Source organism: Pararhizobium capsulatum DSM 1112 (genome assembly GCF_030814475.1).
Taxonomy (GTDB): Bacteria; Pseudomonadota; Alphaproteobacteria; order Rhizobiales; family Rhizobiaceae; genus Pararhizobium; species Pararhizobium capsulatum.
On sequence record NZ_JAUSVF010000001.1, the window covers coordinates 170,971 to 228,641 of the forward strand.

Here is a 57,671-nt window from a genome sequence, read left to right on the forward strand (position 1 = left end):
GAGTTCAAGCGTGTCCGTGAAGACCAGCTCGGCGCCATCACCGTCACGCCACATGCCCTGCGCCTTGGAATAGGCTTCCACGAGGGCGATGCGCTGTTCTTCGCGACCGGACATGGTGAGGTAGTTGATGGTTTCCGAATCGACCGGGAAGAAGCCACAGGTCGCGCCGTATTCCGGGCCCATGTTGCCGATGGTGGCGCGGTCGGCAAGCGTCATGTTGTCGAGGCCGGCGCCGAAGAATTCGACGAATTTCGAGACGACGCCCTTCTTGCGCAGCATCTGCACGACCATCAGCACGAGGTCGGTCGCGGTCACGCCTTCCTTGAGCTTTCCGGTGAGCTTGAAGCCGATGACTTCAGGCAGGAGCATGGAAACCGGCTGGCCGAGCATCGCCGCTTCCGCCTCGATGCCGCCGACGCCCCAGCCGAGAACGCCCAGGCCATTGATCATGGTCGTGTGGCTGTCGGTGCCGACGCAGGTATCCGGATAAGCGATGATCTCGCCGTCTGCTTCCCTGGTCCAGACCGTCTGTCCCAGATATTCGAGATTGACCTGGTGACAGATGCCGGTGCCGGGCGGGACCACGCGAAAGTTCTTGAAGGCCTGCTGGCCCCACTTGAGGAAGCGGTAGCGCTCGCCATTGCGCTCGTATTCGAGCTCGACGTTGCGGGCAAAAGCATTGGGCGTGCCGAATTCGTCGACGATAACCGAGTGGTCGATAACGAGATCGACGGGAACCAGCGGGTTGATCTTTTCCGGATCGCCGCCGAGCGCCTTGATACCGTCACGCATGGCCGCAAGATCGACAACGGCGGGAACGCCGGTGAAGTCCTGCATCAGCACGCGGGCCGGGCGATAGGCGATCTCGTTTTCGACGAGACCCTTGTTGTTCAGCCACTCGGCGACGGCAAGGATATTTTCCTTGGTGACCGAACGACCGTCTTCGAAGCGCAGCAGGTTTTCCAGCAGCACCTTCATCGAATAGGGAAGATTGGAAACGCCGGCCAGGCCGTTCGCTTCTGCTTTCGGCAGACTATAGTAGACATAGCCTACGCCGTTCACCGAAAGCGTCGAACGACAATTAAAACTGTCAAGGGATTTGGACACTGGATGATACCCCGTTCCGTCTGATCGCCAACAACTGACGTACGAACGCCCGAGCGCTATGAAAGCGCGAAATGGGATGCGGGTACGGCCATTTCCGCTGTCCGTACGTGGAAATCATTCCATGTTCGGCGCTAGGATGAAATTCACGCCGACCGCTGGCGTGTTGGGGCGGTTATAGATAATTTCTGAGAAACGTGCCAGACCAACATTCCCCAAATTGGGACAATTTTTTTGCATTGCGACGAACGTCGTAAAAGGAAGATGAATGCCCCTCAGCCTCGTCGTCGCGGGACTCGGCGCAAAACGCGGTGAGGACCTGATTTTCAAGGATATTTCCTTTGTTCTCGAAGCCGGCGAAGCCTTGATTATCACGGGTCCGAATGGCTCGGGAAAATCTACCCTTTTGCGCGTCGTCGCGGGCCTGCTGTTGCAGGAAGAAGGCACCGTTTCGGCAACGGGAGGAACCCAGGAATTCGGCCATCCCCGCGAGCTCTGCCATTATCTCGGACACCACAACGGCATGAAGCGTGAACTGACGGTGGAGGAAAATCTCACCTTCTGGAAAAAGTTCATGGGTGATTCGGCAGATGGCACTGGTATGGGCGTTTTCCAGGCAGAAGAGGCCGTCGACTTGCCGGGCATCGGCCACTTGCCCTTTGGCTATCTGTCGGCGGGCCAACAGCGTCGCATTGCTTTCGCCAAGCTGCTCGTAGCCCACCGTCCGGTGTGGATTCTCGACGAGCCGACGGCAGCCCTCGACTCCGCTGCGGACACTTTGTTGGCAAAGTTGATTTCCGCTCACCAAAGGAGTGGCGGCATCGTACTTGCTGCAACGCACCAGCCTCTTGCGCTTCAGAACGCCTCTGAGTTGGCAATGACCGGTTTTATTGGATTGTCTGACTAGAATTTGTCAGGGAAAAGCGGAAACCGTTTTCCCCGAAAAGATAAACGAAAACAAAAGAATCTAGCGAATACCCTGGTTCAATCCGAACCGGACATCCTCTAGATTTACCGAAATCGTGTGGCTATCGGGAGCGATCTGACCTCTCGCGAGTCGACCACCGCAGGTCTGCCCGCGCAGTGTCGACTTCTGTTTCGATAGCCTGAGAAATCTGTTTCGCCTTAGCGACCTTGTCAAAACCTGATAAGCCCGCCGCTCTCGCCAAGGATTCAAACTGAGGCAAGAGGCGACCGGCATCACTTTTGGCAGGTCGGGTTCCAGTCCGTTCCATTTGTTCTGGTTTGACAAGGGCCTTGAGCGTAGCGTCGATATCTAACTCAGGCAACTCTTTGACCACCAGCGCTCGCGGTTCATCGAGCCTCAGGATGCCTGGATTATGTGCGACGATGGCGTTCACCAGCTGTCGGCGCAGTTCGGGGTTTGGCGTCCATATGCTCGTGGAGCTGTCCCCTGGCGGTTTTCATGTCTTCATCCATTATATGCCTGTACGCCAGCGCGACAGCCTTGCATCCGTCGTCGCTTCTTGCCTGCTCCCATTCTTCGGCGTTCACAAACAGGTCGATCGCCAATGATGCCATTGCTTTGATGCTTTCTCTGTCATGAAGGTTATCGAGGTGACCGCACATCTCAAGGACGGCAGCCCCCTGTTCGGCCCCATGCCCTTCCAATACATTCCGGACGATCCGAGTCTGAGCCTCTGGGGTTAGCAATTCAAGCCCGGGCGTGGCCGTTCGTATCCAATCGATTGCGGTGGGATTTGAACCGATATCCCAATTTACGTCATCGAAGATGAGCTCTTGAGGAAAGGTCTTTGCATGCAGGTCGTTCTTCAATCTGCCTGCGGCAGCAATTGTGGAGTAATACCGACCCAAAGCATGAGTTTGGTCATTGATAATGGCATGCGTATTTTTGTTGAGGCGACTAAGAAGGTTAAGATCACGTACAGATTTTCTGTCGTCACCATCATGTGGCGTCGCCAGATCGATGAAGGATTCTGTTGGCAGATCTTTGAGCCCAGCAAAGGCCCTGGAATCGTCAGAAGCATTATCGGTAGTCTTTTTTTCAGGATGGTCTTCAACCATTTCCCCCCTCCACTATTGTCCCTAGCGACCCCGTTCTGCACCTCGCGGCCTCTCGTCATAGTGCCGATCATCTACGCTTTGAGTATGCCTTTCTGACGCGGTTTGTCGCCCTTCCGCTGAAGCAGTCCGCTCGTTCAGGTTCTGAAGACAGTTATCAAGGTTAGCATCGGCTCTCGCCATTTCTGCCAGCCTGCGCCTATCCGCGTCTGTATGGAATTCCGCTGTGTGTTCAAGAGCGTGAAACCTTAAATCCAAATCTCCGTCGTGAGAATATCGTTCGCTTTGCGGGAGGTTTCTTATCTGATCTTCGAAATAGTCCAAAACATTCTTCACAACGAAGGACGCCTGGTGTGGAGTGAGTTTTTCTTTAGTAACCTCAGAAATTATCTGAGCCTGATAATAGCTATTTTCTATGTTTGGTATCTGACCAATTACAAATTTTCTAATTTCCAGAGATTTTATTGGCTCATGATTTTCAGATTTTATACTTTGGGTTATTACACTTTGTGCAAACATTGACCCAAGTTCAATATGCTTATCCATTGCATGATAAAGGGCAGCCTTGTCTTCTTTAGCCAAATTCGAATGCAAATGAGCAAGATCATCGGCTGCCCTGCGCCTTATTGGATGTTCAAATCGATCCGGCATCAAAAATTCATCGAGAATGAGCTTGCCGACCTGTTCGGAAGGAGTTCTTTGTATAGGATCTGGCAAGGTCCACCTCTCCATTCGTAAGAAACCAGGAAGATCAATCCGATTGTAATTATATCTTCCTAAAGTTGCGACTAAGATCGCCTTTCATTTGTAACAGGCCGCTGTAATCTGCAGATTGACCCTTGCTCCCGCTATCGCCGCTTGATTTTTCACGAACCTGATGCTTTTTGCGGTTGAGGCACAGAGCTGTGGCTCCGAGCTAGGAACAGCATTTGATCGCCCTCTTCCTCCGCGACCTGAAACTCTCAACACGATCCGGTGGCGGCGCCCTGATCGGCGTCCTGTTCTTCCTGACGGTCATTGCCGTCGTGCCTTTCGCCGTCGGGCCAGACCTCAACCTGCTTTCGCGCATCGGCCCCGCCATCCTCTGGATCGGCGCCCTGCTCTCCTGCCTTCTCGGCCTTGATCGGCTGTTCCAAGCGGAGCGTGAGGATGGGTCACTCGATCTGATCCTGATGCAGGAAACGCCGCTGGTGCTGACAGTGCTGGTCAAATGTCTCGCCCACTGGACAGCCTCCGGCCTGCCGCTGGTCATTGCCGCCCCGCTGCTCGGCCTGTTCATGAATATGGACGGCACTGCTATCGCCGCAACCATGCTGACGCTTCTGGTCGGCACGCCGGCCATCACCTTCATCGGAGCAGCAGGAGCGGGTATTGCCGTCGCCCTGCCGCGCGGTGGGCTACTCGTTTCGATCCTGGTGTTACCACTTGCCATCCCCGTACTGATCTTCGGTGTCAGCGCGGCCTATGCGGCGGTACAGGACCCAGCCCCGTTCCTGCCACCGCTCCTGATCTTGATCGCCATCACCCTGTTCTTCGCGGTGATTGGCCCCGTCGCGGCGGCGGCGGCGCTGCGTTCCTCGTCAGACTGACAGAAATGTGGTTGACCCCGATCAATTGAAGCAGGAAGCAATCCGCGTTAAAGAACCATCATGACCGACAACAGCCTTGCTATCCGAAAATTCAGCGACCTCGCCAACCCGACGCGGTTCTTGGCGCTATCAGGGCGTATCCTGCCCTGGCTGATCGGCGTAACCGCGCTTTTCTTTGTCGTCGGCCTCTATCTCGCCTTCACCACCGAAGGTGATTACCAACAAGGCGAAACCGTGCGGATCATGTATATCCATGTGCCCGCCGCCTGGCTGTCGATGATGTGTTACACGGTCATGGCCATCTCGGCCCTCGGCACGCTTGTTTGGCGCCATCCGTTGGCCGATGTCTCCGCCAAGGCCGCCGCGCCGATCGGCGCGGCCTTTACGCTGATGGCGCTGATTACCGGCTCGCTCTGGGGCAAGCCGATGTGGGGCACCTGGTGGGTCTGGGATGCGCGGCTCACCTCCGTCTTCGTACTGTTCCTGATGTATCTCGGCCTCATCGCGCTCAACCGGGCGATGGACGAGCCCGGCAAGGCTGCCAAGGTCTGCGCCATCCTCATCCTGATCGGCTTCGTCAACATCCCGATCATCAAGTTTTCGGTCGAGTGGTGGAACACACTGCACCAGCCGGCAAGCGTCATGCGCCTGGGTGGACCGACCATCGATCCCGAATTTCTGCGACCGCTGCTGGTGATGGCGATCGCCTTCACCCTTTTGTTCTTCACCTTGCATATAGCTGCCATGCGCAACGAAATCTTGCGCCGCCGGGTCACAGCACTGCGCCGGCAGGCGGCGCGTAATATTGGCCGGGAGGCTTGAGCATGTCGGGACATCTCGCCTATGTCGCCGCAAGCTACGGCGCTGCCACAATTCTCATTCTGGCTCTGATCGGCTGGGTATTCCTTGACGGTCGCGCACGCCGGAGAGAATTAAAGACGCTCGAAGACGCCGGCATCCGCCGCCGGTCCGAAGGCAAGCCCACATCATGACCGACGAAACCCGGACAACGAACAGCGAAGTCGCGGAACGGCCGAGCAAGGCGCGCTATGTGCTGGCGCTGCTGCCGCTTGCTATCTTTGGAGCCCTTGCCGCCGTGTTCTGGAGCCAGCTCGATTCCGGCCGCGACATCAGCGAAATCCCTTCCGCTCTCATCGGCACGAAAGCCCCGAGCCTCGACATGCCACCGCTCGAAGGCGCGAACCTCAGCGGAGCCCCCATGCCGGCGCTCACCGACGCCGCGATCAAGGGCAAGCTGACGCTCGTCAACATCTGGGCGTCCTGGTGCATTCCCTGTCGCGAGGAAAACCCGATAATCCTCGATCTCGCTAAAGACCCACGCCTGCAAGTCGTCGGCATCAACTACAAGGACAAGACGGGAAACGCGCTGAGCTTCCTCGGCGAACTCGGCAATCCGTTCTCCGCCATCGGCGTTGATCCGCGCGGCAAGGCGGCGATCGACTGGGGTGTCTACGGAATTCCGGAATCCTATCTCGTCGGCGCAGACGGAACGATCCTGTACAAGCGCGTCGGCCCATTCGATGACCGCAGCCTGAAGGAAGGGCTCTTTCCGGCGATTGAAGCCGCGCTGGCAGGCAAGAGCTAGATCCCGCTCTGCCACGCCTTCACGGATTCCAGCGGATAAACCAGCATCAGCACGTTGAGTGTGAGATTGTCGCGGATCAGCCAGCCGGTGAAAAGCTCGAAGACGATAGCGACGGCCACCGTGACCAACACCGGCATACGCCAGGCAAAGAAGAATCCAGCGGCCATGAAGATTGTATCCATTACCGAATTCAGGATGCTGTCGCCGTAATAATCCAGCGAGATGGTCGCCGTTCGGTAGCGGTCGATGATGATGGGCGAATTCTCAAGAAGCTCCCAACCGCTTTCGATCAGCACCGCAAATAGCAGCCGCGCCGCCAGCGGCTTTCCGCGAAACAGCAGGTGCGCAATGCCGTAGAAGATGAAGCCGTGGATGATGTGGGACGGCGTGTACCAATCGGCCAGATGCTGCGAATTACCGGGGCTGTTGACCACCGGTTCGAACAGTTTGACGTAGCCGCAGGTGCAGATCGGCGTGCGGCCCATCCAGTATTGCGCCAATGCCTGAACAATCAGGACAGCGAGACAGACGAGCAGCCAGAGCGTCGTGTGCCGCATCGTCCTGTCATGATTCGGCAAAACGGCGCTCAAGCGTCAGCTTCCTGGTCGAGCGAGTGCTTCATGATCAGCGGCATTTGCGACAGCGTGAAGAGCACGGTGATCGGCATCGTGCCCCAGACCTTGAAGGCCACCCAGAAATCCGTCGAGAAATTGCGCCAGACGACTTCATTCATGATGGCGAGGAACACGAAGAAGATGCCCCAACGGATGGTGAGCTTTCGCCAACCGGCCTCATCCAGCCGAAAGGCAGAATGGAAAACATAGCCGAGCAGCGATTTGCCGAAGAGCAGACCGCCAAGCAGGATGACACCGAACAGCGAATTGACGATGGTCGGCTTCATCTTGATGAAGGTGTCGTTCTGCAGATAGAGCGTCAGAGCGCCAAAAATGAAGACGACGATACCGGAAATCAGCGGCATGATCGGCAGCGTACGGGTGAATATCCACGACACGGTGAGCGCGAGAGCAGTTGCGGCCATGAACAGTCCGGTCGCGATGAAAATCGGACCACCGAGCTCAGTCAGCGCCGGAAAATGCGCGCCCAGCCATTCGCCCCGCGCATTGGCGAAGAAGAACACCACCAGCGGGCCAAGCTCCAGAACCATCTTGAGAAGCGGGCTGATTTCCTTGCGCGGCTTTGCAGCCTCGATAGACGACATTGCAGTTTCCTTGGCAGACAAGCCTTGAGCCCCGGTATGATCGCAATCACGGCGCGATCGGTTTCTCCGGCAATAACATCAGCAAAACGGCAAAACTATATCCGGGTCAATGGGGGATGCCGGCGATCGCCTCGGCAAAATCCCTGGCCTCGAACGGCTCGAGATCATCGACACCCTCGCCGACACCGATGAAATAGACCGGCAGCTTATGCTTGGCCGAGATCGCAACGAGAATGCCGCCCCGCGCGGTACCGTCAAGCTTGGTCATGATCAGGCCGTTGACGCCAGCGACATTGCGGAAAATCTCGACCTGATTGAGGGCGTTCTGGCCTGTCGTCGCGTCGAGCGTCTGCAGCACGGTATGGGGCGCATCCGGATCGAGCTTGCCGAGCACGCGGACGATCTTTTCAAGTTCCGCCATCAGTTCCGTGCGGTTCTGAAGGCGCCCGGCCGTATCGATGATCAGCACGTCGCTCTTCTTCAGCCGCGCCTGCTCGAAAGCTTCATAGGCGAGACCAGCGGCATCAGCGCCGAGTTTCGAGGAAACGATGTCGGAGTTGGTGCGCTCGGCCCAGATTTTCAGCTGCTCGATGGCTGCCGCGCGAAACGTGTCGCCGGCGGCGAGCATGACCTTGAGACCGGCGCCGGAAAGTTTGGCTGCGAGCTTGCCGATGGTCGTCGTCTTGCCAGTGCCGTTGACGCCGACGACGAGGATGACATGCGGCTTGTGGGACAGATCGAGTTGCAACGGCTTGGCGACCGGCGACAGGACCTTGGTGATCTCGGCCGCCATGATGCGCGAGACGTCTTCGCCGGTGACATCCTTGCCGTAGCGCTCGGAGGCCAGCGTATCGGTGATACGAAGCGCCGTTTCGACGCCGAGGTCAGCCTGGATCAGCAGGTCTTCGAGCTCCTGCAGCGTATCGTCGTCCAGCTTGCGCTTGGTGAAGAGCGCGGTGATCTGGCCGGTGAGCTGCGAGGACGTGCGCGCCAGTCCCTGGCGCAGGCGCTGAAACCAGGTGAGCTTCTGTTTGGGCGTTTCGGCGACGGGTTCGATAATAGCAGGGCCGGTGGCAAAACCCTTGGGAAGTGTTGGAGGTGCAACTTGCTCCGTCTGATCTCCCCCGTTGAGGGGGAGATGTCCCGAAGGGACAGAGGGGGTTAAAGCCGCCTCGTCCTCGAGCGTTTCTGTTTCAGGAGTCTCATCCGCGGCCTTAGAGAATGAGGACGGCTCCTCGCCCCCCTCTGCCCTGTCGGGCATCTCCCACTCAAGGGAGGAGATCGCTAGAGGCGCTTCCTCCGTATCCACTGCAGCTTCCGCTTCCAAGAGCGACAACGGCGTGACGCCGAGATCGCCGATCTGCTCCGCGGCAGGCATCGGCAAAACAGCGTCGGCGTCCTCGCTTGCAGTTTCCGCGCTCGCCGCAAGATCATCCGCCGGACCGCCGGCATTCTCCATCTCTTCGGAAAGCACCGGATCGATGGCGAGCGGCAGGTTTTCTTCGCGAGAATGCGGCTCAAGCTCGGCCTCGACGGCGCGGCGTTCGTCCGGCGTGAGCGCGCCTGCCGGAGAAATTTCCTCGGAGACGACAGGCGGTTCGCCCTCGGCGGGCTTGTCCTTGCCGAAGGTGAAAACCCGTTTGATGAAGCTCAGCGCCATTGTCCGTCCGTATCGTCAGGCCGCGTCGGCGGCCGTCAATTGCATTTCGAGATGTCTGCCGTTGTGGCCGGTGATCCGCGCCCACACCATCTCGCGCGGACGAAGGGTCGGCACCGCGACAAGGGTGAAGTTTTCCGTATGGGCCAGCCCGTTGTTCTCTACGAGCAGCCATTGCTGCGTTCCAACCATGCTGTCAAGATGGCCCTGCATTAGCCGAAGTCCAGTGGCGCGCAGCCTTGCCGCCCGTTCCTTGATCACCACACGATCGAGCTGCGGCATGCGGGTGGCCGGCGTTCCCGGGCGGGGGCTGTAGGGGAAGACGTGCAGATGGGCGATGCCGGCCTCTTCCGCGAGGCTTGCGGCATTGGCGAACATCTCCTCGGTCTCCGTCGGAAACCCGGCAATCATGTCCGCTCCGAAACTGACATCCGGACGGAGACGGCGCACATCCTCGACGAAACGCAGCGCATCGGCGCGCAGGTGACGACGCTTCATCCGCTTCAGGATCATGTCGTCGCCGTGCTGCAGCGACAGATGCAGGTGCGGCATGAAGCGCGGCTCGTCGGCGATCAGGTCCATCAGATGCCGGTCGGCCTCGATGCTGTCGATGGAGGAGAGCCGCAGACGACGGATATCCGGCACCTGCTTCAGCAGCGTTTTGGCAAGTAGCCCGAGCGTCGACTGGCCCGGCAGGTCTGCGCCGTAGCTCGTCGCATCCACGCCCGTCAGAACGATCTCGCTGTAGCCGCCTTCGGTCAGCTTGCGCGCCTGATCGACCACGGCGCCCATCGGCACCGAGCGGGAATTGCCGCGACCATAGGGGATGACGCAGAAGGTGCAGCGATGATCGCAACCGTTCTGCACCTGAACGAAAGCCCGGACGTGGCCTTCGATCAGCTTCACCATCTGCGGCGCGGTCTCGCGCACGCTCATGATGTCGTTGACGCGAAGCTTTTCTTCCGCCGAAACGCCGAAATCCGGCAGCGCGCGGTAGGAGGCGCGCTTCAGCTTCTCCTCGTTGCCGAGAACGGCATCGACCTCCGGCATTTCGGCAAAGGTCTGCTTTTCCGTCTGGGCCGCGCAGCCGGTGACGATGATGCGGGCATGGGGATTTTCGCGGCGCGCGCGACGGATCGCCTGGCGGGCCTGGCGCACGGCCTCGCCGGTGACGGCGCAGGTGTTGACGAGAATGGCGTTGTTCAGCCCCGCCTTCTCGGCCTCGCTGCGCATGACTTCGGATTCGTAGGTGTTGAGACGACAGCCGAAGGTTATGACGTCAACGCCGCTCACAGCGCCCGCGCCTCGGCCGGCTCCTCGCGGCTGAAGACGCCGGTTTGCGGATCGACCGTTCCGGACCATTCCCATTCTGCCGGGCCGGTCATGATCACATGATCATCACGCTCGCGCCACTCGATCGAAAGAATGCCGGGCGGCGTGGCGCTGGCAACGCGGATCGTGACATCGCGTCCCGTACGCCCGGTACGCGCCGCACTGACGGCGGCAGCGCAAGCGGCGGAACCACATGCGAGCGTGAGGCCTGCGCCGCGCTCCCATGTGCGAGTATTAAGCGAGGTCGCAGATGTGACTTGCGCCAGCGTGATATTGGCGCGCTCGGGAAACATCGGATGGTTCTCGAGCAGCGGGCCGAAGCGTTCGAGATCGAACGACATGACGTCACGATCGACCCAGAAGATCGCGTGCGGATTGCCCATCGACATGACCGAGGGCGAATGCAGGATCGGATCGTCGATCGGCCCGATCTGCAGCTCGATTCGGCTGGTATCGTAAAATTCTTCAGAGAGCGGGATGCGGTTCCACTCGAAAACCGGCGTTCCCATATCGACGGAGATGGTGCCGTCTTCATGCTCGACGGCATTCAGGATGCCGGCAACGGTCTGGAAGGTGAAAACCTTGCGGCCGGTCTCCGAAGCGAGCGCCTGCACCACGCAGCGAGTACCGTTGCCGCAGGCTTGCGCTTTTGTACCGTCCGAATTCAGGATATCGATGAAGGCGTCGGTACCCTCTGCCTTCGCGTCATGGATCGCCATGATCTGGTCGAAGCGTGTCAACGGATCGGCATTGAGCGCAATCGCCGCTTCCGGCGTCACGCGATCACGTCGGCCGCGCATATCGACGACCAGGATCTTGTTGCCAAGCCCGTTCATCTTCGCGAATTCGACCACATCCGTCATTGCCATCGTTCCATGCTGGTTCTTGCGGTCTATATGGCGGAAATGCGCTGGAATTACCAGTCTTGCCGTGTGGCGCGCGAATAGCCGCGCACAAGCCTTGCACGGCCCCATAATCTCGCTAAAAGTGCCGCAGACTTTTTTCCGGCGCGAACCCGCGCCCTCTCAACGACCAGACGGACATCAACCATGGCATCGCACAAGCAAGTGAAAAAGGTCGTCCTCGCCTATTCCGGCGGGCTCGACACTTCGATCATCCTGAAATGGCTGCAGACGGAACTCGGCGCCGAAGTCGTGACCTTCACCGCCGATCTCGGCCAGGGCGAGGAGCTCGAACCGGCGCGCAAGAAGGCCGAGATGATGGGCATCAAGGAAATCTACATCAAGGATGTGCGCGAAGAGTTCGTAAAGGACTTCGTCTTCCCGATGTTCCGCGCCAATGCCGTCTATGAAGGCGTCTACCTGCTCGGCACCTCGATTGCCCGCCCGCTGATCTCCAAGCACCTGATCGACATTGCTCGCGAAACCGGTGCTGACGCCATCGCCCACGGTGCGACCGGCAAGGGCAACGACCAGGTTCGCTTCGAGCTTTCCGCCTACGCGTTGAACCCGGACATCAAGATCATCGCTCCCTGGCGCGACTGGTCGTTCAAAAGCCGCACCGACCTGCTCGCCTTTGCCGAAGAACACCAGATCCCGGTTGCCAAGGACAAGAAAGGCGAAGCCCCCTTCTCCGTCGATGCAAACCTGCTGCACTCCTCTTCCGAGGGCAAGGTATTGGAAGATCCGGCTGTCGAGGCACCGGAATACGTGCACATGCGCACCATCTCACCGGAAGCAGCGCCTGACAAACCAACGGTCATCAAGATCGGCTTCGAGCAGGGCGATGCCGTCTCGATCAATGGCGTGCGCCTGTCGCCGGCAACGCTGCTAGCCCAGCTCAACGACTACGGCCGCGACAACGGCATCGGCCGCCTCGACCTCGTGGAAAACCGCTTCGTCGGCATGAAGTCGCGCGGCGTCTACGAAACCCCCGGCGGCACGATTCTGCTAGCCGCACACCGCGGCATCGAATCGATCACACTCGACCGGGGTGCAGCCCACCTCAAGGATGAGCTGATGCCGCGCTACGCCGAGCTCATCTATTATGGCTTCTGGTTCTCGCCGGAGCGCCAGATGCTGCAGGCGGCGATCGATCTCAGCCAGAAGGATGTCGAAGGCGAAGTGACGCTGAAGCTCTACAAGGGCAACGTCATGACCATCGGCCGCGAGAGCCCCAAGTCGCTCTATTCCGACAAGCTGGTCACCTTCGAGGACGACCAGGGCGCCTACGATCAGAAGGATGCCGCCGGCTTCATCAAGCTTAACGCGCTGCGCCTGCGCACGCTGGCTGCCCGCAACCGCGACAAGTAAGCCCATTCAGGTTGAATTTAAGAGCCCGCCTTCGGAAACGAGGGCGGGCTTTTCGTATCAGCCGACGACGGCCCGGCGGGTGAGCTGCACGAAACGCAGGTAGCTCAGCACCGGTATCAACGCCATGGTCGGGATGATGATGCCGAAGGCGGCAAAAGGCGTGCCCATCCACGCTGCCGCAAGGCCGCCGAGGAAACCGCCGGCCATCTGGATGAAGCCCATCATCGCAGAAGCGGAACCCGCAATATGTGGGAACGATTGCAGCGCTGCCGTCGTCATATGTGGCGTCAGGAAGGCAATGCCGAAACTCAGGAACGCCACCGGTAGCATCACCGAAAGATAGCTCGGCGTCACGATCTGGACGGAGAGCGCAATCAGCAGGCCTCCCGTCGCCAGCATGGCAAGCCCGGCCCTGACCGAACCCTCTCCACCCAGTTTCTCCGCCGTCAATCGCAGGCAGACGGAACCGAAGAAATAGGAGCCGGACTGCATCAGCATGCCGATGCCGAAGGCTGTCGGTGTCAGCCCCACCCGTTCAATGAGGATGAAGGGCAGCATTGTCGCCTGCGCATAAAGGGCACCGACCGAGCCGCCGAGAACGAGCGCTGCTGCAATGAAGCGGCCATCCTTCAAGAGGCTCCAATAGGCGGCAAGCAATCGGCGTGGACGGGCGAGCGCTCGATCGGCCACCGTCGTCTCGCGCATGAAGATCAACACGGCTGACGCCGTCAGCAGGCCGAAGCCGATCAGCACGAGAAAAATCGAATGCCAGCCAAAGGCGGCAAGCGCCAGACCTCCGATCGTCGGCGCCATGGCCGGGCCGATCGCCAGCATGATGCCGATCAGGTTCATGATCCGCGAGGCCTCTGTCCCGGTGAACTGGTCGCGCACGATGGCACGGGCAACCGTGATGCCGACCGAAGCGCCGATCCCTTGGATCAACCGTCCGGCAAGAAGCCACTCGACGCTCGGCGCCAGGATACAGATGAGACTTCCCAGCAGGTTGATGCCGACGAAGGCAAGCGTCGCAGTCTTGCGACCGAAGGCATCGGACATTGGGCCAGACACCAGCTGCGCAACCGAAAAGCCACCGAAATAAACCGACAGCGTCAGCTTGATCATCGATTCCGTCGAGGAGAAAGCCTCGACCAGCTCGGGCATCGCCGGCGTATAGATCGACATGGAAATCGGTCCGAGCGTTGCCAGAAGCGCACCGAGAATGCTGGTGCGACGCTCGCTCATTCTGAGGCTCATGGCGCCGGATTCTTTCCGGCTGGATTTTTATCGAGGGTACCGCGATCGATCTGCTGCAGATTGTCGCGAAGCATCTGGAGGCTTGAACGCAGCATTTCGCGGGCCGCCGGTTCAAGTCCAACCGTAACCTGCTCCATCAGTTCGCGGACTTCCGTTCGGATTGCCGTCAGGGCGAGATCCGCGGTGTCGGTGATAACAACGTTTTTCGCTCGCCGGTCGCCGGGATCAGGCACACGCTGGACCAGTTCCAGCGCTTCAAGGCGGTCGAGATAGGTGGAAAGCGTCATCGGCTCGATGCCGAGCTTGATGGCGATATCGGCCTGCTTGATGCCACCGGCGAGCGCCACCTGGATCAGCGTGCGCGCCTCTCCGGGCGTGAGTTCGACCCCGGAGGCGTTGATGCGCCGATCGAAGGCGCCGCGCAGGAGACGGGAAACATCTGTCAGCAGCATGCCGATCGTATCGGACTCAAGTTTTACGGACATAAAATGGCCAGCGGGGTTGGTCGTAAGCTTTGCTTATCATCGGCCACTCAAAGCAACAACCCACGATCCCAATAGCGAATTTCAGGCATCACGAATATATCACAAGAAGACACGTCGGATGACAACACGGTGCATCGCGCAGCCGTGAATTGAATGTGTATCCGTATCAGCGTCAGCATCCCCCGGACCGCAAAGGTCCTAACCTGGGAGAGACAAAATGATCAGAACCACCACACTGGCCCTCACGCTCGCTATCGGTTTTTCCGCACCTGTTTTTGCCGCCGGCATGGCGACCTGCGACGAGGCATCGATGATGAAGACGGAGGAGATGGCCAAGGGGATGACAGATCCGATGAAAAAGGATCAGATGATGATGGCCACGCAGGAAATTGACAGCGCCAAGATGGCGATGAAGGCCGGCAATATGGACGAATGCTCCACCCATATGGACAACGCCATGAAGGCCATGGAAACGAAATAAGCATCTGCTGAGCCGCAGCGCAAATCCGGCAAGATGGCGCTGCGGCAGACTTGACGGAATCATTCTGCAAGGATCGAATGACGCAAACTGCGCCGGTTGAACATGGCGCCGGTATCATTGTGGTCCTGGGGAACGCCAATGTCTCAAACTCTGCTCTTCGGTACGTTTCTCGCGGCCCTTTTCTACGTGCTCATTCCCGGTCCCGCCTTCCTGGCACTTCTCGGTATCGGCGCAGGTCAGGGGCGGAAGGCAGGCGCGTTGTTCATGGGCGGACACCTCGCCGGCGATCTTCTCTGGTCGACGCTTGCGCTGATCGCCATTGTTGGCGCCAAGACCATCGGAAGCACGGTTTTCGACATCCTCGGCCTGCTCTGTGGCCTCTATCTCGGCTGGATCGCCTGGACGGCGTTGAAGGCAAAACCGCGCGGTGAAAATCAGCTGCTGTTGACGGTGGAACGCCCTCTTCGTCGCGGGCTGGTCTTCGGGCTCACCAATCCCAAGGGCTATCCGGTGGCGCTTGCTACCTTCACGGCATTGCTCGCGGGCTCCGCCAACGCGCTCGATTTCGATGCGTTGCCGGCTTTGCTCGCTGTTTCCTTCCTCGGCTTTCTTGTCGCCGACATCATTCTGATCGGTATCATCGGCGCGTCCTTCGTCCGCCGTTTCTATCGCCGTCATGAACTGGCGATCGTACGGCTCTCAGGCGTGCTGTTCATGGGCTTTGCCGTACAGGCAATCTGGCATGCCGCGCCCGGCCTACTCGGTATGCGCAAGCCTTGACCGCTTGTCGTCAGCGACCCATCTGAAGACACGACCTCCACTTTCGGCGACAGGATCGCAGGCTTGCCATGACGCGGGCCATTTCAATGTGAAAGGATTTCCCATGACCTCCGAGACGACGCTGAACCCGGCCCTGACTGACTGGAACGGGCTGAACGGCCTTCCGCGTTTCGAGGCTGTCTCCGATGATGATTTTGCGCCCGCCTTCGAGGCAGCGTTGAAGGAGCATGAGGCGGAAATTGATGCTATCGCCAGCAATCCCGATGCTCCGACCTTCGAAAACACCGTCATTGCGCTGGAGATCGCCGGCGATAGCCTCTCGCGTGTCTCTGCCCTGTTCTGGAACCGGGCCGGCGCGCATACCAATGATGCCATCCAGGCGCTCGAGCGCGAGATCGCTCCGAAGATGTCGCGCCATTATTCGAAGATCGGCATGAATGCCACGCTTTTCCAGCGCATCGACACCCTCTGGGAAAATCGCGAGACGCTCGGTCTCAATACCGAGGCAACGCGCGTGCTGGAACGCCATTGGAAGGGTTTCGTGAAATCGGGTGCCAAGCTGCCGACGGATGAGCAGGAGCGGCTTGCGGCCATCAACGAGAAGCTTGCCGCTCTCGGCGCAAGTTTCGGCCAGAATGTATTGGCGGATGAGAAGAGCTGGTCGCTGATCCTCTCCGACGAAGCCGAGCTTACCGGCCTGCCGCCTTTCCTAACGGATGCCATGGCGTCCGCTGCCCGCGAGCGCGGCGAGGAAGGCAAATATGCCGTCACCCTGTCGCGCTCGATCATCGAACCGTTCCTCACTTTCTCGGAAAATCGCGAGCTGCGCGAGCAGGCGTTCAAGGCCTGGGCGGCGCGCGGCGAAAATGGCGGTGACACCGACAACAGGGAGATCGTGCGCGAAACACTGGCACTGCGCAGCGACATGGCCAAGCTGCTTGGATACGGTAATTACGCTGAACTGAAGCTCGACAACACCATGGCAAAGACGGCCGATGCCGTGAACGATCTTCTGAAGGCCGTCTGGGCGAAGGCCTTGAAGCGAGCCGGGGAAGAAGAGGCCGATATCGCCGAACTGATAGCTCGCGAAGGCAAGAACCATGAGGTCATGCCCTGGGACTGGCGTCACTATGCCGAAAAGATCCGGGCCGAGAAATTCGATTTCTCCGAAGCCGAGTTGAAGCCCTATCTGCAGCTCGAAAAGATCATCGACGCCTGCTTCGATGTCGCCAGCCGCCTCTTCGGCATTCGCGCCGTCGAGAAGAAGGGCGTTCCCGCCTATCATCCCGACGTACGCGTCTTTGAAATCCGCGATCGCGACGACAAGCTCATTGCTCTCTTCCTCGGCGATTATTTCGCCCGTTCTTCGAAGCGCTCCGGCGCCTGGATGAGCGCCTTCCAGTCGCAGCACAAATTGCCCCTGAAAAACGGTAGGCACGGCGAACTGCCGATCATCTACAACGTCTGCAACTTCGCAAAACCTGCCGAAGGAAAGCCGGCGCTGCTGTCGCTCGACGATGCCCGCACGCTGTTCCATGAATTTGGCCATGCCCTGCATGGCATGCTGTCAAACGTGACCTATCCATCCGTCTCCGGCACCAGCGTCTCGCGCGACTTCGTGGAGTTGCCCTCGCAGCTCTATGAACACTGGCTAACGGTGCCTGATATCCTCAAGCAATATGCCGTGCATGTCGAAACCGGTGCACCGATGCCACAAACCCTGCTCGATAAGGTTCTCGCCGCCCGCACCTTCAATGCCGGCTTCAACACTGTCGAGTTCACCTCTTCCGCGCTGGTCGACATGACCTTCCACACCCGCGAAGCTGTCGAGGACCCAATGACTGTGCAGGCGGAGATCCTTGGCGAAATCGGCATGCCGAAATCGATCGTCATGCGCCATGCGACACCGCACTTTCAGCACATCTTCTCCGGCGGCTATTCGGCCGGATATTACTCCTACATGTGGTCCGAGGTGCTCGATGCCGATGCCTTCTCCGCCTTTGAGGAGACGGGTGACGCCTTCAACGGCGAAACGGCGAGGAAGCTCAAGGACAACATCTATTCCGTCGGTGGCGCCATCGATCCGGAAGATGCGTATCGCGCCTTCCGGGGTAAGCTGCCAAGCCCGGAGGCGATGCTGCGCAAGAAGGGGCTTGCTGCGACGGAGGAACTTTCCGGCTCGGACGCTTGAACCGCTCGGAAAGCCTGTCAAATCACCGACATCCATTTCTGTCATTGAGGGGCGCCGATACCCATCCCCGCCCCTCAATGACGATGGCAATATGACCGCTCGATACGACCTATGCACGCCTTGCACGGCAAGTCTTTGTCTTGCCCCCTTTCGCAAAAGCGAAAAAACCTGTATGAGCCCGGCCATTGAAGATGCGGCGTGCCTCAGATACGCCCCGAAACCTCCGAGTATTCACACATGAAAATGCGCAACATCGCGATCATCGCACACGTTGACCATGGGAAAACCACGCTTGTCGACGAACTTCTGAAGCAGTCGGGTTCTTTCCGCGACAACCAGCGCACGACCGAGCGCATGATGGACAGCAACGATCTTGAAAAAGAGCGCGGCATCACCATCCTGGCGAAGGCCACCTCGATCGAGTGGAAGGGCGTCCGCATCAACATCGTCGACACCCCCGGCCACGCCGACTTCGGTGGTGAAGTCGAGCGCATCCTGTCGATGGTGGACGGCGCGATCGTTCTGGTCGACTCGTCTGAAGGCCCGATGCCGCAGACCAAGTTCGTCGTCTCCAAGGCGCTGAAGGTCGGCCTTCGCCCGATCGTCGCGATCAACAAGATCGACCGTCCGGACGGCCGGCACGAGGAAGTCATCAACGAGGTTTTCGACCTCTTCGCAAACCTTGATGCGACCGATGAACAGCTCGACTTCCCGATCCTCTACGGTTCGGGCCGCAATGGCTGGATGAACCTCAATCCGGAAGGCCCGAAGGAAGAAGGCCTTGCGCCGCTTCTCGACCTCGTCCTCAAGCACGTTCCGGAGCCGAGCGTCGGCGAAGAAGACGGTGCGTTCCGCATGATCGGCACGATCCTGGAAGCCAACCCCTTCCTCGGCCGCATCATCACCGGCCGCATTCATTCCGGTTCGATCAAGCCGAACCAGGCCGTCAAGGTTCTCGGCCAGGACGGCAAGCTGATCGAAAACGGCCGTATTTCGAAAATCCTCGCCTTCCGCGGTATCGAGCGTACGCCGATTGAAGAAGCCCATGCGGGCGACATCGTCGCGATCGCCGGCCTGTCCAAGGGCACGGTCGCTGACACGTTCTGCGATCCTTCGGTCACCGAGGCACTGCACGCGCAGCCGATTGACCCGCCGACCGTCACCATGTCCTTCATCGTCAACGACAGCCCGCTTGCCGGCACCGAAGGCGACAAGGTTACATCCCGTGTCATCCGCGACCGTCTGTTCAAGGAAGCCGAAGGCAACGTCGCGCTGAAGATTGAAGAAGCCGAAGGCAAGGATTCGTTCTACGTTTCCGGCCGTGGTGAATTGCAGCTGGCCGTTCTGATCGAAACCATGCGCCGCGAAGGCTTCGAGCTTGCCGTGTCGCGTCCGCGCGTCGTTATGCACAAGGATGAGGCGACCGGCCAGATGCTGGAGCCGATCGAGGAAGTCGTCATCGACGTGGATGAAGAATATTCCGGCGTCGTCGTCCAGAAAATGTCCGAGCGCAAGGCCGAAATGGCCGAGCTTCGTCCGTCCGGCGGCAACCGCGTCCGCCTGAAGTTCTTCGCTCCGACCCGCGGCCTCATCGGCTACCAGTCGGAACTTCTGACCGATACGCGCGGCACGGCGATCATGAACCGCCTGTTCCACGAATATCAGCCGTACAAGGGCGATATCGGTGGCCGCGTTCAGGGCGTTCTGCTCTCCAACGACGCCGGCGAGTCCGTCGCCTACGCCATGTTCAACCTGGAAGACCGCGGCCCGATGATCATCGACGTCGGCGAAAAGGTCTATGCGGGCATGATCATCGGCATCCACACCCGCGACAACGACCTCGAAGTGAATGTGCTGAAGGGCAAGAAGCTCACCAACATGCGCGCCTCCGGTAAGGACGAAGCCGTCAAGCTGACGCCGCCGATCCGCATGACGCTCGACCGGGCGCTGTCCTGGATCCAGGACGACGAACTGGTTGAAGTGACGCCGAAAAACATCCGCCTGCGCAAGATGTATCTCGACAGCAACGACCGCAAGCGTTTCGAAAAGTCCCGCTCTGCTGGCGCTGCATAAGAGCAAGCATACGGACCATCAGAAAGGGCGCAGCGACATCCATCGCTGCGCCCTTTTCATTTTGCCGATCAGGATTTCAGGACGCCGCTTTTCTTCGCTGTCCAGGTAGCGATATAGTCCATCAGGGCGCTGTTCAGGCAGTCCGACGGGGTCAGGCCCAGCTCACTCAGTCGCGCCCGAATGGCCGGCATGTCGTCGGGATTGGTGCCCGATTCGATAATGGACGAGACGAAGGCAGCGAAACCGGGAGGCGCCCAGCCGTCATCCTCGAAGCGTTCTGGGTGGATGAAGTCGAGCCCCTGAAACGGATGCTCGCGCTCCACCGGACCATACATATGCACGCCGCAGCCTGTGCATGCGTGTCGCTGTATCAACGCGGATTTATCGACGATCTCAAGCTTGTCACCGTTTTCGAGAACGGTGATCTTGTCATGCGGAACCACGGCAACGACTGAAAACGTCGCGCCCGACGGTTTCCAGCATTTGGTGCAACCGCAGGCATGATTGTGCGCAACATCGCCTTCGACTTTTACCTTCACAGGTTTGTCCGCACAGGCGCATACGAGGATACTGCCGGAGAAACCCGCTCGGCCCTTCGGCAGGCCTTGATCGAGCAATGGATGCAAAGAAACTGTGGCTGCCATATTCTCCTCCCGCTGCCGGTTAAGATAGCGCCTCCGCGCCGGCAGACCGCACAAGGCGCCTGGAGAACAGCATAGCACGACGGGAAAAAGAGTCTCGTGCAGTTCATAGGATCGGCCATTCCCAGACCGACTCGAGATCAATGAACTATCTTGTCTGCATGAACTCAAGCGGCCCGCCGGCGACATCATCGTGGAATACGGCACACGACAAGGCACCACCGAAGACACAGGCGCTGTCGATGTTTGTGCGGTTGCCGGTGGTGCGAGGATTGGATCTGGAAGCCGTATGGCCGTGGCAGAGGTGCTTGCCCCAGTATTCCGTCGCGGAGTGGGTGCGAAGCCATAGCAGGTCATGCGGGCTCTGCTTGTCGATCGGAAATTCGGGAGTGACACCCGCATGGACGAAAATCCGGTGCGCATCGACATGCATCAGCGGCAGACCGTCCGCCCAGGCCACATTCTCCGCCGGTACCCTGCCGTCATAGGAGAGCTCGGTTTCGAGACCACCATTGTCGATCCATCAGCTACGCTCAGAGCGTCCCGTGTAGGCTCCGGCCATCATGTCCTCGTGATTACCCTTAAGGGTGATCCATCGCCATTCTGCGTTTTTGGGACCGGCTCTCAAAAGTTCAATGACACCCTTACTGTCAGGGCCACGGTCGATGTAATCGCCGAGAAAGACGACGGTACCGGATGTTTGGCTCGCCTCGATCATTGCCAGGAGTTTTTAGAGAGGCTCAGGGCAGCCGTGGATATCGCCGATGGCAAATGTAAAACTCATTGCTGGCCGTCTTTCGGAAGACGTTTCCGGGGTGTCAGAGTTACGAGTTCGCTTCTTGGGCAGCGGTGACCGAGATGTTTAAGGGAGCAACAAAAAAGCCCCGTCATTGCTGACAGGGCTTTTCGCAGAAAACCGTTGTCGCGAAATTACGCGGCTTCGTCCTGGGATTCGTCTTCTTCAACGGCCTTGCCGCGCTTCGGACCCTTGGCCAGATTGGTCTCTACAAGGCGAACGGCCTCGGTTTCCGACATCTTGTTGACGGCGGCGATTTCGCGCGCCATGCGATCAAGTGCAGCTTCATAAAGCTGACGTTCGGAATAGGACTGCTCCGGCTGGTTTTCAGCGCGATACAGGTCGCGAACCACTTCGGCGATGGCGATCAGGTCGCCGGAATTGATCTTTGCATCATATTCCTGCGCACGGCGCGACCACATGGTGCGCTTCACGCGAGCCCGGCCCTGAACGACCTTCAATGCACGCTCGACGAAATCGGTCTCGCAAAGCTTGCGCATGCCAATGCTGACGGCTTTGGCAACCGGCACCTTGAGACGCATCTTGTCCTTTTCGAAATCGATCACAAACAGTTCGAGCGACATGCCCGCGACCACCTGCTCCTCGATAGCAACGATCTGGCCGACGCCGTGCGCCGGATAAACGATCGATTCACCGGTCTTAAAGCCGTGGCGGGTTGAAGATTTTTTCTGCTGGGTCGTCATTCGTTTCAAAAACTCCCTGTTACACTCCCGGCGACAAGCCGGGGCCGGGTCAGGCAGGCCCGGAATGGACGGGGACACCGTCGGGTGACTCCATTCTGGTCCGCTTCATGAACTCAAGCGAGCTTCTTCGGTGCGATCACAGACAAGCAACAGACGTTGCGTATTTGGGGTGAGCCGCGCCTAAGACTTCGTTTGCTTTCGTGATGGTTTTCGGGCGCACGTTTGCGCCGCGATGTGGATCAGTTTTTCCACCCTATCACAAAAAACTGCCGAAATCAATAATTTGCTTCACAAGCATCATCAGGCCCAACTTGCCCTTGAGGGACATAGTTAAGCCGCACTTCCCGCAATTTCGCCATTTTTTCGAATCCGTTTTTGACAGATCGAAATCGGTGGCGGATCAGGCGTCAGTCGCCCTGTCCAGGGTTGGGAGAGAAGTACTTTTCGTACTTTCCTTCTTCGCCATCCATCTCATTGGCTTCCGGCATCGCATCGCGCTTGATGGTGATGTTGGGCCACTGGGTCGCGAAATCCGAGTTCACTTTCAGCCACATATCAAGGCCCGGCTCAGTATCGGGCTTGATGGCACCTGCCGGACATTCCGGCTCACAGACGCCGCAGTCGATGCATTCGTCGGGATGAATGACGAGGAAGTTCTCACCTTCGTAGAAGCAGTCTACCGGGCACACTTCCACACAATCGGTATATTTACAGCGAATGCAGTTGTCGGTCACGACATACGTCATGAGGTACTCCAGGATGTCTCACATTGGCGGCAGGCGGCGGCCGAAAAAATGCGCCGGTCCGCATCCGCGCCTGATGATCAGCCCGTGCGAAGCGTCGCGACATGGCTGCTTGGTCGATGTGTGAGGTAAAGGCTTTGCGAACCCTTTGCAAGAATATTCCATGCTCAATATCGCGCTGCAGCGGCATGGTTTTCTAATCGTCGACCCAATCGATGCCGGGTTTCAATCTATCGACTTCACGCCGTTCCTTCTTGGTCGGCCGGCCGGCTCCACGCTCACGCGTTGCCTGGGCATAGGCTGACGGTTTTTCACCAGGCACTGGCGGAGGCGTCAGATCGTCGTAGAGCAGTTTGGCTTCTTCATAAGGTCCGCGACGTTCTCCGGCCAAAAGCACGCGCACCGTCACATCGCGTCGATCAAACGACACAACCACGATATCGCCGGGCTTCAGGGAAAAGGAAGGTTGCGTGATCCGCTGGCCGTTGACACGAACATCGCCGGACTCGATCGCTTTCTGGGCGATCGAGCGAGATTTATGAAGGCGCGTAAAAAACAGCCATTTGTCGAGACGCTGGCGTGTTGCCGGCGGGGGCTGTTTTTCCGCCATGGCCTTATTTCTTCATCTGCTCCTTGAGAGCAGCGAGCTTGGCAAAGGGTGAATCCGGATCGATCGGCTTTTCCTTGCGCGGAGGACGGGCCTCGAACTTGGCAGCCTGCGGACGGTTGCCACGATCATTGCGGTCCGGCCGGTCCTGACGTTCGCCGCGGTCGGGACGCTGGCCACTCTGCGGTTTTCCGTCGCGTTGGCCGTCGCGCTGCCCATCTCTCTGGCCGCCATGGGGCTTGCCGTCACGGCCGCGATTACGATCGGGACGGCCACCAGCGGGCTTGCGGTTCTCACCGCGGTTGTCCTCACGAGCCTCGCCCGCCTGCTGACCACGCTGGCCACCACCACGGCGCTCGCCCTGGGGACGGCCACCGGCACGCTGATTGTCGCGGCCACCGCCCGGACGCCAGAGAAGCACTGGCTTGGCTTCGACCGGTTCGCCGGCTTCCGCGGGCACAGCCGCTTCATTGCCCTCGACGGACTCCGTTGCAGGAGCCACTTCTTCCGTCACGACCTCAACTGCCGTAACAGCTTCAGCCGGGGCGGCTTCCGAAACAGCTTCGATCGAAGGCTGCTCCTCGGAGGCGGCATCGGCATCGGCATCGTCGTGATCGGCCTGTTCGGTTGGTGCTGCCTGTTCGACCGGGTGCGAAACGGAGGCTCCGGCCTGGGCGCCGAGGAACGCAGCTGCCTCTTCTGCCTTCACCGCATCGGCCCGGTAGCCAAGACCCTTCAGGATCTCTTCCATATCATCAGGCGTTGCACCGAGGATCGACAGCATCGCGGTCGTTGCGGTGAAACGGCGGCCGTCATAGGCGCCGTCCGGGCGCGTGCCCGTACCCGGCTTCCACTGCAGGAGCGGGCGGATGAGATCGGCAAGGCGCTCGAGGATATCGATGCGCACGGCGCGCTTTCCGAGGAAGCGGAAACCGGCCAGCTTGTAGAAGGTCCGCTCGAAGGACGGATCGGTGACGACCGAGGTGCGGCCGGCGGCCAGCACCGGGATGAGATCGCCGTAACCCGGCTTGTCGAGCCCGTCGTTCTTCAGCGCCCAGAGTAGCGTGATCAACTCGGCCGGAGCCGGCTTCAGCAATGCCGGCATGAAGATGTGATAAGCGCCGAAACGAATGCCATGACGGCGGATGGAAGCGCGCGCTTCCTGATCCAGCGACTTGACGTCATCAGCGACGTCGCGCCGGAAGAGCACCCCGAGATTTTCGACGAGCTGGAAGGCGAGGCCCTTGGCAAGACCTTCGAGATCTTCGGCACGCGACAGATCGTCGAGCGGCTTCAGGACCGTGGAGATATGATGATTGACGAAGCGCTCGACGCGCGCCAGCACGTGATCACGGGCAGCACCCTGCAACTGCTCGTCGGCGAGCAGAATGACGCGGGGGCGCATGATATGGTCGCTGGCCGAAAGCCGCGCGACGGGGTCGCCGAGCCAGCGGACAGTGCCATCGGAGCCGAGCGCCAGATCCGAATTGCCGGCTGCATGCAGCCGGGCAGCACGCGCCTCGAATTCGAGCGCCAGCGCCTTCTGTGCAGCACCCTGCACGGCACGCGCGTCCATTCCGTCGGTCGCGGATGCGAGCGAGAACCGGAACCCGGCCAATTGTCCAACATGATGTCCTTCTACGAAGACATCACCATTCACACTGATTTCAGCTTCCAGCATCGCATTCTCTCTCAGGCGCTTCATGAGCACAGATGTCCTGCGATCAACAAAGCGTTTCGTCAACCTTTCATGTAACGCATCGGACAATCGATCTTCGATTTCCCGCGTCTTTTCTTGCCAGTGTGTCGGATCGGCAAGCCATCCAGGACGGTTCGATACATACGTCCAAGTCCTGATTTGCGCAATTCGCGCTGACAATGTGTCAATTTCACCGTCCGTATGATCGGCGCGGCGAACCTGTTCTGCCATGAAATCTTCGTTCACTGTGCCACGGCGAACGAGATCGGCATAGATGCTTGATATCAGATCCGCATGCTGCGCCGGTGCAATGCGCCGATAATCCGGCAACGCACAGGCCTCCCAAAGGGTTTCGACGTTTTTGGGCGTCGTCGCAAGCCGCATCACCTCGGGATATTGCGTCAGATATTCCAGCGCCTGCTGGTCGATAGCCGGCAAGGCGCGCACCAGCCCATGGACCCGCGGGGCGGCATCCAGACTTTTCTTCAATGTCTGGATCGACGTGAAATCCATGGCCTTGGAACGCCACTGCAGCACTTTCACCGGGTCGAACTGATGCGATTCGATGCGATGCACCAGCTCCTTGTCGAACGGCTCGACCCGCGAGGTAACGCCGAAGGTACCGTCACGCAGGTGGCGACCGGCGCGGCCAGCAATCTGGGCAAGTTCACCGGGATTGAGATTGCGGAACTGGTAGCCGTCGAACTTGCGGTCCTGGGCAAAGGCGACATGATCGACATCGAGGTTGAGGCCCATGCCAATCGCATCGGTCGCCACCAGATATTCGACATCGCCTTCCTGATAGAGAGCGACCTGGGCATTGCGGGTACGGGGGCTGAGTGCACCCAGAACCACGGCCGCACCGCCGCGCTGGCGGCGGATCAACTCGGCGATCGCATAGACCTCCTCTGCCGAGAAGGCGACGATCGCAGTGCGTTGCGGCAGGCGGGTGATCTTTTTGGAGCCTGAATAAAGCAGCTGCGACAGGCGTGGCCGCTCCACAACGGTGATACCGGGCAGCAGGTGTTCGAGGATGGGCCGCATTGTGGCGGCTCCAAGCAGCAGCGTCTCGCTGCGGCCGCGCAGATGCATCAGGCGATCGGTGAAGATGTGACCGCGCTCCAGATCTCCGGCAAGCTGGACCTCGTCGATCGCGACGAACGTGGCCTTGGTCTCGCGCGGCATCGCCTCGACGGTGCAGACGGAGTAGCGCGCCATATGCGGCGTGATCTTTTCCTCGCCGGTGACGAGAGCAACGTTGTGCGCCCCGACGCGCTCGACAACACGGGTATAGACCTCGCGTGCGAGCAGGCGCAGGGGCAGGCCGATGACGCCGGATTCATGCGCAACCATCCGCTCGATAGCGTAATGCGTCTTGCCCGTATTGGTCGGGCCGAGGACCGCGATGACACCGCGGCCGCTCAAGATCATGGGTTGGTCAGGCACGTCGTCGATCCTGGCATTGTCCGGCTGCCGTCTCGCGCCCCCACAAGGGCGCCGCGGCCATGCACACATGCCCATGCGAAAGCCGAAAGGCAAGAGCCGGCGGTTCATAAGGGCGAAATGCGCCGAAGTTCTGCTGCAGATCGCGATTTTGGAGCGATCAGCGGCCTACAACATGTTGATTGGCAGCAGATGACGTCGTCGCACCCGAAAGCGTTTCGCTTTCTTCAGGCTGCCTTTCGGCAGGCCCTGCGGATTCAGAATCCAAATGGCTGAATTCGATGGAATATTTACCCCTTTGGCACGCTTCACCTTTTACCGGGCGAAGCCGCTCATACAAGCGGGCCAAATATCGAACGAATCAGAGACGAATCGCGACAAAGGCAGGTTTCGCCTTTGTTCCCTACAAAATGTAGTAGCCCCCCAGGCGAATCGAAACTAGGCCGCGCTCGGCCCAGAAAGATTCGTTTTTCCGGAGAAGTGCGATCCACGGATTCGATTTCAACAAGCCGATGCTAAAAAGGAGCCGTCGAACGGCCCCTTTCCGTGTATCGCAGCCCCACTCAGACGAAGAATTGCCCACCATTCGCCGAGATCGTCGATCCGGTGATGAAGCCCGCATCGTCTGATGCAAGGAAGAGGACGCAACGCGCGATTTCATCCGGCTCACCGAGGCGACCGACCGGGATTTGCGGAATGATGCGTTCGTTCAGAACCTTCTCCGGCACGGCGAGCACCATCTCCGTGCCGATATAACCGGGGCAGATGGCATTCACCGTTATGTTCTTGGCGGCACCCTCCTGCGCCAACGCCTTGGTAAAACCGAGATCACCGGCCTTGGCCGCCGAATAATTGGCTTGACCCATCTGGCCCTTCTGGCCGTTGATCGAGGAGATATTGATGATGCGGCCGAACCCGCGATCGCGCATGCCTGACCAGATCGGGTGGGTCATGTTGAAGAGGCCAGTGAGATTGGTGTCGATGACCTCCTTCCACTGGCTCGGCGTCATCTTGTGGAACATGGCATCCCGGGTGATGCCGGCATTGTTGACGAGGATCTCGACCGAGCCGATATCCTCCTCGACCTTGGCAATGCCGCCCGCACAGGCGGCATAGTCCGAGACATCCCATTTATAAGTCGCGATGCCCGTGTCATCGGAGAAGGCCCGCGCCTTCTCTTCATTGCCTGCGTAGGTAGCTGCTACCCTGTAGCCGGCCCCTTTCAAAGCGATCGAAATTGCCGCGCCAATACCGCGTGTTCCGCCGGTGACCAATGCTACCCTGCTCATGGTATCTTCCCCAGTTTCGGTTGTTCTAAGCAACGCTCCCCTGAGCATGTTAGCGTCAGGGGTTCATTTCGATCGGCTGTTGGAGACGGCAACTCCTTTCGAAGTTCAGACTTTTTGCTTTCAGAAACGCTCAACGCACATGGCAACGCCCATGCCGCCACCGATGCAGAGGGTGGCAAGCCCCTTGGACACGCCGCGACGCTTCATTTCGAACAACAGCGTGTTGAGAACGCGGGCACCGGAAGCGCCGATCGGATGCCCGATGGCGATCGCGCCGCCATTGACGTTGACGATCGACGGATCCCAACCGAGATCCTTGTTGACCGCGCAAGCCTGGGCCGCAAAGGCTTCATTGGCCTCAACAAGCTCGACATCGCTGACCGACCAGCCCGCCTTTTCCAAAGCCTTGCGGGAGGCCGGGATCGGGCCGGTGCCCATGATCTGCGGATCAACGCCCGCTGTAGCCCAGGAAACGATACGAGCGAGAGGCGTAATACCGCGGCGGACTGCCTCGGCTTCACTCATCAGCAGCGCGGCGGCCGCGCCGTCATTGAGGCCGGAAGCGTTGGCAGCCGTCACTGTGCCTTCCTTGTCGAAGGCCGGACGCAGCTTGGCCATGGATTCGATCGTCGCGCCGTGGCGGATATATTCGTCCTGATCGACCGTGACGTCGCCCTTGCGGGTGGAGATCACGAAGGGAATGATTTCATCGGCGAAACGACCGGCCTTCTGGGCGGCTTCTGCCTTGTTCTGCGAGCCGAGCGCAAACTGATCCTGCTCGTCGCGCGAAAGCTGCCACTTGCGAGCGACGTTTTCTGCGGTTATGCCCATGTGATAGCCGTAGAAGGCGTCCGTCAGGCCATCCTTGATCATCGTGTCGATCATCTTGAAGTCGCCCATCTTCACGCCACCACGCAGATGTGCGCAGTGGGGGGCCATGGACATGGATTCCTGGCCGCCGGCCACGATGATCTTCGCATCACCCGTGGCGATCTGCTGCATGCCGAGAGCAACCGCGCGCAAGCCCGAGCCACAGAGCTGGTTCATGCCCCAGGCGGTCGCTTCCTGCGGGATGCCAGCCTTCATCGCAGCCTGGCGGGCCGGATTCTGGCCTTCGCCGGCATCGAGCACCTGGCCGAGGATCACCTCATCTACTTCGGCAGCTTCGACACCCGCGCGCTCCAGAACGCCTTTAATGACGGCAGCGCCGAGTTCATGGGCAGGTGTGTTGGCAAAGGAACCGTTGAAGGAGCCAACGGCGGTGCGGCCAGCGCTGGCGATGACGATGGAATTGCTCATGGCATGTTTCCTCAGTTTCTCACTTTAGCGGAGACTGGCAAAGGACGCCCGCCAAGTCAAACGCGATCGACACGACAGGCCCACCCAATTTTTGCAGCTGCGTCACCGCAATGCACAAAGAGATTGTCAGAGCGAGGCTTTTGCGGATACTCTCGAAAAACACAATAAAGACGGGAGCATGGGTAAGAGGAGACCCAAATGGCAAAACACGACGGCCAGATCGTTATAAAAAAATACGCCAACCGCCGGCTCTACAATACCGGAACCAGCACATACGTAACACTCGATGATCTCGCAGTGATGGTGAAAAAGGGAGAGGAATTCACCGTCCAGGATGCGAAGTCAGGAGATGACATCACCCATTCCGTGTTGACACAAATCATCTTCGAGCAGGAATCCAAGACCGGCAATACACTTCTGCCGATCTCGTTCCTGCGCCAACTCATCTCGTTCTACGGCGACCAGATGCAGATGGTGGTACCAAGCTACCTCGAACATTCCATGCAGGCTTTCACTGAACAGCAGTCCCAGATGCGCGAGCAGATCAACAAAGCCTTCGGCGACACACCGCTTGGCAAGAACCTGCAGGCGCCTCTTCAGCTGGTAGAGGAACAGGTGCGCCGCAACACCGATATGTTCCACAAGGCCATGCAGATGTTTTCGCCCTTCATGGCGGCCACACCCCAGGCCAAAGAGCCTCGCAAGGCTGAAGCCAAGGATATCGATGAGCTGAAAGAGCAGCTGCGGGCGCTGCAGACCAAGCTCGAAAATCTCGGCTGATCCCCGTTGCCGCAATCACGGAAGGTTGCGGCAACTTCTCTTCTCCTCAGAGACCGATTGAAACGTCTCGGGCCGCCGTGCGCATCGAAACCGAGAAGCCGGCGATGACGTCGATGAAGCTGATCGTCATCAGGATGAAGAAGACATCCGTTGCGGCATTGCCGACCAGCAGGAATTCCACCAGGAAGACGACGAACAGCACCATCGACAGCAGATGGTCGAGCAACGCCCGCGTGCTGGCGCGTGTGGCCTTCAGGATTTCGACAAACAGGATCGCAAGCGCAACGACGATCATGAGGTCGCCGACGCTCATCATCCAGGCTGCACCGGACGGCATAACAAGCGAAGTGACCGGCTGCTCCAGCATTGCCACGCCCGCCGTGCCGAACACGCCCATGACTCCGATATTGTAAAGAATGAAGGGCATTATCAGCAGCGGTATGGCGGCAATCATCAACGAGGCTCCCCTTTGTCCGGCGTATTTCGCCGATATATCAGTCATTTCTCATATCAGCGGTGTCGTCAATATCAAGTACGACGCGGAAGTTAGCGCAGTATCGGGGAAAGGCCAGCCAAGCAGGAAACGGTCGAAAGCGATCCGTCAACAAGGGAACGGAAACGCAAAAAGGGCCGGCAAAAGCCAGCCCCTTGAACATCAAACCGGATCGACTGCGACTTAAGCGCTGGTCTTCGGTGTCAGAACCTGGCGACCGCGATACATGCCAGTCTTCAGGTCGATGTGATGCGGACGGCGAAGTTCGCCGGAGTTCTTGTCTTCGATGTAGGTCGGGGTCTTCAGCGCATCGGCGGAGCGGCGCATGCCGCGCTTCGACGGGCTCGTTTTTCTTTTCGGTACAGCCATTTTATACTCCACTTATCGGGCAAAACGCTGTTCTGCGGCCAAGCCTTGGCCGGGAAAAACAAGCGTCAATCTCGGAATTTGCCGGGCTTATACATGCCCGACAGGCGTTTGACCAGTCCCTTCCGGCATTTTTTAAAGGCCGGTGAAAGGTTGCCTTCCAAATCAAACCTCATCCTCTGGCACGATCCACGGTTCGGCAAGAGCCGCCTCCTGCCACGTGCGGAAAGCGGGATGGGTCTTGACTGCATCCATATATTCGAGAGACGTCGGATTACGCGTGAGGTCATAGACCTCGAAGCGAACGACAACCGGTGCGAACATGGCGTCTGCTGCAGAGAAGTCGCCGAAGAGGAACGGGCCACCAGAACGCGCCACGGCCTCGCGCCAGATGGTCTCGATGCGATCGATATCCGCAGCCACGCCTTCCTGCAATGGAACTCCCGCCTTCTTGCGGCGAATATTCATCGGGCAGGCGTTGCGCAACGCACGAAAACCGGAGAGCATTTCCATGGAATAGCTGCGCGCCCGCGACCGTTCCTCCGGATCCTTCGGCCAGAGACCGGCTTCGGGATAAAGTTCGGCGGCATATTCGATAATGGCGAGCGATTCCCAGACCCTGATATCGCCATGATGCAGCGCCGGCACGCGACCGGTTGGTGAGACCGCCTTGAGCTTCGGATTGCCGGCGGCAAAATCGAAGGGGATTACCACGTCCTCAAAGGGTATGCCGCAGGCTTGGAGCGCGAGCCACGGGCGCAGCGACCAGGAAGAATAGTTCTTGTTACCAACATAGAGAACGAGCTTGTTCACGGGGTACGCCTCCTGTTTGCAGACACCGTACCTATAGGGAGTGTTCGGACTCCAGGCCAATGAAAAGGCCTGATCCTACTCATAAAGGCATTTGATATAATCGCCCGATCGGCTGGCGCGCCCTTCGATGACACCGGCCAGACGCCTGAGGCCGCGACCCGGCTTTCCCGCATTGCGCTCACGGGGATTGGGAAGCGACACCGCAAGCAGGGCGGCCTGCCGCCGCGTGAGCTTGGCTGCGGAAACGCTGAAATGATGCTGGGCCGCGGCTTCTGCTCCGTATACGCCCGGCGCCCATTCGGCGATGTTGAGATAAAGCTCCATTGTCCGCTGCTTGCTCCAGATGAAATCTGCGACCATCGCCAGCGGCAATTCCAGCGCCTTGCGCACGAAGGAGCGACCGTTCCAGAGAAAAAGATTTTTCGCCGTCTGCATGGGGATGGTGCTGGCGCCGCGCGTGGATTCACCATCGAGGGCATCATCAATCACACCGCGCATCTGCACCCAGTCGACGCCGCCATGTATGCAGAACTGTCCGTCTTCCGACATCATGACCGAGCGGACAAGATTTGGTGAAATCTTGTCGAACGACACCCATTGTCGATCATAGCCGCGCAGAAATACGAGGTCGCGCAGCATCAGGGTCGAGATCGGATGAACGAAGCCCGGCGCATAGAGCACGATCAGTGCATAGGGCAGAACGACGAGAACAGCGAGGGTAACGAGAAGCTGCCGCCAGCGCCGGCGCAGGAACCGCGTCACGGCCCAGCCGCGTCCATCGGACACGTCCTCCTCGCCTCGAGTCTCCGGTACGATGTCCACGCCTTCAAACGCCCGCCCAATATTACCACGGCCTCTCATAAAACAATGGAGGTCGAAATTGAACGACTTTCTCTCCCACAGAGCCATACCAGCCCCTTCCGCCACAGATTTGTCTGAGCTGCAGCCACCGTCCGCCCCCAGCCGCCCCAGAATCCCGTTGCCGATGACGCAAAGCCATGCCAAAGAGCCGCCCATGAACGAGACCGCCCATTCCTTCGAGACCCTCCTGAAACGCGACGCGGCGGCCATCGAGGGCTGCCTGCGCGATATCCTGTCGCCAACCGTGCGCGGCGACGAGATTGAGCGGCCAACCGCCCTGCTCGACGCCATGCGCCACGGCGTGCTCAATGGCGGCAAGCGGCTGCGCCCTTTTCTGGTCATGGAAAGCGCGGCTTTCGCCGGTGGCAACCGGGAAGCAGCGCTGCGGGTCGGAGCGGCACTCGAATGCGTGCATTGTTACTCGCTGATCCATGATGACCTGCCGGCCATGGATGACGACGACCTGCGCCGCGGCCAGCCGACCGTGCATATCGCCTATGGCGAGGCCAATGCCATCCTTGCCGGCGACAGCCTGCTGACACTCGCCTTCGATATCATCGCAGCGCCGGAAACCCACCTACCGGATACAGCCAAGACGGCGCTCATCCTTGCGCTAGCCCGCGCCTCCGGCATCGGCGGCATGGCCGGTGGGCAGGCACTCGATCTTGCCGCCGAAGTCTCCTCACCGGACGAGGCAGGCATCGTGACATTGCAGGCGATGAAGACCGGCGCACTGATCCGCTTTGCCTGCGAAGCCGGTGCGATCATCGCCGGCAGCAACCCGGAAGAGCGCCAGCTCCTGCGCCGTTACGGCGAGAAGACCGGCCTTGCCTTCCAGCTCGCTGACGATCTTCTCGACCTGACCGCCGATACCGAGACCATGGGCAAGACGACCGGCAAGGACAAGGATCGCGGCAAGGGAACCCTGGTGGCGCTGTACGGCATGGACTGGGCCGAAGAGACGCTCTCCCGGCTGGTCGCGGAAGCCGGCGCGCTGGTCGCGCCTTACGGCGAAAAGGCAAAGGTCCTGATCGAGGCGGCACGCTTCGTCGCACGACGAACCCACTGACGGGCAACAATTGCCGTTACTCGGCGGCGGCCTGCCCCTGACCGAAGCGCTTCTCGATGTAATCGGACACCAACCGCTCGAAATCGCCGGCGATGTTCGTGCCGCGAATGGTCATCGCCTTCTTGCCGTCGATATAGACGGGCGCGGCCGGCAGCTCGCCGGTGCCGGGAAGCGAAATGCCGATATCGGCATGCTTGCTTTCGCCCGGACCGTTGACGATGCAACCCATGACGGCAACCTTAAGTGCCTCGACGCCCGGATATTTCTCGCGCCAGACCGGCATGTTCTTGCGGATATCGTCCTGGATCTTCTGGGCCAGTTCCTGGAAGACCGTGGATGTCGTGCGGCCGCAGCCGGGACAGGCGGCGACGACAGGAATGAACTGGCGGAAACCCATGACCTGCAGCAGCTCCTGCGCCACTTGCACCTCGCGGGTGCGATCGCCACCGGGCTCCGGCGTCAGCGAAATGCGGATTGTGTCGCCGATCCCCTGTTGCATGAGGATACCGAGCGGGGCGGAAGACGCGACGATGCCCTTCGAGCCCATGCCGGCTTCAGTCAGGCCAAGGTGCAGAGCATGGTTCGAGCGGGCCGACAGCATCGCGTAGACGGCAATCAGGTCCTGCACGGCGCTGACCTTGGCGGACAGAATGATACGGTTGCGCGGCAGGCCAATCTCTTCGGCAAGCTCGGCGGAAATCAGGGCCGATTGCACGATCGTCTCGCGCATGACCTGCTGTGCCGTCAGCGGAAAACCCTTGGCCTGATTATCGTCCATCAGCCGGGTCAGCAGTTCCTGATCGAGAGAGCCCCAGTTGACGCCGATGCGCACCGGCTTGTCGAACCGGATCGCCTGCTCGATGATCTCAGCGAACTGCTTGTCCTTCTTTGCCTTGAAGCCGACATTGCCCGGATTGATGCGATACTTAGCCAGCGCCTCGGCACAAGCCGGATGATCGGCCAGCAGCTTGTGGCCGATATAATGGAAATCGCCGATCAGCGGCACATCGAGACCAAGCCGCTCAAGCCGCTCGCGAATTTTCGGTACTGCTGCCGCACTCTCGTCGCGATCTACGGTGATACGCACCATCTCTGAGCCGGCGCGATGCAGGGCGGCGACCTGCGCCACCGTTCCGTCGATATCGGCGGTATCAGTATTGGTCATCGACTGGACGACCACCGGCGCACCGCCACCCACAATCACGCCGCCGACATCGACGGCAATGGAAGCCCGGCGCGGCTGCGGGTTGAAATCGAAGGACGAAGACATGAACGCCTCTTGGAAATGATCGGCAACTTGCTTTCAGGTGGATGACGAAAGCACAGATGTCAACGGCAAGATCATTCCTTGACGGCGAATTGATGACAGACAAAGCGTGCTGAAAGGTCGCCGGGCCGCCATCGCACCCCGGCGTAGAGGTCAATGACCGCCGTTCCGGTCGGCATGAACTGCGTGATGCGACAGCAGCAGCACCACGATGAACAGGATCGGAACGCACGTGAAGATGACAGCGAAGCCCGTATGCTCAGCGATGAAACCAATCAGCGACGGTGCAAACAGCATGCCGGAATAGCCCATGAAGGTCGCGACCGACAGCCCGATGCCCGGCGCCAGCCCCGGCATGTTGCCGGCGGCCGAAAAGGCGATGGGCACCATGTTCGAGATACCGATACCGGCAAGCGCGAAACCGAGGATCGCCAGCGGTGCGTTGGGTGCCAAGCCGGCAAGGACGAGACCGACGAGCGCTGTCAGCGTGCAGACGCGCAGCGTCTTCACGCCGCCGAAGCGATCGCGAACATGGTCGCCGGCAAAACGCATGATCGCCATGGTCGCGGAGAAGGCGGCGAAACCGAAGCCCGAGAGCGCAACGGAAGCGCCGAGCTCGTTGCGCAGATAAAGCGCGCCCCAATCCAGCACCGTGCCTTCCGGCACCATCGAGAACAATGCGACGAGACCGATCAGCCAGGGTAGTGGCGTCAACGGCAGCCGCAGTCTCTCCTTGGCCGTATCCGGATGCGGCTGGTCATGCAGGATCATCGGCCAGGCAATTGCAAGCACCGAGAAGCAAACGATGGTGACGAAGATCGCATGCGGCAGGACCCCGAAATGCGCAATGAACACGCCGCCGATGGCCGAACCGATCAGGCCACCAAGGCTCCAATAGGCATGACAGGATGACATGATCGCGCGGCGCATGGTCTTTTCGACTTCGACTGCATTCGCATTCATCGCTACGTCCATGGCGCCGACGAAGCCGCCAAGCAGGAACATGGCGCCGATCGCCACCCAGACATTGGGAACCAGCGTCAGAAGCAGGAGCAGCGGCGAGAGAATGATCGCCGTGACCCTCACCACTTTCTGCGAGCCAAGCTTGGCGATAAAGCCGCCAGCAATGGGCATCAGCACCAGCGACCCCACACCAAATGTCAGGATCAACAGGCCGAGAACGCTTTCGCCGATGCCAAGCGTATTCTTGAATTCCGGAATTTTCGGCGCCCAGCTGCCGGTGACGAAGCCGTTCATCAGGAAAAGCAGCGAGACTGCCAGCCTGATCTTCGGCATATAGCCCGACCGCACGGCGGGCGTTGGATTCGTGTGTTGATCCATTCTATTCTCCTCCGGCCGCGGCCGGGTTAGATCATGATTTCGATGATGTTGCCGTCAGGATCCGTGAGGACCGCCTCATAAAAGCCGTCGCCCGTCATGCGGGGCGGCGAAACCAGAATGTCGCGGCGGGCGGCCACCGCAGCCAAGGCATCGACAGCCCCACGGCTGCCGAGCGAAAGCGCGATATGGGCATAGCCCGCCCGTTCCGGCATGCCGCCAGCAGCGTCGATCCATGGACCTTGCATGATCTCAATCGTTGGCCCGTCCGCGAGCGAGAGGAACCGCGAAACGAATCCCTGACGCCTTGCGCTCTCATAGCGTTCGCCGATCTTGGCGCCGAAGGTCTCGGCCCAGAAAGAAGACAGACGCTCGATGTCCTGTGTCCAAAGTGCCACATGACCGATCCGCATCAGTTTCTATCCCTTGTGAGCACGACATCGATGCCGATCTTGCGAAACGCAGAAAGGGATGCAGCCGAGGCTCCGTCTTCGACGATCAGCGTGGTGCATTGATCTGCGGGAACGACCGCGTGCGGCGCGGATGTCCCGATCTTGTCCGCTGTTACCGCCACCAGAACGGCGGCGCTCTGCTGCGCCGCGAGGCGTTTGAAGGCAGCATCTTCATAATCGAAGGCGGTGATGCCGGCACCGACATCGATGCCGCAGGCACCGAGAATGCAAAGGTCGGGCCGCAAAGCCAAGATTTCGCGCTGCGCCGCCGACCCGACGGCACCGCCGACCTGCCGGTCGATCCGACCACCGATCACGATGATTTCGACGCCAATCTTGTCCAGAAGTGCTGCTGCAATCAGTGGCGTGTTGGTCACCGCGACCAGCCTGATATCGGCAGGTAGAGCCTGCGCAATAGCCAGATTGGTGGAGCTCGCATCGAAGAATACGGTCATGCCACTGCGGATGAATGACGTCGCGGCAACGGCCAGCGCCTGCTTGCGATCGGTCAATTCGGCAACGCGCTTTGCAAGGGAGGTTCCGCCGGGTGCAAGTGGCAAGGCGCCGCCGTAAACGCGCTCGCAAAGTCCCGCAGCTGCCATTTCCCGGAGGTCGCGGCGGATGGTATCTTCCGAGACGCCGAATTCCTTCGCGAGATCGACGGCAAGGACACGACCGGACGATTTCAGCCGATCCTGAATGATCGCTTGCCGCTGGCGAAGAAGAAGGTCAGTTTGCATATTCACTCAATCGTGCACAAGTCGGCATAAAAACGCAAAACCACGCATAGCAGCATTTTTACGGAATTCAACGGATTTTCGCAGAAATTGCTGGCGTGGCGCTTGATTTTTTGACCGCGAGGTCAAAATTCCGCTCAGGCTCGTGAAAAATGAGAAAAACTTTGCCGTTTCCCGATGATCTTGAAGTTTTGTGCGCATTCAACCTCGTCACAAAATGCGATTGTCCCGACATCCCGGCAGACGGGCCGGATGACAAGAAGAATGGAAAAATTGCCATGAAATGGACCCACACCCTCCTCGCTGCCGCAGCTTTCGCCCAGCTGGTAGTTGCCGGCGCTGCCCATGCCGGTTCCAACCTTGATGACGTCAAGTCGGCCGGCGTGCTGAAGATCGGCACCGAAGGCACCTACGCGCCGTTCACTTTCCATGACACCTCCGGCGCGCTCGTCGGCTTTGATGTCGAAATCGGCGAAGCCGTTGCCAAGAAGCTGGGCGTCAAGGCCGAGTTCCTGGAAGGCAAGTGGGACGGCCTTATCGCCGGCCTCGACGCCAACCGTTACGACACGGTCATCAACCAGGTGGGTATCACCGAAGAGCGCCAGCAGAAGTATGACTTCTCCGAACCCTACATCGCCTCCAAGGCCGTGCTGATCATCAAGGCTGACGACGACAGCATCAAGGCTTTTGAAGACCTGAAGGGCAAGAAGGCGGCACAGTCGCTGACCAGCAACTTCGGCAAGCTCGCCCAGGCTTCGGGCGCCGAACTCGTCGGCACCGATGGCTTCGACCAGTCCATCCAGCTCGTTCTAACCGGTCGCGCCGATGCAACCATCAACGACAGCCTCTCCTTCCTCGACTTCAAGAAGCACAAGCCGGATGCACCGGTGAAGATCGCCGCCGAGCAGGCCGACGCCGATCATTCCGGTATCATCATCCGCAAGGGCGAGCCGGAGCTTCTGGAGGCGATCAACAAGGCGCTTGCCGACATCAAGGCCGACGGCACCTACGACGCGATTTCGCAGAAGTATTTCGGCGCAGACGTCTCGAAGTAATCGCTATCTGCGGTCAATCCTTCCGGTTTCACCGCTCCTTGCCCTTCGCTATAGTCTGATCCGCTCGGCCTCCGAGCGGATCGTTTCGTTTGAAAGGACCTGTCCTTGCCCGCCTGGCTTCAACTCATGCTGGATTCGCTCCAGCCCCTCCTCTGGGCGGGCCTCATCTTCACCATACCGCTGACCCTCCTGTCCTTCGCGCTCGGGCTTGCGCTTGGCCTCATCACCGCGGTCGTCCGGCTGTTCGGGCCAAAGCCGTTGGTGGCTGTTGCCCGCTTCTATGTCTGGGTGATCCGTGGCACGCCGCTGCTGGTTCAGCTCTTCGTGATCTTCTACGGACTTCCCAGTCTCGGCATCCTGCTCGATGCCTTTCCGGCAGCGTTGATCGGTTTCACCCTGAATATCGGCGCCTACACCTCCGAGATCATTCGTGCCGTCATCTCCTCTGTCCCGCGCGGGCAGTGGGAGGCAGCCTATTCGATCGGTATGAGCTGGAGCCAGGCGATGCGGCGAACGATCCTGCCGCAGGCGGCCCGCGTTGCCGTGCCGCCGCTCTCCAACACTTTCATCTCTCTGGTGAAGGACACCTCTCTTGCCGCCGCAATCACGGTGCCCGAGCTTTTCCAGACCGCCCAGCGTATCGTCGCCACCACCTACGAGCCGCTGATCCTCTATATCGAGGCCGCGCTGATCTATCTGGCTTTGAGCTCGGTCCTTTCGACTTTGCAGGTGCGGCTTGAAAAGCGCTTCGCCCGCTATGGCGGCTTCCTGGAGGCACGCACATGATCGAGCTTTCCCATATTGAAAAACGCTTTGGCGACAATGTCGTCCTGAAGGATATCAGCGTTGCCATCGCCGAAGGCACGGTGACGGCGCTTGTTGGCCCCTCCGGCGGTGGCAAAAGCACCATGCTCCGTTGTATCAACCTGCTGGAAACGCCGACATCCGGCACAATCCGCCTGGGTGAGGAAACCATCCAGTTTTCACCCGGCAAGAAGACCGGCTGGGACGCGATCCAGCGCCTGCGCCGCCAGACCGGCATGGTGTTCCAGAATTTCCAGCTTTTCCCGCACCAGACGGCGATTGAAAACGTCATGGAAGGTCTGGTGACCGTGCTGAAATGGCCGAAGGACAAGGCCCGCGCCCGTGCGCTGGAGCTTTTGCAGAAGGTCGGCATGGAGCACAAGGCGGATGCATGGCCAGCAACGCTCTCCGGCGGTCAGCAGCAGCGCGTGGCAATCGCCCGTGCTCTTGCTCCATCCCCGCGCGTGCTGCTCTGCGACGAGCCGACCTCAGCGCTTGACCCGGAGCTCGCCGAAGAGGTCGTGGAAGTTCTGAGCCGGCTTGCCCGCGAAGGCACGACGATGATCATGGCCACCCATGACCTGCGGCTCGCCTCGCGCGTCGCCGATCAGGTGCTGTTCCTGGATGGTGGCCTGATCGTCGAAAGCGGCGCGCCGAAGGCAATCTTCCAGACACCGGAGCGGGAGCGAACCAAGAAGTTTATTTCCTCGTTGAGCGCTGGCCACAGCTACGACATCTGACGCGGTATCACGACGCTTCAGCCGATGTTCGGCCACGTATCCGAGAGTCGGTAGCCCTGCTGCCACGGATCGGTCGGGTCGAGCATCAGCTGCGACGTGTGCGTAACCCATGCCCGCCCCGAAATCACCGGGCGGATGGCCCGAACGCCAGCGACGTCCGTTGTCGATTCGATATGGCAATGAAACTCCGAACCAATGATCGAGCGGCCGACAAAGGTTTCGCCGAGACCGATCTGGCCGCGGGCGTGCATGACGGCGAGCCGCGCCGAGCAGCCGGTGCCCGTTGGCGAACGGTCGATCTTGCCGGGGCGGATGGCGACGGCATTGCGGCCGGTTAGCACGCCATTTTCCCTGACAACAGGTGCCGCGATCTGGCAGAACGAGATATGGTCCCAGTCGGGATTGGCAGGATGGACGAAGCCAAGCTGCTCGTTCGCAGCCGCCGTGATGCGCATGCCTGTGACAGCAAGATCCCGCGCCTCATCCGGCGCGAGCGAAAATCCCAGCCGATTCGCGTCGACGATGACAAAACTGTCACCGCCATAGGCGGTATCGACCGTCAGCGTTCCTATACCCTCGACCTCGATCACTGCATCGAGCTTTGCGGGGAAGGATGCGACGTTTCGGACATGGATACGCTCTGCCTTGCCATTAGCGCACTCGGCCCTGACATCGATGATGCCACCGGGCGCTTCCAGGATCATCTCGGTGATCGGCTCCTGCATCGGAATGATGCCGCTATCGAGCAGGACTGTGGAAACGCAGATCGAATTGGAGCCGGACATGGGCGGCGTATCGGCCGGTTCCATGATGATGAAGCCCATCTGGGCGCGTGGATCCTTCGGCGGCACCAGCAGGTTCACATGGCGAAAGACACCGCCACGGGGCTCGTTGAGCACGAAGTTGCGTAGCGTTTCATCCTGGGCGATGTAGCGGGACTGGGCCCAGAGGGTTTCTCCGGGCGGAGGCAACACGCCACCGACGATGACGTCACCCACTTCACCTTCGGCGTGAACGCCAATCACATGCACCACCTTGCTGCTGCGCATTCCTGTTCCCTTTGTTGAATATGGCGATCGGGTCGCCTTTGGCGGGAACCATAGGCCAGCGCACAAAGTGAGGGGAAGCAAAAAGGCTCCGAGGCGGTTTGACCCTGCAGCCTTTCTTTATTTCATGGTGCCAGAAACAGGAAGCCCGTCTCCGGAAAGCTCAATCAGGCGCCATAGACGATCAGCAGATCCTTGGCATCAATCTGGTCGCCGGTCCGGACGAGGACTTCGGCGATCGTGCCGTCCTTTTCCGCATGCAGCGCCGTTTCCATCTTCATCGCTTCGATGGAAAGCAGAACATCGCCGGCCTTGACCGACTGGCCCGCCGAGACGGCAACTGTCGAGATGACGCCCGGCATCGGCGCGCCGAGATGGGCGACATTGGTGATATCGGCCTTGCGTCGCGCGGCACTCGATGCAGCCCGGTTGCGATCCGGCACCTTGATCAGACGCGGCTGGCCGTTGAGCTCGAAGAACACTTTGACCATCGCCTGCTCGTCCGGCTCGCTCGTAGCCTGGTGCAGGATGACGAGCGAGACACCCTTCTCCAGGCCCGGCGAGAGCTCTTCGCCAGCCGAAAGCCCGTAGAAATAGGCAGGCGTCGGCAAAACAGAGACCGGACCATAGGTTTCGGCTGCCAATGCATAGTCAGTGAACACCTTCGGATACATAAGGTAGGAAGCAAACTCGAAATCCGACACCTCACGCTCCAGCTTCGTCTCAACCGCCTTGCGTTCCGCATCGAGATCGGCCGGCGGAAGAAGCGATCCGGGCACGGCCGTATAGGGCTCCTCACCCTTCAGCGCCTTCTTCTGCAGCGCTTCCGGCCATCCGCCCGGAGGCTGACCGAGATCACCCTTCAGCATCGAGACGACCGATTCCGGGAAGGAAACATCCTTGGCCGGATTGACGACATCAGCAACCGTCAGATCCTGGGAAACCATCATCAGCGCCATGTCGCCTACAACCTTGGAGGACGGCGTCACCTTGACGATATCGCCAAACATCTGGTTGGCATCGGCATAGGCCTGCGCCACCTGGTGCCAGCGGGTCTCTAGACCGAGCGAGCGCGCCTGTTCCTTGAGGTTGGTGAACTGGCCGCCCGGCATTTCATGCAGGTAGACTTCCGACGCCGGTCCCTTGAGGTCGCTCTCGAAGGCGGCATACTGGTTACGCACGGCTTCCCAATAGAAGGAAATGCGACGAATCCATTCCGGATCCAGACCGGGATCACGCTCGGAGCCCTTGAGCGCCTCGACGATCGAACCAAGGCACGGCTGCGAGGTATTGCCGGAGAAGGCGTCCATCGCCGCATCGACCACATCGACGCCGGCATCGACGGCGGCGAGCACGGTCGCAGCCGCAATGCCCGAGGTATCGTGCGTGTGGAAATGGATCGGCAGATCGGTAGCCTCGCGTAGCGCCTTGAACAGCATCTTCGCAGCGGCCGGCTTCAGAAGACCGGCCATGTCCTTCAGCGCGATCATATGCGCGCCGGCCTTTTCAAGATCGGCAGCGAGCGAGGCGTAATATTTCAGGTCGTATTTCGGGCGGGCGGAATTCAGGATGTCGCCAGTGTAGCAGATCGCTGCTTCACAGATCTTGTTCTCTTCAACGACGGCATCCATCGATACCCGCATGTTATCGACCCAGTTCAGGCAGTCGAAGACGCGGAAGACATCGATGCCGCCCTTGGCCGCCTGGCGGACGAAATACTTCACGATATTGTCGGGATAGTTCTTGTAGCCGACGCCGTTGGCGCCGCGCAGCAGCATCTGCAGAAGAAGGTTCGGCGCATCTTCGCGCACCTTGGCCAGACGTTCCCACGGGTCTTCCGTCAGGAAGCGCATGGAGACGTCGAAGGTCGCGCCGCCCCAGCATTCGAGCGAGAACAGGTTCGGGAGCGCCTTGGCGTAGGTGCTGGCGATGCGGGCGATGTCATAGGTGCGCACGCGCGTTGCGAGCAGCGACTGGTGGCCATCACGCATCGTCGTGTCGGTCATCAGTACACGCTTTTCTGCGCGCACCCATTCGCCGAATTTCTTCGGGCCGAGTTCGTCGAGCTTCTGCTTCGTGCCGGGCGGTACCGGCGCATCGATATACGGCACGATCGGCTTTGCCGCGTCCGCGCTCGGCTTCGGCCGGCCCTTGGCTTCCGGATGGCCGTTGACCGTGACGTCGGCGAGATAGGTGAGCAGCTTGGTGGCGCGGTCCTGGCGCTTGACCTGCTGGAACAGCTCCGGCGTCGTATCGATGAAGCGGGTGGTGTAGCTGTTATCGCGGAACTTCGGATGCGAAATGATCGCTTCCAGGAACGTCAGGTTGGTCGCAACACCACGGATACGGAATTCGCGCAGCGCGCGGTCCATGCGGGCAATCGTTTCCTGTGGATTCGGCGACCAGGCAGTGACCTTCACGAGCAGCGGATCGTAGAAGCGGGTGATGACCGCGCCCGGATAGGCCGTTCCGCCGTCGAGCCGAATGCCGAAGCCCGAAGCCGAACGATAACCGGTGATGCGGCCGTAGTCGGGAATGAAATTCTGCTCGGGATCTTCCGTTGTGATGCGGCACTGCAGGGCATGCCCGTTAAGACGGATGTCTTCCTGTTTCGGAACACCGGATTCCGGCGTGCCGATCGCAGCTCCTTCGAGGATGTGGATCTGCGCCTTGACGATATCGATGCCGGTCACCACTTCGGTGACCGTGTGCTCGACCTGGATACGTGGATTGACCTCAATGAAGTAGAACTTTCCTGAGTCCATATCCATCAGATATTCGACCGTACCGGCGCCGATATAGTTGGTCGCCTTGGCAATGCGGGTTGAATATCCGGCCAGTTCCTGACGCTGTTCCTCCGTCAGATAGGGGGCCGGTGCACGCTCCACGACCTTCTGGTTGCGGCGCTGGACCGAGCAATCGCGCTCGAACAGGTGCACAACGTTGCCATGGGTATCGCCGAGCACCTGGCTTTCGACGTGACGGGCGCGCTCGACCAGCTTTTCGAGATAGACCTCGTCCTTGCCGAACGCGGCCATCGCCTCGCGCTTGGCCTCGGTCACTTCACGGATCAGATCCTTCGGGTCGCGTATGGCGCGCATGCCGCGTCCGCCACCACCCCAGGAGGCCTTGAGCATGACCGGATAGCCGATCTGGTCGGCAAGGCGGCGAATTTCAGCTTCGTCGTCCGGCAGCGGCTCGGTTGCGGGCACGACCGGCACACCGATCTCGATGGCAAGATTGCGGGCCGCGACCTTGTTGCCGAGGCGCCGCATCGTGTCGCCCTTTGGGCCGATGAAAATGATGCCCGCTTCATGACAGGCATCGACGAATTCGGGGCTTTCCGACAGAAGGCCGTAGCCTGGATGAATGGCATCAGCGCCCGAAAGCTTGGCGACGCGGATCACTTCTTCGATCGAAAGATAGCTCTCGATGGGTCCGAGATCGCGAGCCAGATGCGGTCCGCGGCCGATCTGGTAGCTCTCGTCCGCCTTGAAACGATGCAGCGCGAGCTTGTCCTCCTCCGCCCAGATCGCAACCGTTTTGATCCCCAGTTCGTTTGCCGCGCGAAACACGCGAATAGCAATTTCGGACCGGTTGGCGACAAGGATTTTGGAAATGGGCAAGTCGGACTCCTCAAGACTTGAAACATAAAAATGCTGCACCGCGAAATACAGTATTAGCGTTTCATTTGAGGAAGTTCAATTTCCGTTTCCAACGACGATACGATTCTCGTGACAGGGGCATGACATCTGTTTCCGATAGGCAAAAATCCCTGTCGCACGACAATTTACATCAGCTGATCAGGCCCAGTCGGAAGGACAATGCAACGACGTGATGCCGGTTCTTCGCCTTCAGCTTTTCCTGAATGCCATTCATGTACCAGTCGACAGTATGGTTGGAGATGTTGAGCACCTTGCTGATCTCATTAGAGGTCATGCCGTCGGCCAGATAGTTGAGCGCTTCCATCTCGCGCCGCGTCATCTGAACTTCGACGCTCGATATCAGCTCCTCCGACACTGCGGGATCCGTCAATTCGAGAAGCCGCCAGAACATTTTCTTGGCGATCGCATCGAACAGGTTCATCTCGACGGGAGCCAGATCGACCACGCGTCCGCCGATCGTCATGTTGCCGAGAAGGCCGCGGCGTCCGTGGACAGGGAAAATATAGCCATCATGAAGACCATGCCCCCGGGCTTCGATCATCATGCGCTCCATGCGCTTGCGGTGCGGATCCGAGCGGAAGGCAACAACGGTGTCACGCCAGCGGAAACCCCTCTGGGCATGACCCAGATAGCGGATCGTCGGGTCGATGATGACGTATTTCTTCTTGATGTAGATCTGCGGCCAGCCTTCGGGCCAGCGGCCTGCGAGCAGCAGGCTGAGCGGGTCTTCATTCGGCTTGGGCTGCCGCACGATGCCGTAGTAGTCAAAACCGTAGAGGTCGAGAACACGCTCGAACTCCTTGACGATTTCGCCTCTGGTTTTCATCTCGTCGATGAGGCCGAGAAAGTTTACCAGCAATGCCACATTCATCCGAAATTCCTTTGGGTCCATGGATTTCACGCCCGGCACGTCTCCCGCAGCGCAGCATGAATAGATCGTTCAGCACTCATTCATGTTGCAGCCGCGATAATCTCCAACGTTAAGTCAAGGTACGGCATAAACGGGTCCTGCAGGTCACTGCAAGAGAGAAACAATAGCAAACTATGGAAATCCTGCTGCGGCCTTTGCCGGGCTAGAACCGAAGTTTGTTTTGTCTGCACACCGGAACTGTTTAACCGACCCTGCTGATGGAATGAATAGGGAGATTTCGCCACCGTGTTCCAAAACGTCCATGCGCAACCGCTTGGGCAGGGACGGGAATGGTCGATCTCCCGGCAGCGCAAGGACAGATGAGCGCTGCACCCGACAGTTGGCAACAAGGAATTGAGACCGTGTCATTGTTTCAGGTCTATGCAAGAGCGCTTCAGTATCTCAGCGTTCATAAATTTCGCGTTTCAGCGATCGTGCTGGCCAATATCGTGCTGGCAGCGATCACCATTGCCGAACCTGTCCTGTTTGGCCGTATCATCGATGCTATCTCGTCCAAGCAGGGCGTTTCCTCGATGCTGCTCCTCTGGGCCGGTCTCGGCGTTTTCAACACCATCGCTTTTGTTCTTGTCGCCCGTGAGGCCGACAGGCTTGCCCATACCCGTCGCTCGACGCTGATCACAGAGGCCTTTGGCCGGATCATCGCGATGCCGCTATCGTGGCATAGCCAGCGTGGCACGTCCAACGCTCTTCATACGTTGCTGCGTGCCTGTGAGACGCTGTTCGGCCTGTGGCTCGAATTCATGCGCCAGCACTTGGCGACGGCCGTCGCACTTATATTGCTGGTCCCGACGGCCATGGCCATGGATCTGCGCCTCTCTGCAGTCCTTCTCGTTCTCGGTATCCTCTACGTCATCATCGGCAAGGTCGTGATGAGCAAGACCAAGGAAGGCCAGGCCGCAGTAGAAGACCATTACCACACCGTATTCTCCCATGTTTCCGACTCGATCAGCAACGTTTCGGTCGTGCACAGCTACAACCGCATCGAAGCGGAGACCCGCGCGCTCAAGGAGTTCACGAACAAGCTGATTTCCGCCCAGCTGCCGGTTCTCGACTGGTGGGCGCTCGCCAGCGCGCTGAACCGCATGGCCTCCACCATCTCGATGATGACAATCCTCGTCATCGGCACGGTCCTTGTCCAACGGGGCGAGCTCGGCATCGGCGACGTCATTGCCTTCATCGGCTTTGCCGGCCTGCTGATCGGTCGCCTCGACCAGATGAAGGCCTTTGTGACGCAGATCTTCGAAGCCCGCGCCAAGCTGGAAGACTTCTTCGTCCTGGAAGATTCGGTGCGCGAACGTGAAGAAGCAGCCGATGCCGGCGAACTGAACCATGTGAAGGGCGAGGTTGAGTTCCGTAACATCTCCTTCAATTTCGCGAACTCGAACGAGGGCTTGCATAACGTCTCGTTCACGGCCAAGGCCGGCCAGACCATTGCTATCGTCGGCCCGACCGGCGCGGGCAAGACGACCCTGGTCAACCTGTTGCAGCGGGTACACGAACCCGCCGCCGGCAAGATCCTGGTCGATGGTGTCGATATCTCGACGGTGACCCGTAAGTCGCTGCGCCGCTCGATCGCCACCGTGTTCCAGGACGCCGGTCTGCTCAACCGCTCGATCTGCGACAACATCAAGCTTGGTCGCGAAGACGCGTCCCATGACGACGTCATCCGTGCCGCGGAAGCCGCTGCCGCTGCCGACTTCATCGAAGGCCGCCAGGGCGGCTACGATACCCATGTCGGCGAACGCGGCAATCGTCTCTCGGGCGGCGAACGCCAGCGCATCGCCATTGCTCGCGCCATCCTCAAGAACGCGCCGATCCTTGTCCTTGACGAGGCAACGTCAGCGCTCGACGTCGAAACGGAAAACCGTGTGAAGACCGCGATCGACAACCTGCGGAAGGATCGTACGACCTTCATCATCGCCCACCGCCTGTCGACCGTGCGCGAGGCCGATCTGGTGATCTTCATGGATCAGGGCCGGATTGTCGAAATGGGCGGCTTTAGCGAACTGAGCCAGAGCAACGGTCGCTTTGCCGCCCTGCTCCGCGCAAGCGGTATCCTGACGGACGAAGACGTCCGTATGAGCCACACGGCCGCCTGATCGAAATAGACTTCGCAAAGATTGGAGACCTCGCCCCGGCGGGGTCTTTTCGTTAGTGTGGGCGGAGCTTCTCAGGCGCGCGGCGCAGAGCCTGAAGACACCGAACCAAGCCAGTCAAGATAACGCCCATAGGCGAAATTCAGGCCGATGCCGGCAGCGACGAAAGCGGTTCCAAAGATCGCATTTTTGTCGGTCACGAAGACAAAAACCTGCCCGACCATGGCAAGGATGGTCCCGAAGATGAAAACCGGCAGCGAATGACGCCCGATGACCGCGAGCGGGTGATCGATGCGAAGCCGCGTCAGCTCGCTGAGCTGTGGCACCACGGCAAAGAGATAGCCCAGTGCCAGGACATGCAGAAAGCGTGGCGTCGACGAGAAAGTCTTGTCGAAGCCGGTCAAAACTGCCGGCAGGCCACAGGAAAAATCGATGTTCCACCAGGAAAACACCACCCAGCAGAAGGACAGCGCTATATAACCAGCGGCGAGCGCTACCAGCGGCGGATGCCGTACTAGTCCCGTCTCGACCGGTGGAAAAAGACATTCTTTGAAGCATTCATCGTCGCTCGCATTGTGGCGCCCCTGCCCTCTTGCGAACTTCTCGGATGTTGTCTGACAGATATGAAAACCGGCTTTGCAGCAGCAAAGCCGGTCAAAGGCTGTCACCGGCGGCTAAAGCAATAGGCTTTCATGCGCGGTTTCTGTGACAGTTTTATTATCGATGCTGACGATGACAGCACCTTCCACATCCCGGGTCACGGAAATTTCGCGCACCTTGCCATCGACGCGAAGCTTGGCAGTAAATCCGCTCCAGCTTTCCGGCAGTGCAGGTTGCACAACGAGTTCGCCACCCCGCTTGCGGATGCCGAGGATGCCCTCTACCGCAGCGCGATAGAGCCAGGCGGCTGAGCCCGTATACCAGGTCCATCCGCCGCGCCCCGAGAGCGCGCCATCACCATAGATATCAGCCGCGACCACATAGGGCTCGACCCGATAGGTATCGGCAGCATCCCGATCCCTGGCATGATTGACCGGGTTCAGCATCTGGAAGGCACGCCAGGCGTCGTCGGCACGGCCCTGCGCGGCAAGCGCCAGTACCGTCCAGGTCGCCGCATGGGTATATTGCCCACCATTTTCACGCACCCCCGGAGGATAGCCCTTGATATAGCCGGGATCCTGCGACGTGCCCGAAAGGGGCGGCGTGAACAGGCGGATGATCTGGTGATCGGAATCGGCAAGTTCGGAAAGAACCGCGTCCATTGCCTGACGCGAACGATCCCGGTCGCCCTCGCCGGAAAGCACACTCCAGGATTGGGCGATCGAATCGATCCGGCACTCGTTCGCTTCCGCTGAACCGAGCGGCGTTCCATCGTCATAATAACCGCGACGGTAATATGCGCCGTCCCAACCGGCCGTTTCAAGGGCAGCTTTAAGAGTTTCGAGATGCTTTTCCCAAATGTCGGCGCGCGCGGTATCGGAACGCTCGCGGGCAATACCGACAAACGAGCGTAGCGTCGCCGCGAGGAACCAGCCGAGCCAGACGCTGGTGCCGCGCCCCTCGATCCCGACGCGGTTCATGCCATCGTTCCAATCACCGCCGAGAATCAGCGGCAAACCGTTCTCGCCTGTTCGTTTGATGGCAAGATCGAGTGCGGCGGCGCAATGCTCATAGAGACTTGCCCGACGTTCGGACACCATAGGCTGGAAGAAGCTGTCATGCTGACCTTCCGCCAAAGCCGGTCCTTCGATGAAGGCAATCTGTTCGTCGAGAATGTCCTTCGTGCCGGTGACCTTGCAGTAATACTGCACGGCGTGGCCAAGCCAGACGACGTCATCCGAGATCAGCGTGCGCACGCCCGATCCATTGCCCGGCAGCCACCAGTGCAGGACATCCCCTTCCGGAAACTGTCGGGCGGCCGCGTTGAGGATTTGGGCACGGGCCAGTTCCGGTCGGTGGATCAGGAAGGCAAGTGTATCCTGCAACTGGTCGCGGAAACCGAAGGCGCCGCTTGCCTGATAAAAGGCCGAACGGGCGAGGATGCGGCAACCGAGGCTCTGGTAGGGAAGCCAGGCATTGACCATCGTGTTGAAGGCCTTGTCGGGTGTATCGACCGTAAGGACCCCTATGAATTCATCCCAATAGGCCTTGGTCTCTTCGAGCATGGCGCCGACCGAAGCCTTCATCCCATCCGCGAGGATGCCCCTGGCCAACTCCTCATTGTCGCCGTCGCCGACAAGGAAGGTTATATCGCGGCTTTCACCCGGCTTCAGTACCAGATCGATCGCAAGAGCGGCACATGGATCGCCATCTGCCTCGATTGCACCGGAGAGACCAGAACCGGCAAGCACCGCTGACGGTGCGTGAATGCCGCCGCCCTTACCCAGAAATTCGCGCCGGCTTGTCGTGAAGTCATGCACGACTTCGCTGGCCGCAAAGAACGCCATACGACCGGAATAATCAATGCTGTAGGGGTTTGTCGCCAGAAGCGCTCCGGTTGCCTCATCCCGTTTCGACAGGATGAAGGGCGCGGTCTTGGAACGATTGTTGCCCAGCACCCATTCAAGATAGCCGTAGACCTTGAGGCTGCGCTCCGTCGTCGCATCGTTGCGCAACGTCAGACGAATGACCTTGACCGGCAGGGTCCGATGTACGGTCTGCGTCACCTCGAGGCTCAGCTCGTCCTGTGTGCTTGCAAAAACCGAGTAGCCAAGTCCGTGACGGGTCTCAAAGACCGTCGATGTACGGCGAGACAGGCTGCCATAAGGCGTCAGAACAGCGCCGCTTTCCATGTCACGCACAAAGATTGCTTCGCCGGGACGGTTAGTCACGGGATCGTTGGTCCAGTTCGTCAGCTGATAGTCGCGTGAATTGCGGCTCCAGGTGAAAGCGGCGCCTTCGGCCGCGACATGGAAGCCGAAGATCTCGTTGGAGATCACGTTGATCCACGGTTGCGGGGTCGCTTCGCCGCCGCGCAGGCGCGTGACATATTCGCGGCCATCCTTTGAGAAGCCGCCGTAACCATTCCAGAAATCGAGGCCTTCGCCGGAGATTTCGGCCTTGGCAACCTCCGGTAGCATAACCGCAAGAATAGGCAACTCAATCTTGGATTTTTCCTTGGACGGTGACGAGAACAACGCCTCGGCACGGCTGATCTGATCCGAGATCGTGCCATTGCGAGCGTGGAACACCGCACGCGATGCAGAAAGCAGCGCCGACCACGTCTGCGGCTCCATGATGTCGCGACGAACGGCGAAGATATGCTGGCGCGGCCCGTCCGAGAGCCCGCGCAGACGGAGGTTTTCGCACATGGCGTCCAGCGCATGCTGCATATCCTGCGCATAGGACGCAGCACGCTCATTGACGATCACCAGATCGGCGGTAACGCCGCGGGCGCGCATATATTCCTGCGCCTTCAGCGCTTCTCGGGCGATGTTCAGATCGACATCATCATTGATACGTACCGTGAAGATCGGGAAGTCGCCCGAGATCGACAGCGGCCAGAGCGCGGACTGTGGACCGAGACCGGCCTGCACCGTCGCACCGTCGGCGCGAAGCTGCATATCCGGATAGGCAAGATAGCGACCGAGCATCTGGAAGCTCGCAGCCTCCTGCGAGGTGATGCCGACGTGGCGCATCTGTACCTGGCTGCGCGTCCAGGCATGGATCTGCTCATGGTTGAAGCTGTCGGGATGGCGATAACGGTCGATTGCGCGGTCGATCTGCTCGCGGTTGGGTGCGGCAATCGTCCAGACGATGATGCTCACCTTCTTGTTGGCGGGAACACGGATGACGCGGCGCAGCGACATGACCGGATCGAGCGTGTAGCCGTCGGTGCCCGAAAGCGATGCGCCCTCGTCGAACGCCTGCGCTTCCGCAAGCGTGCGGCCAACGCCGACAAAGCGGCGACGATCGGTCTCGGCTTCGGTGTGCCGGTCACCGCCGGAATTATCAGCGATGAGATGGGCCACTTCCATATCCGGCTCGCCAGGGCTGCGCTTGTTGCGCACGACGCGAATGACGTCGCCCTTGGCATCGATCTCGGTGTGGATGAACATCTTGGAAAACAGCGGATGAGCACTGTCGGTATCATCGGTCGTCAGGACCGGTTCGGCATAGGAGGTGACTTCGATGAACCGATCTTCCGAGCCGGCATTCAGAAGGGTAAGGCGACGGCCTTCGGCATCATGCTCGGTGGCGACGATGCACTCGACCTCACTCGTCAGATCGCCGACGACCTTGACGAATTCCGCCTTGTCGTCCCCGAAACGGGTCATGGTCTTTTCGCCGGCCGCCCGTCGAGGTTCTGCGGTCGCGGACCACCAGTCGCCCGTCGTCGTATCGCGCAGGAAAAGGAAGGTTCCCCAGCGATCTTCCGTCGGGTCTGGCTTCCAGCGCGCCACCGTCTGGCCGTTCCAGCGAGAATAACCGGCGCCGGTCGCTGTCAGCATGACGGAATAGTGACCGTTCGACAGGAAGACGGTTTCGCGATCCTTGAGCAGCGGATTGTTGATGGTGCGGACCTCCGGACGAAGCAGGTCTTCAGGGCCTTTGCCCAGCGATTCCGGTTCGCGCTTGGCGTTGATGACCGGAATGTCGCGCGGCGCCTTTTCCTGCAGCAGCAGCTCGGCTGCCTCGATCACCGGATCGGCATGGAACCATTCGCGCAGGCGTCCTTCGAAAACGACGTTGGCCACGGCCGCAATCGACATGCCGTGATGGTGGGCGTAGTAGTTGCGCACCACTGCACAGGTCTGGCCTTCCGGCACGCGCGTCGGGGTATAGTCGACTGCATCATGGAAGCCATAAACGCCGAGTGCGCCGACCGCTCTCAGCCGTTCGAGGTTCGAAAGCGCCGCCTTCGGATCATACATGCTTGCAAGAATCGACGCGTAAGGCGCGATGACGGCATTTTGACCGAGGCCACGCTTGAGACCCAGCGTCGGCACGCCGAAATTGGTGTACTGATAGGTCAGTTCATGGTCGCGCGCATTGAAGGCGGCTTCGGAAATGCCCCACGGCGTGCCCAGGCGGCGGCCGTGGTTCATCTGTTCCTTGACGATCAGATTGTTGGTCTGGTTCAGGATACCGCCCTGACGCTCCTGCATGACCAGCGGCGGCATCAGATACTCGAACATCGAGCCGGACCAGGAGACGAGCGCTCCGCGCGCGCCGATCGGCACGATCGGACGGCCGAGCTTGTACCAGTGTTCGGTGGGCAGATCACCCTTGGCGATGGCAAACAGGCTGGTCAGGCGGGCTTCCGAGGCGAGCAGGTCATAGCAGGCTTCGTCCAGTTCGCCTGTGTTGACCCGGTAGCCGATCGACAGCAGGCGCCTTTCCTTGCGGAAGAGGAAGCTGAAATCCATCGTAAAGGCGAGATCGCGGGTACGATCACGAAGCACGATCAACCGCTGCCGGAGGCTTTCGATCGCGGTCACGTCGAAAACGCCATCGGCGATGTGCGCTTCGCAGGTGTTGACCAGAAGGGCGGCCCAGTTGGAGACTTCACCGCTCTTAGCGCTCTTCACCTCATGATCGAGATTGACCGTCAGCTTGTGAATGTCGCGCGCCAGCACAGCGAGATTGATGACGCGAATCGAGGCAAATTCGTGCTCGCGTTTCACCGTTTGGAGCGCATTCTCAAAACCGCTCAGACGTTCTTCCAGCAGTTTGCGCAGCGGACGCACTGTCTTGCGATCGTCCGGCAATTCGGCAAGCGTTTCCACCAGGATCGCGGCGACATCGCCAATGCCGTCGAGATTGCCCTGGACATGGGCGGACGGAGCTTCGGCCCATTCGCGGCACATAGAGGAAACCGCGATCAGGTGACCGGCAAGATTGCCGCTGTCGACGGCCGAAATATACTTCGGCTCCATGGTTTCCAGCGTATCGGTCTTGTACCAGTTGAACAGATGGCCGCGGAATTTGGGCATATGATCGACGGTGGAAACCGTTTCTTCGAGCCGTCGTATAGTTTCCTCGAAACCAATCCAGCCGAAATCACGGGCGGACATCACCGACAACAGGTAGACGCCGATATTGGTCGGCGATGTGCGTTCTGCCAGGATCGGATGCGGTGTTTCCTGAAAATTGTCGGGCGGCAAAAAGTTCTGCTCGGCCGTCACAAACTGCTCGAAATAGCGCCAGGTGCGGCGCGCAATCTTGCGAAACTCGTCGATGACATCTTCTGGCACGACCAGCTGGTCTTCGGTTTCGGCCGATTGGCTGACGAACCACGCGATGGCCGGAGAAAGCATCCAGAGCGCCGCAAAGGGGATACCTATGAAAGGCAAGCCTGTATCCGAGATCGCGGCCAGGGCCAGCGATATCACGGCCAGCACGGGCGCAATCCACATGGACCGGTAATAATCCCAGATGCTGCCGCCGGCAGAACTCTGGACCTGGGCTGCGGTGCGCCATTCCAACATCAGCTTGCCGCTGACGAAGGTTCGATAGAGCGAGCGCACGATGGCATCGGCCATCATCGCTGCAGAATGGGCGATAAAGACGATCCGCAATGCGACCTGGGCGTTGGCGGCCTGCACTTCGGACAGAACAGCATGCAGATGCGCTCGTGCGACAATGTCGCTGCGGCGTGGCATGATGCTGGAGAAAAGCGAGAGCGTGGGCGCGACGAACAGGCTGAAGATCAGCACGAACTGCCAGATCAGCGCCTGGGTCGGCTCCATGTAGTACCAGCCCATGACCGAGGCGACGAGCCAGGCGATCGGAATCAGCGAGCGGCGCAGATTGTCATACATCTTCCACCGGCCAAGAGGGGAAAGGCCGTTCGCAAGATTGAAGATGTAGGGAAGCAGCTGCCAGTCGCCACGGGCCCAGCGATGCTGGCGCGAGGTTTCGACTTCGTAGCGGATCGGGAAATCTTCGACCAGCTCGACATCGGTAACCAAGGCGCAGCGCGACAGCGAGCCTTCGAGAAGGTCATGGCTGAGGACAGCGTTTTCCGCGACCTTGCCCTTCAGCGCAGCTTCGAAAGCGTCGACGTGATAAAGCCCCTTGCCGGTGAAGGTGCCTTCGCCTGCAATATCCTGGTAGACGTCGGAAACCGTGAAGACATACGGATCGATACCGCGATTGGCCGAGAAGATGCGCTGGAACGCCGACGCCTCGCTACCGGTCGTCAGCGACGGCGTTACACGCGGCTGAAGAATACTGTAGCCGGCCGTTACCTTCTGGGTAACCGGATCAACCACCGGACGATTGATCGGGTGATAGAGCTTGCCGACGAGCTTCGTCACCGCATCGCGCATCAAACGCGTATCGGAATCGAGCGTCATGACGTATTGCACATTCTCCGGCACCGTATTGGCGCCCGCGAGGAACGACGTATCCTTGTCACCGCGCAGCAGCAGGTTCAGCTCATGAAGCTTGCCGCGCTTGCGCTCCCAACCCATCCAGGCGCCTTCGGATTCATTCAAGAGACGGCGACGATGCAGCAGATAGAAGCGCGTCCGGCCGTCATGGGCATAGCGCGCCGCAAGCGTTGCAATCTCGCCCTTGGCATAGTCCAGCACTTCCAGATCGGCAGCGGTTTCCTCGACCTTGCTGTCGGCCCAGTCACTGACGAGGGCGTAGTAGACCTCACCGCGCGGATTGGCGAGATAGTGGACTTCGAGATTGCGCACCAGTTCATCGACATGATCGCGCTTGGAGATCAGACAAGGCACCACGACGAGGGTGCGCGCATCTTCCGGGATACCATCCAGGAACTCGTAGCCAACCAGGCGCGACGGCGTGACGAAGAACGTGACGAGCGTGTTGAACAGGCCCATCGCGCCTTCCGAGGCCGGAAGGGCAAACAGCAGCAGCATGATCAGCTTCGCGCCACTCGGAATATCCATCGGGCTGACGAAGAGATAGACCAGCACCATCGCCAGGATCGTCAGAAGAATATTCGGCCCCGCAATCGCCATCCAGTCCAGCTTGCGGCTGGCACGAACAATCCGCTGCACGACGGATGGACGATACTCGATCTTCGCCTCAAGAAGACGTCGCCTCTTGCCGACGAGGAAATCTCCGACATTGGCCGGCCGCGAGAAATCATCCTTCACCGGCGTGCCGGACTCGTCCCGCACCATGGCAAGCGCAAGTTCGGTCACTTCGAGTTCGGTTTTGCCGGAGCGGCGCGCCAGACGCTCGATCGTGTTGCGGTACTTGTTGCGCGATCCGAAATCGAGCGCGGTATAATCCGATCCCTGGCGCAGGGCTTCGTCGAGCTTGCTGACACTCTCGAACCAGACGGCCCAGTCGTTGTCGTCGATCTCACGCAGGCTGCGGATGATGTTGCTCATCGTCGCATTGCCGGACGAAAGCCGGTTCTGCTCGGCGAGAAGCGCGCTCTCCACATCGCTGTCGCGCTTTTCGAGCTGCTCTTCGAGCCAGTTGATCACCAGCCCGGACGTCTGCGATCCATCGCGCAGGCGATAGAGCAGCTGCGCCACGAAAGTATTGTCGGCGGAAAGCGGCTCGATCTCCGTAAGGAGCACCTTGACCTTGTCGGTGTCGTTGAGGCGGATCACCTGGTCGGCGATATCGTTTGCCTTGCGGCGCATGCCGCGCGAGCGATCGACGCGGATCGCGATGCGCCGCAGGTTCTCGATCAGCACGAAACGGAGCAGCGACGGCAAAGCCCAGAGTTCGCCGATCTTGAGGGTGCCATGCTCCTGGAAGCCCTCGACCATCGCGGTCAGGCTCTCGCGGGAAACCGTGCCGTGGGTGTGGGCGACATAAAGCCAAGCCAGCGCCAAGGTACGCGGTATGGTGACGCCAGCGACATCGATGGTCAGGAGCTGACGATAGAACTTACGCGGGAAATCGCGCCGGACTTCCTGGATCGCCTCCTCGACGATGTAGTGATTGTCGAGCAGCCATTCGGCAGCCGGCGTGATGGAAGCGCCGGCTTCGACATCGCGTGCCGTCACCTTGTAGACGCGGAAAATCTCGTTCTCATTTTCGCGATGACGCGCGCGGAAATCGAAGGAGAAGAAGGCAGGCAGGTTCGAGGCACCATTGAGTGCCAGGTTCGAGCCACAGGCGCGCAGCTCGTCGATGGTGAAATAGGTCGAGCGGATCGAATCGTTATAATCGATTTGCCTGGATTCAGCGTCGCGCGGAGTATTGGAATTATTATTGGGCATGGGAGCGGGTTCTGGGTCCAAGCGGTGTTGACGGGTGTCATCCTCATCCTGTTCCGGCAGGATGAGGCGCGCCCCTGAGGAATGGCCTTGCGCCGCCACGGCCCTAGATACTCGCTCGTATCGCGCCGTAAGCGATCATGATCTGCGCTTGCGCAGAACCACAACCACCGGCATTGCCCGCATGGGCGTAGGACATCGTGAAAGCGGCAGTCGGTTCAGGGCCGCGTGATCTATGAAAGTGGCATTTTTTAGCCGTTGAGCCAATGCGTTGCAAGGATGTGAAGGCATGCCAGCGGCATAATAAATCCCGCCCCGCAGTCAGGAACATGCGGGGAGAAGCCACGGAGGCGAGATTGGATCTCGGGGCGGTCCTTGCCGTAGAGATAGGAATGATCATCAGCTGCCTAACGCTGCGTCGATGTAAAGGTTCCTTTCTTCGTCATCAGCTGGCAATTTCATCCGGCAGTCGTTTCGGTTATTCGACCTGGGTCGTGATCCAGGTGCGAAACGCCTCGGTGATAGGGTTCTCCAGCTTGCCTTCCGGAACGACGAGGTAATAGGAATTTTCGGTCTGCATTGGGCTATCGAAAATCACTCGCAGCCGGTCGGTGGCCAGTTCCTGCTCGATCAGGTAGCGCGGCACCAGCCCGAAGCCGAGACCGGCAACAGCCGCTTCTATGACCATGGAA

46 protein-coding genes and 2 pseudogenes (2 of these 48 only partly in view) are annotated in these 57,671 nt (G+C 59.6%); 16 read left to right on the plus strand and 32 right to left on the minus strand.

Annotation, left to right across the window (positions count from 1 at the left end; genetic code table 11):
- Positions 1-1,107 carry the 5' end (the start) of an aconitate hydratase AcnA gene (gene acnA, locus QO002_RS00830; RefSeq protein WP_307225742.1) on the minus strand. The gene continues 1,584 nt to the left of window position 1, outside the view, so 1,107 of the gene's 2,691 nt are visible here — the first part of the coding sequence; its start codon is at positions 1,105-1,107; its stop codon lies off the left edge, out of view.
- A 265-nt stretch (positions 1,108-1,372) separates the two neighbouring features.
- Between acnA and ccmA the strand changes: the two genes are divergently transcribed.
- Complete coding sequence (gene ccmA / locus QO002_RS00835) at positions 1,373-2,011, plus strand: heme ABC exporter ATP-binding protein CcmA (RefSeq protein WP_307225744.1); 639 nt, start codon at positions 1,373-1,375, stop codon at positions 2,009-2,011.
- Positions 2,012-2,442: 431 nt separating this feature from the next.
- On the opposite strand, the gene QO002_RS00840 is transcribed toward ccmA, so the two are convergent.
- Both QO002_RS00840 and QO002_RS00845 read right to left on the minus strand, forming a co-directional pair.
- Complete coding sequence (locus QO002_RS00840; RefSeq protein ID WP_307225746.1) at positions 2,443-3,150, minus strand: hypothetical protein; 708 nt, start codon at positions 3,148-3,150, stop codon at positions 2,443-2,445.
- Positions 3,151-3,171: 21 nt separating this feature from the next.
- A complete protein-coding gene (locus tag QO002_RS00845; RefSeq protein ID WP_307225748.1) occupies positions 3,172-3,864 on the minus strand; it encodes a hypothetical protein in 693 nt (230 codons plus the stop codon).
- Between the two features lie 212 nt (positions 3,865-4,076).
- Here QO002_RS00845 and ccmB point away from each other — a divergent pair, with 212 nt between their 5' ends.
- The 4 genes from ccmB to QO002_RS00865 are packed head-to-tail and all read left to right on the plus strand — an operon-like array spanning position 4,077 to position 6,342.
- Entirely contained in the window at positions 4,077-4,736 is a 660-nt protein-coding gene (gene ccmB, locus QO002_RS00850) for a heme exporter protein CcmB (protein ID WP_307225750.1), read from the plus strand.
- A 60-nt stretch (positions 4,737-4,796) separates the two neighbouring features.
- Entirely contained in the window at positions 4,797-5,558 is a 762-nt protein-coding gene (locus QO002_RS00855; RefSeq protein ID WP_307225752.1) for a heme ABC transporter permease, read from the plus strand.
- A gap of 2 nt (positions 5,559-5,560) precedes the next feature.
- Positions 5,561-5,728, plus strand: a complete 168-nt coding sequence (gene ccmD / locus QO002_RS00860) for a heme exporter protein CcmD (protein ID WP_307225754.1) — start codon at positions 5,561-5,563, stop codon at positions 5,726-5,728.
- On the plus strand, positions 5,725-6,342 hold the full coding sequence (locus QO002_RS00865) for a DsbE family thiol:disulfide interchange protein (protein ID WP_307225756.1): 618 nt from the start codon (positions 5,725-5,727) through the stop codon (positions 6,340-6,342). The genes ccmD and QO002_RS00865 overlap by 4 nt, the downstream gene beginning before the upstream one ends.
- Here the strand turns inward: QO002_RS00865 and QO002_RS00870 are convergent.
- The 5 genes from QO002_RS00870 to dapF all read right to left on the minus strand — a co-directional run bounded on the left by QO002_RS00870 (position 6,339) and on the right by dapF (position 11,413).
- The gene (locus tag QO002_RS00870) at positions 6,339-6,899 is read right to left on the minus strand and encodes a DUF2585 domain-containing protein (RefSeq protein WP_307233048.1); all 561 of its coding nucleotides are present in this window, start codon (positions 6,897-6,899) and stop codon (positions 6,339-6,341) included. The genes QO002_RS00865 and QO002_RS00870 overlap by 4 nt on opposite strands.
- Before the next feature lie 29 nt (positions 6,900-6,928).
- Positions 6,929-7,561 carry a septation protein A gene (locus QO002_RS00875; protein WP_307225759.1) on the minus strand — a complete coding sequence of 211 codons (633 nt, stop codon included), beginning with the start codon at positions 7,559-7,561 and terminating at the stop codon, positions 6,929-6,931.
- Between the two features lie 106 nt (positions 7,562-7,667).
- The gene (gene ftsY / locus QO002_RS00880) at positions 7,668-9,221 is read right to left on the minus strand and encodes a signal recognition particle-docking protein FtsY (RefSeq protein WP_307225762.1); all 1,554 of its coding nucleotides are present in this window, start codon (positions 9,219-9,221) and stop codon (positions 7,668-7,670) included.
- 15 nt (positions 9,222-9,236) lie between these two features.
- Positions 9,237-10,511: a tRNA (N(6)-L-threonylcarbamoyladenosine(37)-C(2))-methylthiotransferase MtaB gene (mtaB, locus tag QO002_RS00885; RefSeq protein WP_307225764.1), complete on the minus strand. Its 1,275-nt coding sequence runs from the start codon at positions 10,509-10,511 to the stop codon at positions 9,237-9,239.
- Positions 10,508-11,413, minus strand: a complete 906-nt coding sequence (gene dapF, locus QO002_RS00890) for a diaminopimelate epimerase (RefSeq protein WP_307233051.1) — start codon at positions 11,411-11,413, stop codon at positions 10,508-10,510. Before dapF ends, mtaB begins: the two co-directional genes overlap by 4 nt.
- A 186-nt stretch (positions 11,414-11,599) precedes the next feature.
- Here dapF and QO002_RS00895 point away from each other — a divergent pair, with 186 nt between their 5' ends.
- Positions 11,600-12,823: an argininosuccinate synthase gene (locus tag QO002_RS00895; RefSeq protein ID WP_307225766.1), complete on the plus strand. Its 1,224-nt coding sequence runs from the start codon at positions 11,600-11,602 to the stop codon at positions 12,821-12,823.
- Between the two features lie 57 nt (positions 12,824-12,880).
- Here the strand turns inward: QO002_RS00895 and QO002_RS00900 are convergent, their stop codons facing one another.
- Both QO002_RS00900 and QO002_RS00905 read right to left on the minus strand, forming a co-directional pair.
- A complete protein-coding gene (locus QO002_RS00900) occupies positions 12,881-14,065 on the minus strand; it encodes a multidrug effflux MFS transporter (RefSeq protein ID WP_307225767.1) in 1,185 nt (394 codons plus the stop codon).
- An 8-nt stretch (positions 14,066-14,073) separates the two neighbouring features.
- Entirely contained in the window at positions 14,074-14,562 is a 489-nt protein-coding gene (locus QO002_RS00905) for a MarR family winged helix-turn-helix transcriptional regulator (RefSeq protein WP_307225769.1), read from the minus strand.
- Between the two features lie 217 nt (positions 14,563-14,779).
- On the opposite strand from QO002_RS00905, the gene QO002_RS00910 reads away from it, so the two are divergent.
- The 4 genes from QO002_RS00910 (at position 14,780) to typA (ending at position 20,087) form a co-directional block, all read left to right on the plus strand.
- Positions 14,780-15,043: a hypothetical protein gene (locus QO002_RS00910; RefSeq protein WP_307225771.1), complete on the plus strand. Its 264-nt coding sequence runs from the start codon at positions 14,780-14,782 to the stop codon at positions 15,041-15,043.
- Between the two features lie 138 nt (positions 15,044-15,181).
- A complete protein-coding gene (locus QO002_RS00915; RefSeq protein ID WP_307225773.1) occupies positions 15,182-15,823 on the plus strand; it encodes a LysE family translocator in 642 nt (213 codons plus the stop codon).
- Positions 15,824-15,926: 103 nt separating this feature from the next.
- Positions 15,927-18,014, plus strand: a complete 2,088-nt coding sequence (locus tag QO002_RS00920; protein WP_307225775.1) for a M3 family metallopeptidase — start codon at positions 15,927-15,929, stop codon at positions 18,012-18,014.
- A 237-nt stretch (positions 18,015-18,251) separates the two neighbouring features.
- Positions 18,252-20,087, plus strand: a complete 1,836-nt coding sequence (typA, locus tag QO002_RS00925; protein WP_307225777.1) for a translational GTPase TypA — start codon at positions 18,252-18,254, stop codon at positions 20,085-20,087.
- 68 nt (positions 20,088-20,155) lie between these two features.
- On the opposite strand, the gene gfa is transcribed toward typA, so the two are convergent.
- The 8 genes and pseudogenes from gfa to QO002_RS00965 form a co-directional block, all read right to left on the minus strand.
- Positions 20,156-20,731 carry an S-(hydroxymethyl)glutathione synthase gene (gfa, locus tag QO002_RS00930; protein WP_307225779.1) on the minus strand — a complete coding sequence of 192 codons (576 nt, stop codon included), beginning with the start codon at positions 20,729-20,731 and terminating at the stop codon, positions 20,156-20,158.
- A 145-nt stretch (positions 20,732-20,876) separates the two neighbouring features.
- Positions 20,877-21,452: pseudogene (locus QO002_RS00935) on the minus strand (metallophosphoesterase family protein).
- Positions 21,453-21,658: 206 nt separating this feature from the next.
- Positions 21,659-22,228 (minus strand): CarD family transcriptional regulator, encoded by a 570-nt coding sequence (locus QO002_RS00940; RefSeq protein WP_307225782.1) that lies wholly within the window; start codon positions 22,226-22,228, stop codon positions 21,659-21,661.
- 407 nt (positions 22,229-22,635) lie between these two features.
- Positions 22,636-22,974, minus strand: coding sequence for a ferredoxin FdxA (gene fdxA / locus QO002_RS00945; protein ID WP_307225785.1), 339 nt, complete (start codon positions 22,972-22,974; stop codon positions 22,636-22,638).
- A 193-nt stretch (positions 22,975-23,167) separates the two neighbouring features.
- A complete protein-coding gene (locus QO002_RS00950) occupies positions 23,168-23,581 on the minus strand; it encodes an RNA-binding S4 domain-containing protein (RefSeq protein WP_307225787.1) in 414 nt (137 codons plus the stop codon).
- 4 nt (positions 23,582-23,585) lie between these two features.
- Positions 23,586-26,708 carry a helicase-related protein gene (locus QO002_RS00955; protein WP_307233053.1) on the minus strand — a complete coding sequence of 1,041 codons (3,123 nt, stop codon included), beginning with the start codon at positions 26,706-26,708 and terminating at the stop codon, positions 23,586-23,588.
- A gap of 575 nt (positions 26,709-27,283) precedes the next feature.
- Positions 27,284-28,009, minus strand: coding sequence for a beta-ketoacyl-ACP reductase (locus tag QO002_RS00960; RefSeq protein WP_307225789.1), 726 nt, complete (start codon positions 28,007-28,009; stop codon positions 27,284-27,286).
- 120 nt (positions 28,010-28,129) lie between these two features.
- Complete coding sequence (locus QO002_RS00965) at positions 28,130-29,308, minus strand: acetyl-CoA C-acetyltransferase (protein ID WP_307225791.1); 1,179 nt, start codon at positions 29,306-29,308, stop codon at positions 28,130-28,132.
- 198 nt (positions 29,309-29,506) lie between these two features.
- Here QO002_RS00965 and phaR point away from each other — a divergent pair, with 198 nt between their 5' ends.
- The gene (phaR, locus tag QO002_RS00970) at positions 29,507-30,088 is read left to right on the plus strand and encodes a polyhydroxyalkanoate synthesis repressor PhaR (RefSeq protein WP_307225793.1); all 582 of its coding nucleotides are present in this window, start codon (positions 29,507-29,509) and stop codon (positions 30,086-30,088) included.
- A gap of 46 nt (positions 30,089-30,134) precedes the next feature.
- Here phaR and QO002_RS00975 read toward each other — a convergent pair whose 3' ends face one another.
- The 4 genes from QO002_RS00975 to mtgA all read right to left on the minus strand — a co-directional run bounded on the left by QO002_RS00975 (position 30,135) and on the right by mtgA (position 32,582).
- A complete protein-coding gene (locus QO002_RS00975) occupies positions 30,135-30,542 on the minus strand; it encodes a hypothetical protein (RefSeq protein ID WP_307233056.1) in 408 nt (135 codons plus the stop codon).
- 222 nt (positions 30,543-30,764) lie between these two features.
- A complete protein-coding gene (gene rpmF / locus QO002_RS00980) occupies positions 30,765-30,950 on the minus strand; it encodes a 50S ribosomal protein L32 (protein WP_307225795.1) in 186 nt (61 codons plus the stop codon).
- A gap of 162 nt (positions 30,951-31,112) precedes the next feature.
- Positions 31,113-31,760 (minus strand): glutathione S-transferase family protein, encoded by a 648-nt coding sequence (locus QO002_RS00985; protein ID WP_307225797.1) that lies wholly within the window; start codon positions 31,758-31,760, stop codon positions 31,113-31,115.
- A gap of 75 nt (positions 31,761-31,835) precedes the next feature.
- Positions 31,836-32,582: a monofunctional biosynthetic peptidoglycan transglycosylase gene (gene mtgA / locus QO002_RS00990; protein WP_370878434.1), complete on the minus strand. Its 747-nt coding sequence runs from the start codon at positions 32,580-32,582 to the stop codon at positions 31,836-31,838.
- Between the two features lie 193 nt (positions 32,583-32,775).
- Between mtgA and QO002_RS00995 the strand changes: the two genes are divergently transcribed.
- Complete coding sequence (locus QO002_RS00995) at positions 32,776-33,690, plus strand: polyprenyl synthetase family protein (protein ID WP_307225801.1); 915 nt, start codon at positions 32,776-32,778, stop codon at positions 33,688-33,690.
- Between the two features lie 16 nt (positions 33,691-33,706).
- Here the strand turns inward: QO002_RS00995 and ispG are convergent, their stop codons facing one another.
- From ispG to QO002_RS01015, 4 genes are all read right to left on the minus strand, one after another.
- Positions 33,707-34,960: a flavodoxin-dependent (E)-4-hydroxy-3-methylbut-2-enyl-diphosphate synthase gene (gene ispG / locus QO002_RS01000; RefSeq protein ID WP_307225803.1), complete on the minus strand. Its 1,254-nt coding sequence runs from the start codon at positions 34,958-34,960 to the stop codon at positions 33,707-33,709.
- Between the two features lie 150 nt (positions 34,961-35,110).
- Positions 35,111-36,298 (minus strand): MFS transporter, encoded by a 1,188-nt coding sequence (locus QO002_RS01005; protein WP_307225805.1) that lies wholly within the window; start codon positions 36,296-36,298, stop codon positions 35,111-35,113.
- Between the two features lie 26 nt (positions 36,299-36,324).
- Positions 36,325-36,708, minus strand: a complete 384-nt coding sequence (locus tag QO002_RS01010) for a VOC family protein (protein WP_307225808.1) — start codon at positions 36,706-36,708, stop codon at positions 36,325-36,327.
- Complete coding sequence (locus QO002_RS01015; protein ID WP_307225810.1) at positions 36,708-37,487, minus strand: DeoR/GlpR family DNA-binding transcription regulator; 780 nt, start codon at positions 37,485-37,487, stop codon at positions 36,708-36,710. Before QO002_RS01015 ends, QO002_RS01010 begins: the two co-directional genes overlap by 1 nt.
- A 275-nt stretch (positions 37,488-37,762) precedes the next feature.
- Between QO002_RS01015 and QO002_RS01020 the strand changes: the two genes are divergently transcribed.
- The 3 genes from QO002_RS01020 to QO002_RS01030 all read left to right on the plus strand — a co-directional run bounded on the left by QO002_RS01020 (position 37,763) and on the right by QO002_RS01030 (position 40,083).
- Entirely contained in the window at positions 37,763-38,539 is a 777-nt protein-coding gene (locus QO002_RS01020) for an amino acid ABC transporter substrate-binding protein (protein WP_307225812.1), read from the plus strand.
- Positions 38,540-38,644: 105 nt separating this feature from the next.
- Complete coding sequence (locus QO002_RS01025) at positions 38,645-39,325, plus strand: amino acid ABC transporter permease (RefSeq protein ID WP_307225814.1); 681 nt, start codon at positions 38,645-38,647, stop codon at positions 39,323-39,325.
- A complete protein-coding gene (locus QO002_RS01030) occupies positions 39,322-40,083 on the plus strand; it encodes an amino acid ABC transporter ATP-binding protein (RefSeq protein WP_307225815.1) in 762 nt (253 codons plus the stop codon). Before QO002_RS01025 ends, QO002_RS01030 begins: the two co-directional genes overlap by 4 nt.
- 17 nt (positions 40,084-40,100) lie before the next feature.
- Here QO002_RS01030 and QO002_RS01035 read toward each other — a convergent pair whose 3' ends face one another.
- The 3 genes from QO002_RS01035 to QO002_RS01045 form a co-directional block, all read right to left on the minus strand.
- The gene (locus tag QO002_RS01035; protein ID WP_307225817.1) at positions 40,101-41,132 is read right to left on the minus strand and encodes a trans-3-hydroxy-L-proline dehydratase; all 1,032 of its coding nucleotides are present in this window, start codon (positions 41,130-41,132) and stop codon (positions 40,101-40,103) included.
- Positions 41,133-41,296: 164 nt separating this feature from the next.
- On the minus strand, positions 41,297-44,755 hold the full coding sequence (pyc, locus tag QO002_RS01040) for a pyruvate carboxylase (protein ID WP_307225819.1): 3,459 nt from the start codon (positions 44,753-44,755) through the stop codon (positions 41,297-41,299).
- A 169-nt stretch (positions 44,756-44,924) separates the two neighbouring features.
- A complete protein-coding gene (locus tag QO002_RS01045; RefSeq protein WP_307225821.1) occupies positions 44,925-45,665 on the minus strand; it encodes a LuxR family transcriptional regulator in 741 nt (246 codons plus the stop codon).
- Between the two features lie 401 nt (positions 45,666-46,066).
- Here QO002_RS01045 and QO002_RS01050 point away from each other — a divergent pair, with 401 nt between their 5' ends.
- Positions 46,067-47,824 carry a glucan ABC transporter ATP-binding protein/ permease gene (locus QO002_RS01050; protein WP_307225823.1) on the plus strand — a complete coding sequence of 586 codons (1,758 nt, stop codon included), beginning with the start codon at positions 46,067-46,069 and terminating at the stop codon, positions 47,822-47,824.
- A 71-nt stretch (positions 47,825-47,895) separates the two neighbouring features.
- Here QO002_RS01050 and opgC read toward each other — a convergent pair.
- The 3 genes and pseudogenes from opgC to QO002_RS01065 all read right to left on the minus strand — a co-directional run.
- Positions 47,896-48,339, minus strand: a pseudogene (gene opgC, locus QO002_RS01055) (OpgC domain-containing protein); the annotation flags it as partial.
- 156 nt (positions 48,340-48,495) lie between these two features.
- A complete protein-coding gene (locus QO002_RS01060; protein WP_307225825.1) occupies positions 48,496-56,982 on the minus strand; it encodes a glycoside hydrolase family 94 protein in 8,487 nt (2,828 codons plus the stop codon).
- A gap of 475 nt (positions 56,983-57,457) precedes the next feature.
- Positions 57,458-57,671 carry the 3' end of a LysR family transcriptional regulator gene (locus QO002_RS01065; RefSeq protein ID WP_307225827.1) on the minus strand. 680 nt of this gene lie beyond the right edge of the window, so the window shows 214 of its 894 coding nt (coding positions 681-894); the start codon falls outside the window, past its right edge; the stop codon is at positions 57,458-57,460.

Coding starts and splice junctions, on each gene's coding strand:
- QO002_RS00910 (WP_307225771.1), top strand. CDS start 14,780: ATGATCAGAACCACCACACTGGCCCTCACGCTCGCTATCGGTTTTTCC.
- QO002_RS00950 (WP_307225787.1), bottom strand. CDS start 23,581: ATGGCGGAAAAACAGCCCCCGCCGGCAACACGCCAGCGTCTCGACAAA.
- QO002_RS00905 (WP_307225769.1), bottom strand. CDS start 14,562: ATGTCCGTAAAACTTGAGTCCGATACGATCGGCATGCTGCTGACAGAT.
- ispG (WP_307225803.1), bottom strand. CDS start 34,960: ATGTCTTCGTCCTTCGATTTCAACCCGCAGCCGCGCCGGGCTTCCATT.
- QO002_RS01045 (WP_307225821.1), bottom strand. CDS start 45,665: ATGAATGTGGCATTGCTGGTAAACTTTCTCGGCCTCATCGACGAGATG.
- ccmA (WP_307225744.1), top strand. CDS start 1,373: ATGCCCCTCAGCCTCGTCGTCGCGGGACTCGGCGCAAAACGCGGTGAG.
- QO002_RS01005 (WP_307225805.1), bottom strand. CDS start 36,298: ATGGATCAACACACGAATCCAACGCCCGCCGTGCGGTCGGGCTATATG.
- QO002_RS01060 (WP_307225825.1), bottom strand. CDS start 56,982: ATGCCCAATAATAATTCCAATACTCCGCGCGACGCTGAATCCAGGCAA.
- QO002_RS00875 (WP_307225759.1), bottom strand. CDS start 7,561: ATGTCGTCTATCGAGGCTGCAAAGCCGCGCAAGGAAATCAGCCCGCTT.
- ftsY (WP_307225762.1), bottom strand. CDS start 9,221: ATGGCGCTGAGCTTCATCAAACGGGTTTTCACCTTCGGCAAGGACAAG.
- ccmD (WP_307225754.1), top strand. CDS start 5,561: ATGTCGGGACATCTCGCCTATGTCGCCGCAAGCTACGGCGCTGCCACA.
- QO002_RS00840 (WP_307225746.1), bottom strand. CDS start 3,150: ATGGTTGAAGACCATCCTGAAAAAAAGACTACCGATAATGCTTCTGAC.
- QO002_RS00920 (WP_307225775.1), top strand. CDS start 15,927: ATGACCTCCGAGACGACGCTGAACCCGGCCCTGACTGACTGGAACGGG.
- fdxA (WP_307225785.1), bottom strand. CDS start 22,974: ATGACGTATGTCGTGACCGACAACTGCATTCGCTGTAAATATACCGAT.
- QO002_RS00940 (WP_307225782.1), bottom strand. CDS start 22,228: ATGACGACCCAGCAGAAAAAATCTTCAACCCGCCACGGCTTTAAGACC.
- gfa (WP_307225779.1), bottom strand. CDS start 20,731: ATGGCAGCCACAGTTTCTTTGCATCCATTGCTCGATCAAGGCCTGCCG.
- rpmF (WP_307225795.1), bottom strand. CDS start 30,950: ATGGCTGTACCGAAAAGAAAAACGAGCCCGTCGAAGCGCGGCATGCGC.
- QO002_RS01015 (WP_307225810.1), bottom strand. CDS start 37,487: ATGCAAACTGACCTTCTTCTTCGCCAGCGGCAAGCGATCATTCAGGAT.
- typA (WP_307225777.1), top strand. CDS start 18,252: ATGAAAATGCGCAACATCGCGATCATCGCACACGTTGACCATGGGAAA.
- QO002_RS00915 (WP_307225773.1), top strand. CDS start 15,182: ATGTCTCAAACTCTGCTCTTCGGTACGTTTCTCGCGGCCCTTTTCTAC.
- QO002_RS00960 (WP_307225789.1), bottom strand. CDS start 28,009: ATGAGCAGGGTAGCATTGGTCACCGGCGGAACACGCGGTATTGGCGCG.
- QO002_RS00895 (WP_307225766.1), top strand. CDS start 11,600: ATGGCATCGCACAAGCAAGTGAAAAAGGTCGTCCTCGCCTATTCCGGC.
- QO002_RS01020 (WP_307225812.1), top strand. CDS start 37,763: ATGAAATGGACCCACACCCTCCTCGCTGCCGCAGCTTTCGCCCAGCTG.
- QO002_RS00900 (WP_307225767.1), bottom strand. CDS start 14,065: ATGAGCGAGCGTCGCACCAGCATTCTCGGTGCGCTTCTGGCAACGCTC.
- QO002_RS00865 (WP_307225756.1), top strand. CDS start 5,725: ATGACCGACGAAACCCGGACAACGAACAGCGAAGTCGCGGAACGGCCG.
- QO002_RS00870 (WP_307233048.1), bottom strand. CDS start 6,899: ATGCGGCACACGACGCTCTGGCTGCTCGTCTGTCTCGCTGTCCTGATT.
- QO002_RS01035 (WP_307225817.1), bottom strand. CDS start 41,132: ATGCGCAGCAGCAAGGTGGTGCATGTGATTGGCGTTCACGCCGAAGGT.
- QO002_RS01010 (WP_307225808.1), bottom strand. CDS start 36,708: ATGCGGATCGGTCATGTGGCACTTTGGACACAGGACATCGAGCGTCTG.
- QO002_RS00975 (WP_307233056.1), bottom strand. CDS start 30,542: ATGATTGCCGCCATACCGCTGCTGATAATGCCCTTCATTCTTTACAAT.
- QO002_RS01030 (WP_307225815.1), top strand. CDS start 39,322: ATGATCGAGCTTTCCCATATTGAAAAACGCTTTGGCGACAATGTCGTC.
- QO002_RS00955 (WP_307233053.1), bottom strand. CDS start 26,708: ATGATCTTGAGCGGCCGCGGTGTCATCGCGGTCCTCGGCCCGACCAAT.
- phaR (WP_307225793.1), top strand. CDS start 29,507: ATGGCAAAACACGACGGCCAGATCGTTATAAAAAAATACGCCAACCGC.
- dapF (WP_307233051.1), bottom strand. CDS start 11,413: ATGACGGATGTGGTCGAATTCGCGAAGATGAACGGGCTTGGCAACAAG.
- QO002_RS00855 (WP_307225752.1), top strand. CDS start 4,797: ATGACCGACAACAGCCTTGCTATCCGAAAATTCAGCGACCTCGCCAAC.
- QO002_RS00995 (WP_307225801.1), top strand. CDS start 32,776: ATGAACGAGACCGCCCATTCCTTCGAGACCCTCCTGAAACGCGACGCG.
- QO002_RS00965 (WP_307225791.1), bottom strand. CDS start 29,308: ATGAGCAATTCCATCGTCATCGCCAGCGCTGGCCGCACCGCCGTTGGC.